Here is a 49,891-nt window from a genome sequence, read left to right on the forward strand (position 1 = left end):
TAATAGTGATAGTTTCTGGTCTGATGTCTGCATTGCCATTGTCATTCCAGGTCTTGGTTCCTTCGATATCTACAGTTTTGGGAGTATGTGTGTTTGTGATGTTGTTCTTGTTGGCCTTATCGTAAGTAGTCTCATAGCCGCTTACCGGGGTTTCCTCCACACGGTATGTGATCTGCTTCTGGTTCTCATACTCCGGAAGGCTTCCGAAGCTGTAGTTCCAGATGTCACTGCTGGTCTTTGTCCAGGTTGCTTTCACTCCCTGTACCAGCTCTTCATCTCCATTGCCAACTTTCCGATAAAGCTTCAGTTCCACTTTCTCCGGTCTCAGTCCGTCCTGGTTCTTATTGTCATCCCAGGTCTTGGTTCCGCTGATCTCCACCGTTCCCGGTTTATGGGTATTTGTAATGTTGTTCTTGTTGGCCTTATCGTAAGTAGTCTCATAGCCGCTTACCGGGGTTTCCTCCACACGGTATGTGATCGGCTTCTGGTTCTCATACTCCGGAAGGCTTCCGAAGCTGTAGCTCCAGGTATCGCCGTTGGTCTTTGTCCAGGTTGCTTTCGCTCCCTGTACCAGTTCTTCATCTCCGGTGCCGACTTTCCGATAAAGCTTCAGTTCCACATCCTTCGGTTCCGGTCTCAGCCCGTCCTGGTCCTTATTGTCATCCCAGGTCTTGGTTCCGCTGATCTCCACCGTTCCCGGTTTATGGGTATTTGTGATGTTGTTCTTGTTGGCCTTATCGTAAGTAGTCTTATATCCGCTTACCGGGGTTTCCTCCACACGGTATGTGATCGGCTTCTGGTTCTCATACTCCGGAAGGCTTCCGAAGCTGTAGCTCCAGGTATCGCCGTTGGTCTTTGTCCAGGTTGCTTTCGCTCCCTGTACCAGTTCTTCATCTCCGGTGCCGACTTTCCGATAAAGCTTCAGTTCCACATCCTTCGGTTCCGGTCTCAGTCCGTCCTGGTCCTTATTGTCATCCCAGGTCTTGGTTCCGCTGATCTCTATTGTTCTTTTTTCTTCCTCGTTAGAAATAGGAACTACCTGTTTTTTCTCACCTTCTGACAAAACAACATTCGTTCCCTGACCAGTTACAATATAGTTGATGCCATTAACAGTCGCTTTGCCATCTTTATCTAATGTAAGAATATTGCCCTGTGCGTCGGTTTCAAATACATAATATATAGTTTCATTTTCTTCACCCAGCGGAAGATTGTTAAATACGACTGATTCGGTAGTTCCAGCTGTAGTACCTGTCAAAGTCAAACTCTTGACTGGTGAATAACGAACAAACTCATTATTCTCATTCCTTGTAAATACTGCAAAATAGAATGTTCCTTCTGCATTCTCATTTTCTGATTTAAAGGTTTTATTGACTGTGATTTTTCCAGATTCTGGAGTTTTAACCCATACACCAACCTTTGCTGGCTCTGCGATCAAAATACCAGAGGTTTTTCCTTCATCTGTATAACTATAAGCAAAACTATTCCATGCAATATTACTTTCCCCAGTATTTTCTACATATTCCGGAACTTTACCATTAAACTGGATTGTAACAGTCTTTCCTGCTGGAAGTTTGAAATCTGCTGGGAACTGGAAGCGAATCAGTCGATCTCCAGCCTGATATTCATTATGCCATTCTACTGTATCGTTATCCTTTTCAGTAGACCATTCTCCAGCACCATCTCCAATTGTTGTTGACGCATCACTTGAGAATTGTACCGTAACACCCTTAATAGTTGAGCCATCTGCACTTACTACAAGACCTCCATTGTAAGATACTTCAAAAGCACTTCCTCTTCCATAACCAGCAATTACACCAATATCTCCTACATATGGAAGACGATCGATTACAACCATATTTGCAATTGTTGTAGTAGTTGCTTCATTCTTTACATTCAAGGTATATGTTACATCTTCTCCCTGCATGCCTTCCACATAGTTTTCTGGCATTGGACGGTCACCACTTCCGGTATCATCCTTCGGATCCTTCTTATGATTTGCATGTCTATTATATGCAATAGTCTTTACAGAAGATGTTGCTACACTGGAAAGTGTATAAGATGCGGAATCCTCATATTCCTTATCAAAATCATCCTCACCTGGAACAGTTCCTGGCTCTGTATATCCATGAACAGTCAATTTAGCATGGTTTGTATAGATACCATCCTTAGAATCATCGGTGGATTTGATGCTGGTGGCATATTTAATTTCTAGATACTCGCCAGGCTCCAGTTGGAAATCGCTATTCTTCGCTGTATCAAAAGCCCATGAAATTGTTCCCTTATCTTTATCTATAGTTGGTTCAACAAATGTAATTTTGCGAAGTACTTTTCCATCGCTTTTCTTATAGACTACCATAGTGTTTTCATATTCACCAGTTTCAGATTGCTGATACTGATATCCGCTAGGTAACGTATCCAGAATAGAATAATTAGTGAGTGCCGCACCTCCGTTTCCATACGTATCATTATTAATTACAAGTTTCCATACAATCTTACTTCCAGCAGTTCCACCAATAGTGGTCAACTGACCATTATAATCTTCTCCTCCTGCATAACATCCTTCAGCAGCCTTTTCGAAAGAAATATGTGTAGTATCTTCTTCTATTGTGAAGTTATCACTGTCACTTGTTTCTGTTCCTACTTTTCCTTCTGAATTAATAAATGGTTTCGTTGCCTTTAAAGTAGCTGTATTTTTGAAAGTTTCAAGGACAAGGGAATCTTTAGAATCCTTCAGTTTCTTATATATTTCTTTTGCTTTCTCACTTGTCAGTCTGGTTTTATAAAAAATCACTAAATATGACTTACCGTTATTCCAAGCCTGTTTTGCTTTATCGAACATTGTTGTTATTGTTTTACCAGAAACATTAACTGATACATTCTCCCAAAAATTTCCTAAGTCTTCGTATGAGAGAGACGTGCTTCCTTCCATCAAGTGTGAAACAAAAACATCATTGTTCTCATCATATTTAACCCATTCCAAGCCGTCAGGTAACGTATCTGTTACTTCAAATTTGTCTATTTGTTCACTTCCACTTATTTCAGAAAGATTCTTTACTACAACGGCATAGGGGATTGTAATCTTATTTTGTAACTCTTCCGCACTATTATAGTCATCTGGATTCAAAGAATAGGTTTTATTTACATTATCTAACACACAATTTCTTTCATTCAAATATCCTCTAGCATATTTATAAACATCCATTTTTCCTTCTGCTGTCGTATATTCTACGGAAGCAACAGGTTCATGACCATTTATAGAAACCTGATTATATCCATCTTTAAAACCATTTTTTATCTTGAGCTGATAAGATAAAACCAATTCTCCATTTGGTTCAATGCAAAAGTCTTTTATGTTTTTTACTACATCTGCAGTTTTATTAGTTTTTTCATTAGCTGTAATTAAAAAACTAAAATCCTTTACAACATCCCACCTACCTTCAACAATTAGCTCATCTCCAACTTTAAGTTCTTTTACACCAGTTGCTTTTTCAACTTTTATGATTACTTTACCGTTATTAAGAACTGTTTGATGTGTTCCCCCAGCATTACCGTCTCTATTTACCAGAGTATCTTTTCCATACACTTCTGTGATATTACTCTTTCCGGTATTTTTAACAGTAATTTTATAAGTAAGAACATCCCCTACTGAAACAACACCTGGATTCGGCAAAGGGTTTCCATCTTTGTCATATACCACTTTTGTTTCCGTGCTGTCCCCCTGACTTGGTTCTACTACAATCTCAGAATCCGATTTATGATTTTCATCGATTTCCGCTGTATTTTTAACTTTAACAGAGCCAGTCTCTACTTTCGGCATCGTTGCCCAAACATTAACGGATGCAGACTCACCAGTTTTAAAAGTTCCAACAGCCTTAAATATAACTTTTGTAATTTTCCCGTTTCCGTCTTTTTCATAAACTCTTTCAATAGTGACATCGTTAGGTTTATTTTCCACGAATTTATCACTCTGTTTATTTTCTTCAATGGTAATTCCATTTGGAATATCCCAAAATGCCAATGGCTCATTTTCTGTTAATACAGACGAACTAATTCCAGTATTTTTTACTGTAATTGTATATTTTACAAGATCTTCGGAATCAGCCAAAGTTCTGTCAGCTGTTTTAGTAATATCAAAATTGCGGGAATTCTTATGTACGGTTACTTCACCCTTTACAACATACTCCCCTTTAATCACCTGTGCAACATTTTTGAAACTCTCTTCTGTTGAATTACTTTTCAGCTTAACTGGAACTTTGATGGTAACACATCCACCAGGTTGTATATCAGCCAAAGTGCCCACAAGCAAACGAGTAACTGAATCATAAGTGACTTCACCATCAAAGCTGCCACCCTCAATGGTTACCTTCGCTACCGTACCGTCCAATTCCATTCCAACAGGAAGCTTATCTGAGAATTTCCAACCACTAGCTGTTGCAGTTCCTGTGTTTTTAATTGTAATGGTATACTCTTCTTTTCCATCTACAATTGGTTCTGCAGAAGCAGTTTTGGTTACTTCCATATTCTCTTCGTCTTTTTTCTGCTTCACGGTATGGGTTTTAGTTGCCTTATCATTATTGATTGTAATCTGGTTTGTAATTTCCTGGGTTTCGTTTTGAACAACTTTCATGAGTACATAGCCCAAAACTTCTTTTCCAGATGGTACACTTTCAAATTTCCAGGTTGCCTTATCTCCAGCTATTTCTGCTGTTGCTTTTATTGGGGAATCTGCTTTTGTCCAAATTCTCTTAGATGGAGTAAATGCATTTCCACCTACATTCCACTGACCATTAGTCGACAATGTATTAAGCTCATCTTCAGTAATAAACGCAAGACTTCTGGCAGGACTAACCTTAGTAAGATCATCTTCAATAACGATATCTGTATCAACGTCTCCGTTATTTGTTGCTTTTACCTGATATAAAATATAATCGCCATAAAGTACATAGCTATTATTTTGATTATAATCATTCCAGTGCCCTGTCTTAGCTGTTTCAACATGCAAAATTGATTTATTATTGCCATGGTCATCCCGAAAATCAATCTCACCAGGTTTCTTAACGAGAACAGTTGCTTCCGCTTTATCAGCAAGCTTAATATCTGCAGAATTATCAATGGGTGAAACTGTTGTTTCTAACTCGTTGCTCACTTCTCCATCTACATAATTTTCTGCAAACTTAATTTTATCTTTGCTTACTATTACTTTTCCAGTCCAGTCATCAAGCTGTTTTTTTGGATCCTCAGAACTAGAACTTTTTGTATATGTAATAGTATATCCCACAACCTTATTCGGATCATTTTCATCATAGATTGAATTTTTCATGTATCCATTCATATTCTCAAAGGAAATAGCGGCATCTGCATCAGCCGCATCAATATACATTCCTTCAGGAAAACGCATTGTATCTATAATGCTAAAACCTTTCAGCCAAAGATTTCCCTCTTTAATCTCATCGTGATATTCATGCAGAGTAAACTTGAGATCATCTTTCATTACAAAACTTGTTGTAGTGCCAGTAGTTCCAATAGATACATTATCTGCTGTTTTTTTATGATGCCATTTCGGCTCTGCTTCACATTTCAATGAGGCATTCGCTTTGTTTTCTCCATCTACTGTAAAACTAGCATTAATATCATCTTTACTACTGCTTACGCCTTCTGGAAATTTCACTCTCATTTTTATCAACTGAGTAGATCCATTTTCAGTCAATCCTTCAACTTTGATTTTTTGATTGCCATCCGCATCAGTGCTCAAAGTGTATGTTATACCATTTGCAACATATATGTTATTTACAAAATCTGGAAATTTTGCATTCGTCTTTCCAAGATTAATTTCTACGTCAGAAGTAACAATATGATCATTGTTATTAGCCATTCCAATGGATGCAAACAAGTATCCTTCTTTACCAGATTTTATACTGGCAATAGATGCACTACCACTTTCCCCATTTTCCTTAAAAGACAAAGCAACACTAGTAATTACATTTGGATTTGAAGCGCGCGTAATTGTAGTCGTCACGCCACCCACAATTGAAAAACTATCCTGCGTAAAACCCATAGAGGTGATCTCTCCGTCTGCGTTTGTGTTTACGTACTCGGTTACAACCTCTGCCTGACCTTCATTGTCCAGATGTACAACATCTTTATTTACGACGTCACCGTCAACGGTGCTTTTCTGAATCTCTTTGAAGCTCATATCTACTTTTACATTTCCGCTTTCCGGCTCGATTCGGCTTCCATCGGCGGTCAGAAAATATACATCGTAAAGTACGTACTCAGCTTCCGTATTCTCAGCGTCCAGTCCCAACTGGCTGCTCAGCTGGCTGTTGAATGCTGCTACAGCTGCATTGTAGCGATCGGTACCAGGTGCGATATAGTCAGCTTTGATCTCTGCATCCTGTGGAAGGTTTGCATCTTCCGGAGCTGTTGCTGTAATCACTACACGACTGTCTTCATATCTGAAAGAAGTCTTCGATGTTTCTGTCGGAGTCGGTGTTGGTGTCTCACTTGGGGACGCGCTGACTTCTGGTGTCGGGGTTGCAGTTGCCTCGGCAGCTGGTGTTGTTGTAGCTTCCGGTGCTGCAGGCACTTCCGTCACTTCTGCTGCTGGTGCCGCTGTGGGCTCTGTTGCAGGTGCTTCTGTCGGAGCTGCTGCAGGCGCCTCTGTTGGCTGCTCGGCTGGTGCTTCCGTTGGCTGCTCTGCTGGCGCTTCTGTTGGCTGCTCGGCAGGTGCTTCCGTTGGCTCCTGAGCTTGTTCCGCAGCAGGAGTTTCCTGCACTTGCTGAGGTTCTTCCTGTTTCTCAGCAACCGGTTCCGCTCCCTCTGTTGCGTATGTTTCTGCTTCGTTTTCAGACGGAGTCGGTGTTGCCGTCGCGTCCTCAACGTAGGTATCGTCCGTTGCCAAAACAGTCAGACTAGACTGCTGGAATATCATAGATACCGCCAGAAGTATGGCAAAAAACGATTTCAGCCTTGAATTCTTTTTCATGTTACAGCCTCCTTTTTAAGATTGGGTTTTCCTTTTTTCAGTGTGGTTTTGCAGGCAGAACTAGCCCAAAACCCATTTTCATCATCATATCACACTGATTTTGAAGGAGCAATAATTTATGATTACCTGAAAAATCCCTGTTTTCTGCTGTTTCACTAAGAAACCGGTCACTAATCGGTCTTCATTTTCGTGTTTTTATAGTGTGTATTTTGGTGTACTAATGCTATTTTCGACTTTTCATTGAAAAAAGCATACAATTTCTTATTTTTTCTGCTTTCACAGGACAAAAAGCTACATGTTTACTCCATTTTCCCCTGTTTGAATTTCAGCATTTTGCACAATTTCACTCCCTGTTTTCTAAACTATATTCGCTCCAATTTTCGTATTTACTCATGGTGTATCTTGATGTACGTTCTTTCGTGTGCTATAATAAATGCAAGAAAACCAATGCACTTATACAATTGACAAACAAGGAATACGCACCATCTTCATTTTCAAATGATAAAGCATACAGGAGGACCCCCTATGTTTCTCAAAAAGACCCCTAAGGCAAAGGGAACTTACCTTGCCATCACCGAATCCTACTACGATAAAGAAAAGAAAGCCACTCGTCAGAAAACCATTATGGGGTTGGGATATCTGGAAGATTTAAAGAAGGATTACCCGGATCCCATCAGCCATTTCGAGAAGGTTGTGGCTGATATGAACCAGGAGCGAGAAGCCAAAAAGAACTCTGTGGTATATGTTGACCTTACTACTGCTCTCTCACCGGGAGAGCACTCTCTGAAAAATGTAGGCTACGGCATTCTGAAATACCTTTATAAGGAGCTTCAGCTTGACATTTTCTGGCGTACCAGGACCTGGAATCTATCTCTTTCGTATAATATAGAAGAACTTTTCCGATATATGGTCATTTCCCGTGCGCTTTACCCAAATTGCACCTGGAATGAAGCTATTGAAAAAGGACTCTACTTCGAAGAATCCGGAAGCATCTCAGACGAAGACCTGGATTCTGCCTTTCATGTTATCGTGAAACTGCAAAAAGATCTGCAGAAGTGGATTTATGAGCATTCCGGCAGCATCCTTTCCAGAGATACTACTTCTGCTTTTTTGGATCACACCAGCTATAATTTTTCCATTCCGGGAAGCATGCCCTCTGACACGCAGCCCAATGCCAGACGTACAGATTCCACCCTTCACCTGGATCTTCTCACGGACAGAAATGGAATCCCCATTGCATATGACCTGTCTACCAGTGGTACTGTGTTGAACCAGTCTGTTTTTAATGCTGTAAAGCAATTAAAGAGAGAGAATCCCAGAACCCGTTTTTATAATACTGCCCCTGCGCGTCCGGAGGAGGAGCCTTTTATTTGCAATGGAGTAACGGCAGACGGATATATTTATGGTCTGCCGGTACATACTGCGAATGCAGAATTTAAGGATTGGGTACTGAAGGATGGTTATCAGGAAATGAAAATTCTGAATGAAAAGCATCAGACTATCCCTCTTCTTTATAAAGAGCGGATTTTTGAGGATAGGGAAAAACAATTTGTATATTACCATGAGCTTCAGGCCAGACAGCAGCGCCTTGCCAGGGAGTCTTCCGGAAAGCGTACCGGATTGAAGCTGGACGGATACACTGCCATTGCTACTGATAATCTGGAGGCGGATAATCTTGCCCCTTATCGCCTTTTCAGCGGACTTCGTCATATGGAGAAAATTTTCCTTGATTCCAAAAGCCAGTATGACTCCTCTGCTACTTTCATCTGGACACCGGATAAGATCAATGCCCATTTTGTGATTGGGTTTGTGTCCTTTACCTTAATGCGTATGCTGCAGGCGAAGCTTGATTTCCAGTTTTCCATGGAACAGATTGGGACTTCTTTGCAGCGGTATAATTGTGTGCAGATTGCAGGAAATATTTATCAGTTTACCTATTATGATGTGATTCTGGATGCATGTGAGAAGGCACTGGGGCTGGAGCTGCATAATAAATACCGCAGCCAGCTCCAGATTCGGAGATTGCTGCGGTACTAAGAACTTTATAATTTTATATCTTTTATACATGTCAGGCTTTTTTTGCCTGGCATGTTATCTGTCTGCTCCCAGGCTTCCCTCTCCTGGAAAATGCAGTTCGTACATTTCCCGGGCAGCGCGGGTGATGATTCCAAGCTCTTCTTCCATCTTCAATGTCTGCGGAAGCACCACGGCAGTATCATAAATATCCGCTTTCAGCTTGTCCTTGGCGCGCTCACTGCTCATTTTCATAATTCCAAACAGTGTGCTGTTATAAGCCTTATCCGACTCACTAAGCTCCATATAAGTCTTCACCATATGGCAGCACTCTCTGTAAAGAAGCTCTTCATAATCCTTACCCTTGGCGCAGATTTCCTGGAATTTCATTTTATTCAGCTGTTTCATGATCTCCTTACGTCCGCCGCGGACTCCCATAAAGCGCTTGCCGCTGTCTTTATTAAACTCCATCAGCATCCACAGTGCGATTAAACCGTCAGCACGGGTATCACCGCCAAGCTCAGACGGATCCTGATAACGGATGTCCCAAAGCTCTCTGCGGATCTGATTCAGCTCTGGCTCCTCTCCTGCCTCAATGGACATATTCAAAAGTGCCAGACGTCTGGCCGGGTCCGATTCTCTGTAGTATTGTGTAATAGTCGGGGTATCCATAGTATTCTCCTTTATACTTCTTCGTAGGTCAGCTCGGTCTCAGCCATATTAAGAGCTTCCTCAATTACCTTGTCCATATCCATATAGCGGTACATGCCCAGTCGTCCGCCGAAGAGTACATTCTTCTCTTCTAATGCACGACGCTCATACTTGTCAAAGAGCTCGTCATTCTTCGGATCATTAATGGGATAATATGGCTCTTTTCCCTTCTCCCATGCTGCCGGATATTCTCTTGTGATAACAGTCTTCGGCTGTGTCCCAAACTCGAAGTGCTTATGCTCAATAATACGGGTATATGGCACCTCATAATCGGTATAGTTCACAACCGCATTTCCCTGATAGTTCCCCATATCAAGCACTTCTGTCTCAAAACGCAGGGAACGGTACTCCAGCTCACCATAGCAGTAATCGTAAAATTCATCGATCATACCGGTAAAAAGGATCTTATCTGCCTGTGCAGTGAGCTCTTCTCTATTTGCAAAGAAATCCGTCTTCAGGCAAACCTGGACACCCTCCAGAAGCTTCTTGATAATACGGGTATAGCCGCCCTTCGGAATACCCTGATAGGGATCCTTAAAATAGTTATTATCATAGGTATAACGAAGAGGAAGTCTCTTGATAATAAAGGACGGAAGATCTTTACACTCTCTTCCCCACTGCTTGCGGGTATAGCCCTCTACCAGCTTCTCATACACATCCTGTCCCACCAGCGCAAGTGCCTGCTCTTCCAGGTTCTTCGGGTGTGTGATGTGCATGCGGCTGATCTGCTCCTGAATCTTCGCCTTCGCCTCTGCCGGTGTCCGCACTCCCCAGAGCTGGTGGAATGTATTCATATTAAATGGAAGATTATACAGTTCATCCTTATAAACAGCAATAGGTGAATTTACAAAGTGGTTAAATTCTGTAAACTGATTCACATAGTCCCATATTTCCTTCTTAGAGGTATGGAAAATATGTGCACCATACTTATGCACCTGGATGCCTTCTACTTCCTCTGTGTAAATATTACCGCCGATATGATCACGCTTATCGATCACCAGGCAGGTCTTGCCCTTCTTAGTAGCTTCGTGAGCAAATACAGCTCCAAAAAGTCCGGCTCCTACAATTAAATAATCATATTTCTTCATCTTGTGTTGCCCCTTTCTGTTATGGGAATGCAGATTTATTACGTCCGTTTTCTGCCAGACACTGATATACAATGTCTTTCATTCCCGGATAAAGATGTTATTATTATAACAAATTTTCAGAAAAAAAGGTAGCCCTTTCCATATAAGGACTACCTTTTTTATAAAACTTTCTTAATGGTCGCATCGCAACCTATAACACGCATCACGATGCACAACGATCATGCAACTGCATTATTTCGCAGCAACTCTGTCAAACTCATCTGTGATTTCTTTGGATGGAGCCTTCGTCACAAGGCTGACGATCACGATCATCACCAGACTGAGCAGGAAACCAACTGCCAGGGAATAAAGTCCTGTATAGGTTCCCAGTGTCTGTCCTCCGACTAACGGAATATAGTCCCAGATAATAACAGTAAGTCCGCCAGTCACCATACCTGCAATGGCACCTGGAAGATTGGTTCTTCTCCAGAACAGGGACATTACCACGATCGGTCCAAATGCGGAACCAAGTCCTGCCCATGCATTGGAAACCAGTCCCATAATACTGCTGTCCGGATTCCAGGCAATGACAAATGCAATCACTGCGATCACGATAACCGTAATACGGCTTACTTTCAGAATCTCCTTAGAGTCAGCATCTTTCTTGATAAAGCTGTGATACAGATCCTCAGACACTGCCGAAGCAGTTACGAGAAGCTGGGAATCCGCTGTGGACATAATCGCTGCAAGGATTCCGCAAAGGAACAGTCCGCCGATAAACGGAAGCGCAAGCTCTGAAGTAAACACCTTACGGATCATCTCAATAAATACGCTCTCAGAAGAAGCAGCTCCGTTCTCCCCAAGAATAACAGGAAGCAGATAAGCTCTTCCGATCACAGCGATTGCAAATGCAGCTGACAGAGAAAGAAGATCCCATACAATGGCAATCGCCCAGGATTTCTTTAATTCTTTCTCATTCTTAACTGCCATAAATCTTACCAGTACGTGAGGCATTCCACAGTATCCAAAGCCCCATGCCAGCTGGGAAAAGATCTCTATAAAAGTATATGGCCTGTCTCCATTCATAAATGGATTCAGATAAGCGCCTGCACCACCAGTCACACCGCTCTGGGAAATCAGGTCTGTAAGATTGCCTGGAAGCAGGAAATATGCCACCAGCGGAACCACAAGAAGTCCGATAAGCATCAGGGTTCCCTGCACAAAATCTGTTACACATACCGCCATAAAGCCGCCCATGAAGGTGTAGCAAAGAATAACCGCTGCTCCAATGGCAAGTGCTATGTGATAATCAAGCCCAAATACGGTATTGAACAGCTTACCGCCTGCTGCCAGCGCAGAAGCTGTATACACCAGAAAAAAGATTACGATTACCACTGATGAGATCAGAAGCAGGATCTTTTTCTTATCACGGTAGCGGTTCTCGAAAAATGCCGGGATCGTCATGGAATTGTTTGCTGCGATGGTGTATTTACGAAGTCTTCCGGAAATACAGATCCAGTTGAGAACAGTTCCGATAAAAAGTCCTACCGCGATCCAGATCTGTCCGGATCCAAAAGAATAAATGGCTCCGGGAAGACCCATCAGAAGCCATCCGCTCATATCAGAAGCCTGTGCAGAAAGGGCTGCCACCCATCCGTTCAGTCCTCGTCCTCCAAGGAAGTAATCCTCTGAGCTGGAGGTCTTTTTCATGTAAACCGCGCCGATGACGATCATCATGGCAAGGTAAAACACAAAAGCAATCAGAATTATCACTGTTGTACCACTCAATTTTTTCTCCTCCTCTGTTATAAAATCTGCTGTCACCAAATCATCCGGACAGCAAAATAACATATTTCATACTTTACCACAGAAGAGTATGAAAGTGCAAGTGATATTGTATATTTTTTTGAAAGTCTGCGGTTGACAAACACGGAATATGAAACTACTTATCCTTCCCTTTCAGATAAACATGCTTAATATACCACAAAGCCTTTTCTTCCCCCTTGTCATTGAGGATTCGAAGCAGCCCCTCTAACTCTTTTTTCGTCTGGGGATGTACAAACCACAGCTTCGGCTTGCTTTTCAGGAAATATTCCAGCGGCTTGTGATTGTCATATGCGTCCCCAAGATAAGTCCTGGAGGCACTGATCCGGTCCATCACCATCTCTGCCACATATCTGCGGGGCATTTTCGCCCCCATGATCACATGCTCCGGATCATTTATGGAATAATCCACCCAATGCTCATAATGATGCTTATTGCGCCCTTTATGATGGAGCCAGGCGGTAGACACGCCCGTATCCTCACGTTCTGCGTTATTTGGGCTTCTGTTTCCCTGATAATATTTGCAGCCCACCAAAAATTCCGACGGGGTATATTTGGAAAGGTCATGGAGAAGCCCCTGCTTGTAAAGTCCGATTCGGAAGCAATAGTGCATAACCATCAGCTTATGCTTTGTGATTGTTTTAAAGTGAAGCCATGGATGCATTGTCGCCGGACCTCCTTTCCTTATTCTCAGCTTCTGTCACAGTATTGTCTGAAGCTGCAGTTTTCTTCGCTTCTGCGCCTGGCAGTTTTTCATTCTTTTTTCCTTTGCCAGTATGCTTTCTTTCAGGCTCCGGTTTCTTCACACCCTGAAGTACAACCACTGTACGCGGTCCCACCTCCACGGCTCTTTCATAGACCTGGCCATTTTCCCCATAAAATCCGTCACAGGTCAAATCTCCGGTATCCATCACTTTCTTCCACTCCATCCCCTCTGGCAGATTGGGAAGAGCAATATTCCTGGTTTCCCAGTGAAAATTATAGCCTGTATAAAGGAAATCATCCTCACTTCCGTCCGGCAGCTTTGCATATGCCCCGCACAGCATCACGCCGATCATGCGGCTGGTATTTTCCATGTTGCAGAACCATGCACGTTCCCCATGAAAAGACATATCCGGAAATCCCTTGCCCAGGTAATCTGCTTCTTTCATGCTCTCACTCATATGAAGGACAGGATGAGCCTTCCGAAGTGCAACTGCCTTTTTTACAAAGGCAAGCATGCTGGCATTTCTTCGCAGTCCCCGCCAGTCAATCCAGCCAATGGAATTGTCCTGGCAGTAAGCATTATTGTTTCCTTCCTGGGAATTGCCGATCTCATCACCGCCATAGATCATGGGCACTCCCTGGGAAAACAGCATCATGGCAAAAGCAGCACGCATCTGGCGCTCCCTCATCTGACGGATCCACTGCTTCCGGCTGGGTCCTTCAATACCGCAATTCCAGGAATAATTATAGCTGCAGCCGTCGTTATTGCCTTCCCCATTTGCCTCATTGTGCTTATAATTGTAGGAAACAAGGTCATTTAAAGTAAAACCGTCCTGGCAGGTAATATAATTGATCACTCCATGGTCATCCGGGTTATGACGGATGCGGTACTGCACAGCCGGAACCATATCCTCATCACTTTTCAGGAATCTGCGCATATCCTGCAAAAATCCCAGATTATATTCCGCAAAGCAGCGCTTTCCTGGTCTGCGATTCTTATAAAGAGCAGCCGTATCCATTCCTTCTGCCATGATCTTCGTCCCTGCAAGCAGGCCGTCCTTCATGATCAGGTCAAGAGGTGCCCCTTCTCCCAGAATATGAAAGCCATCCACATGATAATTCTGTTTCCAGAACTGCACTGCACGAAGTGCCATTAAAGGATTAACTTCTGCCGGAAAATACATTTCCATGATACAGCCAATCCCTGCTTTGTGAAAAGCCCTGATCATGTCGCAAAATTCCCTGTGGGGATCCCGGGTAGCGCAATAAGCACTCTTTGGCGCGAAATAAAGACCATTTCCATATCCCCAGTAATTTACCTCGTCTTTTTTCCCCTTCTGGGAAACCAAACCGTCTGGCTCCTTTGGCGGAACCACCTCCATAAATTCATAGGCCGGCATAAGCTCTACTGTATTAATGCCAAGCTCCTGCCAGTATGGGATCATCTGTACCAAACCGGAAAAAGTGCCCCGGAGACCTGCCGGCAGCTTAGCCTGCCTGGTGTATCCCCGAACATGTACTTTATAGAGGATCATATCTCCAAAGTCTGTTTCCGGTGCTTTCTCATCCCCCCAGTCATAACCATTTCCGGACCAGAAGCCGCAGCGCACCTTGTGGGGATCCTCCTCCCACGCTGCCCCAAAGTGCTCTCTTCCGCTGATCCTGCTGGCACAGGGATCCAGATAGATTTCCCCGTTTATCTTAAAATTGTATTCCAGATTGGTTACATTTAATTTTTTCATAAAGACAGAAAAAATCCGTCCTGTACGATATTTTTCATCCAGAAGAAGCTCATAAAAGGGCTCTCTTCCCCTCTTCCTGTAAAGGAGCAGGTAAACCTCAGAATCCTCTTCCGCTTCCACTGCAAAATTATATCCATCTGCCATCTGGGTTACCCCAAGTAAAAGAGGATAACCGTATGTCACAACCACGCTCTTATTTCCCGGTATTGGCACTTTATAAGCCCTCCTGTCTTTGTCTGCTGTCTCGTCTGTAGCCATTTTTGTACACAGAGCACGTTTCCCAAAGGGAATCTGCACAATGCAATCTTTCTCATGAAATAAAATCATCCGATGATATCTGTTTATCCCCAGATCCTGCCATACATGACTCCCTATGGTCTAAAATTTCAGATCCAGTTCTACAGGACAATGGTCGGACCCCATTATCTCGCTGTGAATCTTCACATCCTCCAGATTCTCTTTCAAGGACGGAGAGGTGATGAAATAATCAATTCTCCATCCGGCATTCTTCTCTCTTGCCTTAAATCGGTAAGACCACCAGGAGTAGGCACCCTCAAGTTCCGGATAAAAGTAACGAAATGTATCAATAAATCCAGCTTCCAGAGTTCTGGTAAAGCAGGCTCTCTCTTCATCTGTGAAGCCTGCGTTCATCCGGTTGGTCTTAGGATTCTTCAGGTCAATTTCCTGATGTGCCACATTCATGTCTCCACAGCAGATCACAGGCTTTTTCTCCTGAAGCTTCAGAAGATAAGTCAGGAAATCTCTTTCCCATTCCATGCGGTATTCCAGTCTTCGAAGCTCTGACTGGGAATTGGGCGTATATACGGTAACCAGATAAAAATCATCCATCTCTGCAGTGATCACACGGCCTTCCTTATCGTGTTCCTCTATTCCAAGTCCGTAGGTCACGGACAACGGCTCTTTTTTCGTAAAAACCGCTGTTCCGGAGTATCCCTTGCGGTTCGCGTAATTCCAATATTGATAATAACCTGGAAGTTCCAGCTTCACCTGGTTCTCCTGACATTTGGTCTCCTGAAGGCAGAAAATGTCTGCGTCCAGCTTCGCAAAGCTTTCTTCAAAGCCCTTGGTAATACAGGCACGGATTCCATTTACGTTCCATGATACAAGCTTCATGTTGTTCTCCAATCTGTAAAATTTATATGATGTACAAAAATCCTTCTGTACATGATTTTGCCCATTTTTTCAAAGTTTCCAGTGAACTTCATTCACCCAAAACCTCTCATAGGATATTGCCTGTGAATATTCAATATATTCTAACACTTTCTTCATTATAACACAGATTTCCCTATTCACAAAACCCTATTTTTCTGGTACAATCTAAATATTGTCCGGGCATACCGTTACCAGTGAAAATGAAGCTAAAGAAGTCCCGGTGTTACCTTGTTTTACAGCATGAACATGCTTTTTCACAGGTAACATATAAATACAAATTTTTTATAAAGTGAGGTATTTTTAATGAGTGATTCAGATATGACAAACTCCTGCAGCAGCTGTGGAAGCAGCTCATCCTGCGGCGGTTCCGACTGTTCCACATGCGGCGGATGCAGCACTGACGCAAACCAGCACAGCACCATTACTCTTACCATGGAGGATGATACTGAGGTAGAATGCGCCATCCTTACCATTTTCCCGGTAGATGCAAAGGAGTATATTGCGCTTCTTCCTCTTGACGAAGAGGGCCAGAATCATGACGGTGAAGTTTATCTGTATTCCTTCACCCGCACTGCAGAGGGTGCTCCCATGCTTTCCAATATTGAAAGCGACGAAGAGTACAATAAGGCTGCTATCGCATTTGACACTGTTTTACAGAATGCGCGGGAAGCAGAAGCTGCCGGAACACCTTTAGAGTAATCTCTCCGGTGATCTTTAAAGAAATTTCCTGCGGGAGCATCAAAGTAATCTTCCCGGTGGTCTTTAAAGAGATTTCCTGCGGGAGCCTGTTTGAAAAAGGCTTTCTGCAAAATTTGAAAAAAGCTTAAGAACAATAAAAGCAGGTATCTGTGATTGATAAATTCATCACATTTACCTGCTTTTGTATTTCCCATAAAACTGCGAGGGTGCCGCAGCGGGTTACTTCGTCGTACTTCCAAACCCGCCATTTCTCACATCTGTCACATCATCGTCTACGGTAATCCCATACTCAACGAAGATTCCCTGCATAAAGCCTGTATCTGCCTTCAATTCTACCACTTTGTTCTCATTGGTGTCATTTGTCAGCTTGGCAAAAATATGACCTTCATTGTCAGAATAAAAATAATCGCTGTCAATAATCCCCACCGTATTATTCAGCTGCAGACGGAATTTAAATCCCAGGCCGCTTCTTGGATAGCATTTCAGCACCCACTCCTGATCCATCTCCACACGGATCCCGGTCGGAATCTTGATGGTCTCTCCTGGCTTAATGGTAAAATCAGCCGGGGAAAAGAAATCATAGCCTGCGCTTCCGGCAGTAGCTCGTCTTGGAAGACGGATTCCCTCATAAATCTTCTCTGCCTCATCAGCAGACACGCCCTCAAAAGTATCCATCCAGTCTGCCACAAAGCGCTCTTTACTTACTTTATGAAATTTTGCAATTCTTTTCATGTTTCCTCCTGTTTGTCCCGTGCAGACGCCTTTTCCAAAGCTCCGACTCTGCAGCAGATATAAAGAATGCCGGGCACATCTGTCCGGCATCCCCCAAGCTGTCACTGTGCTTTTCATACACAGTGGCCTTGCATTTTATTCTTATTTTGCCTCTGCCGGAACATCCTTGATGCTGAAGCTCATTCTTCCCATCTTGTCTTTTCCAAGGCATACAACAGTTACCTTATCTCCAAGTGTAAGAACATCCTCTACGCGGTTGATTCTCTCCTTGCAGATCTTGGAAATGTGAACCATTCCCTCTTTGCCAGGTGCGAACTCAACAAATGCGCCAAACTCCTTGATGCTTACAACCTGTCCGGTAAGGATCTGTCCCTGCTCGAAGTCAGAAGCAATGATCTCAACCATGCGCTTTGCTTCCTGCATGTTCTTGTCATCTACGCCGCAGATAGATACAGCACCCTCATCTGTGATATCGATTTTAACGCCTGTGCGCTCGATGATGGTGTTGATGGTCTTACCTCTCTGGCCAACAACATCACCGATCTTCTGAGGATCGATCTGGATCTGGATGATCTTCGGAGCATATTTTCCAACAGTTGTACGAGGTGCAGGGATACATTTCTCAATAACTTCGTTAAGGATGTACTCTCTTGCTTCCTTAGTACGTCTGATTGCTTCTTCTACGATCTGTCTTGTAAGACCGTGGATCTTAATATCCATCTGAATCGCTGTGATACCGTCATGAGTTCCGGCTACCTTGAAGTCCATGTCGCCAAAGAAGTCCTCAAGACCCTGGATATCAGTAAGAACGATATAATCATCATCTGTGTCACCTGTTACAAGACCACAGGAAATACCTGCAACCGGCTTCTTAATCGGTACACCGGCAGCCTCAAGAGACATGGTGGATGCACAGATACTTGCCTGGGAGGTAGATCCGTTTGACTCAAAGGTCTCAGATACAGTACGGATTGCATATGGGAATTCTTCTACGCTTGGAAGAACCGGTACAAGTGCTCTCTCAGCAAGTGCTCCATGACCGATCTCACGGCGTCCCGGTCCTCTGGATGGCTTTGTCTCACCTACAGAATAGGACGGGAAATTGTAGTGATGCATATATCTCTTGCTTGTCTCAAACTCGTCAAGTCCGTCAATTCTCTGTGCCTCTGCAAGAGGTGCCAGAGTAGTAATCGTACAGATCTGAGTCTGTCCACGGGTGAACATAGCGGAGCCATGTACTCTCGGGATGATATCAACCTCTGCTGCCAGAGGACGGATCTGTGTGATCGCACGGCCGTCCGGACGTTTGTGATCTTTCAGGATCATCTTACGAACGGTTTTCTTCTGATACTGGTAAACAGCCTCACCAAGAACAGCAAGCCACTCTTCCTTCTCTGCAAAAGCTTCTTTCAGCTTGTCTGTTATCTGGGCAATATTATTCTCTCTTGTCTGCTTGTCATCAGAGAATACGGCAACTTCCATTTCTTCCGGAGGAACGATCTCCTTAATGGCATCAAACAGCTCCTGCGGAACTGCACAGGACTCATAGCTGTGTTTCTCTTTCCCGCACTCAGCGATGATCTGATCAAAGAATCTGATGATCTCCTGGTTTACTTCATGTGCTTTATAAATAGCCTCGATCATCTGATCCTCCGGAACCTCGTTGGCACCAGCCTCGATCATGATAACCTTATCTCTTGTGGAAGCTACTGTCAGCTGAAGGTCAGAAATATCCTTCTGAGCCAGTGTAGGGTTCACAACATACTCTCCATTGATCAGACCAATCTGTGTCGTTGCACATGGACCATCAAATGGAATATCAGAAATACAGGTAGCAAGGGAAGAACCAAGCATAGCCGGGATTTCCGGGTTGCACTCCGGATCTACAGACATAACCATGTCTACCAGTGTTACGTCATTTCTGTAGTCCTTCGGGAACAGAGGACGCATAGGTCTGTCGATAACACGGGAGGTAAGGATTGCGTGCTCGCTTGCCTTTCCCTCTCTCTTATTGAAACCGCCCGGGATCTTTCCTACGGCGTACATTTTCTCTTCATATTCAACGCTTAACGGGAAAAAGTCGATTCCCTCTCTTGGCTCCTTGGATGCAGTTGCTGTAGCAAGTACAGTGGTATCACCATAATGCATAAGTGCTGCGCCATTGGCCTGTTTCGCAACACGTCCGATATCTACGGTAAGTGTTCTTCCAGCTAATTCCATGGAATAACTTTTGTACATGTCTTCTCTCCTTTTTCATATAAAATATTGATCTGAAGCCACCTTACACTTCTGCAGAAACTGCGAAAACCAGTTCTGACCAACGTATATTGCAGCTCTCTTTGTCTCTGTCACAACAGAAGTCCGAAACGACTGAAAAACACATTTGATATTGCTGTAGACAGGTTTCTTCAAATGTCCTTTTCAGAAGTCTCGGAAATCTTTATCTGTCAGGTCGCCCTTACAGACAATAGTGCCTCTATTGTGACACTTGTCACTATCCACAAAAGCTCCGGTGCGGAGCTTGTCTGTGAACAATCATAGCTTTCCTTACATCTTAAAATAGGGCGGATGGATATCCGCCCCTTCCGCATACTAATTATTTTCTTAAACCTAATTTCTCAATCAGTGCACGGTATCTTTCGATGTCTGTTTTCTTTAAGTAAGCTAACAGTCCACGTCTCTGACCTACCATTTTCAGCAGACCACGTCTGGAATGATGATCCTTGTGGTTGTTCTGTAAATGCTCAGTAAGCTCCTGGATTCTTGCAGTAAGAACAGCTACCTGTACCTCTGGTGAACCAGTATCTCCCTCACATCTTGCATACTCTTTCATAATTGCTGTTTTCTTTTCTTTTGAAATCATCTTGATTTCCTCCTTATTATTCTTAATGGTCTCCCATGCAGGTATTCCTGTGGGGACGTAATCGCCGCATATTAAGAGACGGTCGGAGTGTCCAACCCCTGAATATGGGCTGTCTGATATGTGAACGCAAGGACTAAACCTGCTCACACCTTGCCTAGTATAGCATACCCGCCAAATTCTGTAAACTGTTTTTTTCGTTTTTCTTCCCGATATTATTTCTCAGTTTTCTCAAAATATCTCCGGCCATCCTCTGCATCCGCCAGAAGTCTGCTCTTCAGCGCCTCAAGAGAGGGAAATTTCCGTTCCGGCCTCAAAAACTTTTTGAAATCCACCCGGCATTCCTCTCCGTAGAGATCTTCCTTACAGTCAAAAAGATAGGTTTCCACCCCTATAAAGCTCTCACCAACCGTAGGCTTACAGCCAATGTTGGTAATTCCGTGGTATATCTTATCCCCGAAATAAGAGCTTGTCACATACACACCGTTTGGCGGCAGGATCTTGGTCCTGGGAGGCACGAGATTGGTAGTGGGAAGCAGAACCTTATGTCCCATTCCCCTGCCATGTACCACCTGGCCTTCCACAAAATAATCCCTTCCCATAAGGGAAGTGACTTTCTCCATATTTCCTTTTTTCAGTTCTTCTCTGATATAGGTACTGCTGATCTTCCTATGCCCATCCATTTCTTTGGAAAGGATTTCCACATCAAAGCCATACTTTTCTCCAAATTCCATAAGAAGCCGGGGCGTACCCTTCCGCTCGAAGCCAAACCGGTTGTCCTCTCCCACTACTACGTAGGATGCCCCAAGATCTCCCATAAGAATCTCTTTTATAAAATTCTCAGCCTTCATATGCCGGATCCTGTCATTTAACTGGCATTCTACCAGCACATCCACGCCAAGCTTTTCAAGAAGGGAAGCCCGTTCCTGGCTGGTAAGGATCATATTGCTGGAAGCATCAATGGCAAAAAGGACAGCCTGTTCTCCAAGTGTCTTCCGCTCCCTGATCTTCTCAACCAGTTTCCTGTGGCCACGGTGGATCCCGTCAAATTTTCCCATTGTTACTGCACAGTTGGCAAGTTTTGGAAACTCACCCTCTATCTTCAGGTATTCCATAATCTCTCCTGTCAAACCAGTTTATGCCTGATTGGTAACTGTTCAGCACCTGCTGAATCGTCACTTTATTATTCAGAACATTTTCACCGGATAATATTTCTTCTTCCCTGCATCCCACTGAAAAATACCTGTAAAAGTTCCGTCACTGGCGTACATGCGCACCCAGCCCTCTTTGTGCTGGGGACGAACCAGATTGTCGGACAGCGGATTTCCATTTGCCAGAAGCCTGTCCCCGTAAGAATCCGCATAAAGAGCGGGATAATCAGCCAGAACCTTCTCCACCGGATCGATCATATCCTGGACGGTTCCATCTGCCACAGCAGCTTCCACCTGGGCAAGTGTATGACTCTCAGAGAGAGAATACCGGCCTACCCTTGACCGGAGCAGTTCTTCCATACAGCCGCCACAGCCAAGCTTCTCGCCAATATCATGGCACAAGGTGCGGATATAGGTTCCCTTACTGCAGGTCACTCTTATTTTCACCAGCGGAAGATGAAATTCCAGAGGCTCTATCTCGTAGAAACACACTGGCCTGGCTTTTCGCTCAACCGTTTTGCCCTCTCTAGCCAGCTCGTAAAGTTTCTTTCCATTTACCTTCAGAGCAGAATACATAGGCGGAACCTGAAGCTGCTCCCCTACAAAGCTTTTCAGTACCTTTCGCACTTCCTCCTCGGTCACATTCACCGGCTTCTCTTCCAGAACTGTTCCAGACATATCCTGGGTATCCGTGTCGATTCCCAGATGAAGCACTGCCTCATACGTTTTTTCCTTATCTGTAAGAAGATCCACCAGCTTGGTGCCTTTTCCAAGAGCTACCGGCAAAACACCGGTAGCATCCGGGTCAAGAGTACCTGTGTGCCCTATTTTTTTCATATGGAGAATTCCCCGAAGCTTGGCTACCACATCATGGGAGGTAAAGCCTTTTTCCTTGTGAATTACAATGATTCCCTGAAAATCTGCCATTACTTATCCTGTCCTAAAAGCTGTTTTTCGATCTGCTCTGAAATATTATTGATAACGTCGTACATGGAACCGGCCAGATCGCAGCCTGCTGCTTTCACATGTCCGCCTCCTCCGAAATAGGAAGCGATCTTGCTTACATCTACAGAACCGTTGGAACGGAGTGATACCTTGAATACCTGGCTTTCATGCTCGTAAATAAACATTGCCACTTCCACACCTTTCGTAAGACGGAGCTGGCTTACGATTCCATCCAGGTCTGACGGCTTTACCCCATAGAAATCCATGTCTCTCAGCTTCATGTAGCCAACGATACATTTGCCATCCAGAAGCATAATGCTCTCTGCCAGAACACGTCCCATGACCTGATTCTGAATGTAGCTTTTCTGATAGAAGGATTCGTCAATAATATTGGAAAAATCAACGCCTTTTTCCATCAGGTCACCGGCAATACGCATGGTGTCCGGAGATGTGGAGGAATACTGGAATACACCTGTATCGTGGATCATTCCGGTATAAATAGCAGTTGCAATATCCAGATTGATTTTTTCTTTGTCAAGAAGCTTATACAGAACCTCGCTGGCAGAGCTGATCTCACCATGTACGTGGTTCACATCTGCAAATCCCGGATTGCTCACATGATGGTCAATGCAGACGGTCTTTTTCGCAGAAGCGAAATAATCAGACGCTACTGCCAGACGGTCAGGAGCGCTTACATCACAGGTTACAAAAAGATCATACTCTCTGGGCTCGCCTGCTTCATAATGCACCTCGTCCATGCATGCAATATGTCCGAATACCGGTTTCGGCTTCTCCAGATAGATATCTGTCTTGATTTCAGGATACCATTTCTTTATATACAGATAAAGTGCCATGCAGGAACCTACACAGTCACCATCCGGGCGAACATGTCCCCCAATTCCCATGGTCTTTACGCCATCCAGAATTTCTTCGATTCTCTCCATTCCCTTCACCTCGATTTTTACTCTTCGTCTTCAGTTTCTACTGTATCCTGTTTTTCCCCGTCCTCACTCTCAGTGCCCTTCGAATGGTCGTGTTCGATCACGTCATCAATGAGTCTGGACATATTTACGCCATATTCAATGGACTCATCCAGAATGAAGCGGATTTCCGGCGTATTGCGAAGATTTAGGTTCTTCGCAAGCTGACGGCGGATATAGCCTTCTGCACTTTTCAGCCCTTTAATTGTGGACTGCTTGGATTCCTCGCTGCCAAGGACACTGATAAATGCCTTGCAGGTCTTAAGATCCGGTGCAACCTCCACAGCCATGACAGATGTCATGGGATGGATGCGGGGATCCTTGATCTCACCGCGGATAATGTTGCTCAGTTCTTTCTGAACTTCTGCATTGATCCTTGTATTTTTAATGCTGTTTTTTCTCATTTTTTGGTCTCCTATATGAGTGCAGGCTCTGGACAACGGAAAATTGGGGGCAATGAGCTTGCCCCCAACTGACACCTGCGATTACTACGCTCTAGCGCGGCACCTCAACCATAATATATGCTTCAACTTTATCTTCTTCTTTAACGTCATTGAAATCCTGGAATACAAGACCACACTCATAGCCTGCACGAACTTCTTTGACATCATCTTTAAATCTCTTAAGGGAAGCCAGCTCACCTTCGTAGATCTGCTCCTCGTCTCTGGTGATGCGTACCTTGCATCCTCTCTGGAAGGTACCGTCAAGCACATAGCTTCCTGCGATAGTACCGATACCGGAAGCCTTGAACAGCTGACGAACCTCTGCATGACCGATTACCTTCTCCTCAAATACCGGATCCAGCATACCCTTCATGGCAGCTTCCACGTCCTCAATTGCCTGGTAGATAACACGGTACAGACGAAGGTCAACGCCTTCCTGCTCTGCCAGCTGTTTCGCTGTGGTATCAGGACGAACGTTAAATCCGATGATGATCGCATTTGATGTAGCAGCAAGGCTGACATCAGACTCATTGACAGCACCAACGCCGCCATGGATCACTCTTACAACAACCTCATCATTGGAAAGTTTTACAAGACTCTGTTTTACAGCCTCTACAGAACCCTGCACATCGGCTTTGACAATAATCGGGAGCTCCTTAAGGTCGCTTGCCTGAATCTGGTCAAACAGATTATCCAGGGAAAGTTTACCCTTAGTTTCCTCAAGAAGACGGTTCTTATTCTCGGAAACAAATGCTGCTGCAAAATTCTTAGCCTCTTTATCATTCTCAAAGGACATAAGAACCTCTCCGGCATTCGGAACATCGCCAAGACCAAGGATCTCTACAGGAGTAGACGGACCAGCCTGTTTTACACGGCGTCCCTTATCATCCATCATGGCACGTACTTTACCATTGCATGCTCCGGCTGCGATAAAATCTCCAACATGAAGAGTACCCTTCTGTACAAGGATCGTAGCAACCGGTCCTTTGCCTTTATCCAGCTGAGCCTCGATCACAAGACCTCTTGCTGCACGGTTCGGGTTTGCCTTCAGCTCAGAAACCTCTGCGGTTAAAAGGATCATTTCAAGAAGATCATCAATGCCCTCTCCTGTCTTGGCAGATACCGGAACGAACGGAGTTGTACCGCCCCAGTCCTCAGGAATCAGCTCATACTCGGAAAGCTCCTGTTTTACACGTTCAATGTTTGCACTTGGCTTATCGATCTTGTTGATGGCAACGATGATCTCAACGCCAGCAGCCTTTGCATGGCTGATAGCTTCTACTGTCTGCGGCATAACACCATCGTCAGCTGCAACTACAAGAACAGCGATATCTGTGGAGTTTGCTCCACGCATACGCATGGCAGTGAATGCCTCATGTCCCGGTGTATCAAGGAAAGTGATCTTCTGCCCGTTAATATCAACTACATAAGCACCGATATGCTGTGTGATTCCACCAGCCTCGCCTCTTGTTACGTTTGTCTTACGGATTGCATCCAGAAGAGAAGTTTTACCATGGTCAACGTGTCCCATTACACAGACTACCGGTGGTCTTGAAACCATTGTGGATTCGTCTTCCTCTTCCTCTTTCAGAAGCTCCTCAATTACATCTACTTTTTCTTCTTTTTCTGCAATAATGTCAAATCCAAGAGCAATCTCTTCTGCCTGCTCGAAATCGATCTCGTGGTTTACCGTTACCATCTGACCTTCCATGAACAGCTTCTTAACAATTGCAGATGGCTGCATCTTCATCGCTTCTGCAAGCTCGCGGATGGTAAGCTTCTCCGGAATTGTGATCTCCTTGATCTCCGGTTTCTTCTCTTCCTGTTTCTGCTGCGGAGCAGGCTTCTGAAGTGCTTTCGGGATTCTGGACATCTGGTTTCTGCCGCCCTGGTTTGGTCTGTGTCCGCCACCTGATGTCTTATCGAAATCTTTCTTTTTATTCTTGTTCTCTCTGTCACGCTCACGCTTGCTGTCCTTGGATGTCTTGGTCAGCTCTGGTGTAAAGATTGCGTCAGATCCGCCGCCGCTTCTTCTTGCACCGCCGGAGCGCTGTCCACCCTGGTGGTTCTGTCCGCCAAAGCGTCCTTCACTACGGTTATCTCCGTCTTTTCCTCCGAAACGTCCCTGACCGCCCTGTGGTCTTCCCTGGCCAAATCTGCTGCCATTTCCGTTTCCATTTCTATTGTCTCTGTTGTCACCGCCCTGACGGAATCCACGTCCGTTTCCATCACCCTGGCGCGGTCCTCTGTTCTGGGAGTCTCCCTGTCTTACAGGTCTTCCCTGACCATCATTATTTCTGTTTCCGCGGAATCCGCCCTGGCCGCCATTGCCGCCCTGTGGTCTTCCCTGGCCAAATCTGCCTCCGTTTCCATTTCTGTCCCCGCGATTATTGTCGCGGCCTTCGCCCTGACGGAAATTACGGTTGCCCTGGCCATTTCCCTGACGCTGCTGGCCGTCGTTTCTGTTCTGCTGTGCAGCTGGTCTCTGGGATTCTGTCCTTGGAGCTTCTGCTTTCGGTGCAGCCTGAACCGGTTTTGCAGGCTCTGTCTTCGGTGCACTTACCGGTGCGCTCTTTGGTGCTGTCTCAGCTTTTGGTGCTTCTGCCTTTGGTGCTTCTGTCTTAGGAGCTTCAGCCTTCGGTGCACTTACCGGCTTCGGTGCTTCTGTCTTAGGAGCTTCTGGCTTCGGTGCTGCCTTTACAGGTGCCTCTGCTTTCGCTGCCGGCTGTGCCTGTGCTGCAGGACGTGTGCCCTGTGGACGTGGCTTTCTCTCTCCAGCTGGTTTCTTTCTGTTCTTCCCGCCGTCACTTGCATTCTGTGCATGATATACGCGGATAATATTTTTTTTCTTCTTCGGTGCCTCTGCACCGTCGCCTTCTTTCTTTACTGACACTTTCTGCTCTTCTGTCTTAGGAGTCTCCAATGTTATTCCTTTCTCCTTTCCCGTATCTATAACTTTTTTCACTCTGTTTTTATTCTCTCTGTTTTGCTTATTTCTGTCTTTGGCAGGCTCATGTGAATTTATCACCATATGCCATTCTCCCTTCACCAGTACGAGTCAGGATACGCTTTCACAAGTTTTCCGCAGCTCGTATTATCAAAAATCATTTCCCGGGAACATTTAAAAGCATTCCCCGGAACGCTTTTTCCTCTTTGGTTCAGGTCGTTTTCTCAGACAACAGTGGTATGCTCTAGAGCTCCTTCTCCTCATCCTGCAGCACCTTCCTAATAGCTTCTGCAAAATTCCAGTCCTGTACAGCCAGGCTGGCACGGAATTCCTTGCCCATGGCATGCCCTAACGTTTCTTTATCTGAAAGGATATACAAGGGCACTTCGTAAAATTCACACATGTTCCGGAATTTCTTCTTGGTGTTATCCGAAGAATCCCCGGCTACAATTGCCAGATATCCTTTGCCGGTCTTAATGGATTTCTCAGTGGAAAACTCTCCGCTGACTGTCTTTCCGGCCTTTGTTGCAAGTCCGATCAGGGACAGCGCTTTATTATTCTTCAATACTATCAAACTCCTTCTCAAGGCTATCATAAACCTCATCCGGGATAGCTGCTTTCAAAGAACGCTCCAGTCCGTGATTCTTTCTGGCTTTCTCCAGGCACTCACGGCTCTTGCAGATGTAAGCTCCGCGACCGTTTTTCCTGCCTGTAGCATCCAGAATGATCTCATCCTCTGCGGTTTTCAACACCCTGATCATTTCTTTTTTATTCTTCATTTCTCTGCAGCCAGTACACTGGCGCATGGGAATTTTATTCTTCGTCTTCATTCTCTACCGCATCCTCAGTCTCTTCAGACTCTTCACCGGCAGCTGTTTCTTCGCTATCCTGAGAAATTTCTTCTGTAGCGGACTCCTCAGACTCTTCGTACTCGTCATCCTCATAGTACTCATCGTCATCCTCGTCATAATCATAGAAGTCGCCGGACTCTCTTGCCTGGGTTTCACTCTTGATATCAATCTTAAATCCAGTCAGACGTGCTGCAAGACGTGCATTCTGTCCTTCTTTACCGATTGCAAGAGAAAGCTGGTAATCCGGAACCACAACAAGTGCAGTCTTCTCATCCGGATCTGCCATAACAGCGATTACCTTCGCCGGACTTAATGCATTCTCGATCAGGATTGCAGGATTCTCATCCCAGTTGATGATATCAATCTTCTCACCGCGAAGCTCATTTACAATCGCACTTACACGGGCACCATTTACACCAACACATGCTCCAACCGGATCTACATCAGGATCGTTGCTCCATACTGCCAGCTTGGTACGGGAACCTGCCTCACGGGCAATGCTCTTGATCTCAACAGTTCCGTCCTTCACCTCAGCAACCTCAGACTCAAAGAGACGTTTTACAAGGCCAGGATGTGTTCTGGAAACAAGGATACGAGGTCCCTTCGGTGTATCCTTTACCTCAAGAATATACACTTTGATTCTCTCAGTAGGCTTGAAGGTCTCACCCTTCACCTGCTCATTCTCAGCAAGGATTGCATCTGCCTTGCCAAGATTTACGCTTACATTATGTCCTACCACACGCTGTACAATGCCGGTAACAACCTCTTTCTCATTGCCGTGATACTGGTCAAACAGAACTTTACGCTCTTCCTCACGGATTTTCTGAAGGATTACGTTCTTTGCATTCTGTGTTGCAATACGGCCAAATTTGTCAGAGTGAACCGGTACCTTCAAGATATCGCCAACCTCTGCATTGGTATTCTGCTTCTGTGCTTCTACAAGAGAAACCTCCTCAGCAGGATCTTCTACGAATTCTACAACCCTGCGGTCTGCATATACACTGAAATCGCCTGTTTCTCTGTTAATGGTAACATGTACATTGTCAGCTTTTCCAAAATGATTCTTGTATGCCTGGATCAGGGACTGCTCAATGGCATCCAGCAAAGTTTCCTTGCTGATATTTTTCTCGCGTTCCAGTTCGTCCAGAGCACCCATTAACTCCTTGTTCATTTTTCTTATTTCCTCCTTTTTGCTTTCCAGCATAATCGCTTATTTCTTAAATCGGACATGCCGCCTACTGGCAGCATCTTCCTATATGAAAGTCAGCTGTTCCGCGCCTGTGGTACTCCCACAGCTGCCGGTCCGGACTTTCATGGTAACTCAAAAATCAATCGCCAGACGCACCAGTGCAATGTCTTTCTTATCGAAAGTGCGAGGAGTTCCCTCCTCATCAATGGTCACACTGTTATTATCATATGCTGTCAGTTCACCACAAAATTCTTTCTGTTTCTCGATTGGCCGGTAGGTTCTGATTTCTACCAGTTTGCCAATGCTTCTGGCAAAATCTTTTTCTTTCTTCAGAGGTCTGTCAAGTCCCGGAGAACTGATCTCCATGATGTAACTGTCCTCGATGAAATCATCTTCGTCAAGCCTGTCGCTGAAAGCCCTGCTTACTGTCTCGCAGTCATTCACTGTGATTCCGCCTGGTTTGTCAATGTAGCCGCGAAGATACCAGTTTCCTGCCTCCTTGACATATTCCACATCTACCAGTTCGAATCCATTGCTTTCTACGATCGGAGATAACAATGCTTCTGCTTTCTGTTCATACTCTTCTTTTCTGCTCATTTTTCCCACCTGCCTTTCTCAAACACACTCTGGTCCTTATCATCAAAAAGAGTGGGCTCACGCCCACTCCTTTGTCAACAAGTTCTAATTTCTTGTATCATTCTAACACCTTTAAATCCAAATTGCAAGGGCTTTTTCTTATAAATGCCCATTTTACAGGGTTTTAACCCATTTTGACAGTATTGTTAAGCTTATTTCACCAATAACAGCTTTTACTTTCAGCTCTTTTGAGCTTCTGCTGCACAACCTGTATAACAGCCTTTTCTTCATAATCTGCTGCTTAAATTCTGGGCTTCATACCCTTGGTATCACGTTTGGCCAACTTTACCTTGTTCAATGCATACGGCTTGTCGTGATACTGGATAGTGTACTCCTGTCTCGGTTCCACCAGATAGGCATGTTCAAGAACATCCCCGTCCCCCAGCTTCATTCCTCTTACACCAACAGAGGTCTTCTTCATAGTAGAAACATCCGTTTTCAGAATACGTAGGAAATAGCCATTCTGACTCTGAAATACTATCTGTTCCATTTCATCTGCCGGACCTACAAAGATCAACTGATCCTCTTCTCCAAGCTTGGTAGATGCAATCGTTCTCTTTGCCACATCGAATTCCTCACCTGCAACAAGCTTGCACATGGAGGTCTTAGTCACGAACAACAGAGTAGATAATTTCACCTGCCCTGCAGGTGCCACATAAAGGATCTGCTCCTGGCTGCTGTCGTAGTTACTCAGATTATCAGCCGGAGTTCCCTTGTCACGGAAACGCACCAGTGGAATGTCTGCCACTTTGATGGAATGCATGCGTCCCATATCTGTGAAAATGCAGATCTTATCTGTATTCATACAGGTAAAAATAAATTTATTCTCTGCATGGGCAGCCTCTTTGTTTCTCTCATAAGCATTCTTATCAATAAGGCGCATATAGCCGAAGCGATCCATAAGGAAGCAGACCTCTGTCTCTTCCATCTTCTTTTCTTCGTAAACTGCCTCTTCTGCGTTCTCGATCACAGTTCTTCTCTTGGTGCTGTATTCTTTTTTGATTCCATCAAGTTCTTCAATAATCACTTCACACATGGAATCATAGTTGTTCAGAATATCTTCATAAGAAGCAATATTTTTCATAGTCTGGTCATACTCTGCCTGAAGAGCCTCAATTTCCAGTCCGATCAGACGGTACAGACGCATTTCCAGAATGGCTGTAGCCTGATTCTCCGTAAATTTCAGATTCTTTGCAGCTTTCTCACTGGCTTTTGACTTGAATTTGATTCCCTCTGTGATACCCTCTACCAGACACTTCTTAACCTGGTCACGGCTCTTGCTGCCTCGAAGGATCTCAATGATCAGATCGATTACATCACAGGCTTTGATAAGGCCTTCCTGGATTTCCTTTTTCTCAAGCTCTTTTCCCAGAAGAGTCTTGTACTTGCGGGTAGTCACCTCGAACACAAAATCCACATGGTGCTCTATCACCTGCTTCAGGCTTAAGGTTTCCGGACGTCCGTCTGCAACAGCCAGCATATTGACTCCGAAAGTGTCTTCCAGTCTGGTTTTCTTGTAGAGCATGTTGGTGAGATTCTCTACATCTGCATCCTTTTTCAGTTCCAGTACAATACGGATTCCTTCCTTGGAGGACTGGTTGGAAATATCCACAATATCTGTGGTTTTCTTGGTTTCTACAAGGGAGGCTACGTCGTTAAGGAATTTTCCAATATTGGCACCGATCATGGTGTACGGAATCTCGGTGATCACCAGCTGCTGGCGGCCGCCTTTTACTTTTTCCACTTCCACTTTACCGCGGAGACGAAGCTTGCCGCTTCCGGTCTCATAAATATTCAGAAGATCATCTTTATTTACAACCAGACCGCCTGTAGGAAAATCCGGTCCTTTCAGATAACGCATCAGGCCTTTCACACTGATGTCGTTGTTCTTTATATAAGCTTTCACCGCATCCACAACCTCCCCAAGGTTATGAGGCGGAATGCTGGTGGCCATACCTACGGCGATACCATCTGCACCGTTTACCAGAAGGTTGGGAATCTTCACCGGAAGCACCTGAGGCTCCTTCTCTGTCTCGTCGAAGTTTGGCATAAAGTCTACTACATTTTTGTCAAGATCTGCCAGAAAAACCTCCTGGGTCAGTTTCTCCAGTCTTGCCTCTGTATATCGCATGGCAGCGGCGCCGTCTCCCTCAATGGAGCCGAAGTTTCCGTGGCCGTCTACCAGGGTTTTGCCCTTCTTGAAATCCTGTGCCATTACAACCAGTGCTTCATAAATAGAGCTGTCCCCGTGAGGGTGGTATTTACCCATGGTATCTCCAACGATACGGGCGCACTTACGATATGGACGGTCGTAACGGATCCCAAGCTCGTACATATCATACAGGGTTCTTCGCTGTACCGGCTTCAGGCCATCGCGGACATCCGGAAGTGCCCTGGAAATGATAACGCTCATGGCATAATCTATATAGGATTTTTGCATCACGTCCGCATAGTCCGTGGCAATTACATTCTCCTGCTTTGTTTCCATAATCTGTTTTCCTTTCAAACACGCTCTAAGCTAAAATCTGAGGTTCTCTTCTTGCAAAATACTCTTCTATATTACGTTCAGACCATATTCTGCTTTTTCGTCCGAAAAATCCTGCTCTTTCGGATTTCAGCCTTCTTAAATATCCAGTTCTGCATCAGTTGCATGCTCGTAAATAAATGCCTTTCTTGGCGGCACGTCGCTTCCCATCAGGATCTCTGTCACGCTGGAAGCCATACGGGCATCCTCGATTTCCACCCGCTTCATTCTCCGGGTTTCCGGATTTAAGGTTGTCTCCCAAAGCTGCTGGGCATCCATCTCTCCAAGACCTTTGTATCTCTGGAGGGTAAAGCTTCCCGGCTTGTGACTGCGACGGTATTTCTCCAGTGCCTTATCATCATACAGGTACTCTTCGGCACCTTTCTTCGGCATTACTTTGTAAAGAGGGGGCATGGCAATATAAACATGTCCCTCGTAGATCAGTTCTGGCATAAAACGATAGAATAAAGTAAGCAAAAGTGTGGAAATATGAGCACCATCCACATCCGCATCGGCCATAATCACAATCTTGTCGTAACGAAGTTTAGTGATATCAAAGTCATTTCCATAGCCTTCGGAAAATCCGCATCCAAATGCATTGATCATAGTCTTGATTTCTGCGTTTGCAAGCACCTTGTCAATGGTGGCTTTCTCCACATTCAGAATCTTACCGCGGATCGGAAGGATTGCCTGGTAATTACGATCTCTGGCAGTCTTTGCAGAGCCACCAGCGGAATCTCCCTCTACGATAAAGATTTCACAAAGTGAAGGATCTTTTTTCTCGCAGTTGGCAAGCTTTCCATTGGAATCGAAGGAATATTTCTGCTTGGTGAGAAGGTTGGTCTTGGCACGCTCCTCTGTCTTACGGATCTTGGCAGCTTTTTCCGCACAGGACAAAATGGTCTTCAAGGTTTCCAGGTTTCGGTCAAAATAGAGTACCAGCTGCTCAGACATTACTTTTCCCGTGGCGCGGGCTGCATCCTGATTGTCCAGTTTGGTCTTGGTCTGCCCCTCAAAGCGTGGCTCCGGGTGCTTGATGGAAACAACCGCTGTCATTCCATTACGGATATCCGCTCCTGTGAAATTAGCATCTTTTTCCTTCAGAATACCGATCTCACGAGCGTAAGTATTCATCACCGTTGTAAAGGTTGTTTTAAATCCGGTAAGATGAGTGCCGCCTTCTGCATTGTAAATATTATTGCAGAAGCCAAGTACGTTCTCACGGAATTCGTTGGTGTACTGAAATGCTGCTTCTACCTGGATTCCGTCGGCTTCTCCTTTCAGATAAATCGGTTCGTGGAGAGCTTCGGAATTGTGATTCAGGTCTTTGATATATCCCACGATTCCATCTGGCTCATGATAAGTGATATCTTCAGGCGTATCACCACGAAGATCCATGAAATGAATGGTAAGGTTGGGATTCAGGTATGCAGTCTCATGGAGACGGCTCTTTACTTCTGTGGATGAAAATCTTGTTTTCTCAAAAATCTCCGGGTCTGGAAGAAAATTTACGCAGGTTCCGGTCTGTCTGGTCTTGCCAAGTCTGGGGAGAAGTCCCTCTTCCAGTTCAATCGTGGGAATACCTCTCTCATAATGATCGTGATGTACAAATCCGTCACGGCTGATCTTAATATCCAGATATGTGGACAGGGCATTTACAACGGAAGAACCAACGCCATGAAGTCCACCGCTTGTCTTATAAGCAGAGTTGTCAAATTTACCGCCTGCATGGAGGGTGGTAAATACAAGACGCTCTGCAGATACCCCTTTCGCATGCATATCTACCGGAATACCGCGTCCATTATCAGTGACCGTACAGGAGCCGTCTTTCTCCAATGTTACTTCAATATCAGAACAGTAACCGGCCAGATGCTCATCTACCGCATTGTCCACGATCTCATAGATCAGGTGGTTCAGACCTTTTCTGGATACGCTTCCGATGTACATTCCCGGACGTTTCCGAACAGCTTCTAATCCTTCCAGGACAGAAATACTACCCGCGTCGTAAGTGTCTTTCTTTGCCATGGTGTTAATTCCTTTCTTACTATCATTCAGACTGTTACCAGTGAACAGTAACTTCAGGCTCTGCTGTCCCATATTCTTCTTTTATGCATCCAGTGTACCGACAGGATTGTTCGAGGAATCAACTTGTAAGTGCACGAAACAACTGCTCATTTCATTTACAGCTCTACATTTCATGATGCACTGTCTGGGCTTCAGCATTTATTCCAATGGTTGTGAAAAGCGGACAATACGTCCGCTTCTTTTCCATTCTTATCTTCTGTTCAAACATTCGTTCTATATCATACCCCAGTTTATGGTATTTTTGCAAGTAAAATTTGGTTTTTCTATTTTGTTCAAAATTTTTTTGACACCGCGAACCCGCTTATTTCCTGGCTTTTTTCGGAGTTTTTCAATTTTTCGCAAAAAAAATAAAAAAAGTGCTTGCATTCTCCTGCAAAGTAAGATATACTAAGCGAGTCGGTTGACAAGGCCAGTTGGTCAAGGGGTTAAGACGTCGCCCTCTCACGGCGAAAACACGAGTTCGATTCTCGTACTGGCTGCTTTATTTTCGACAAATTGAATACATATGTTAAGCGAACCGCTTACATGGCCAGTTGGTCAAGGGGTTAAGACGTCGCCCTCTCACGGCGAAAACACGAGTTCGATTCTCGTACTGGCTGCTCTGTTTTCTACAAATTGAATATATATGTTAAGCATACCGCTTACATGGCCAGTTGGTCAAGGGGTTAAGACGTCGCCCTCTCACGGCGAAAACACGAGTTCGATTCTCGTACTGGCTGCTAGAAACTTCCGAAGTGATTCGGAAGTTTTTTTTGTTGTTTGAATATATTCCTGCCTGGGTTATGCCTTCTCTTTTTGTGCAAAAAGACGCCGCAAAGCGACTTTTTTCGTCAACCTTGCGGCGTCTGGATTCAGACCTTAGGCAGTCAGAATCTTAATTTTTTACTGAAAATCCTCGAACGCAAGTGCATCGGCGTCAGCTTCTGCATTTTCTTCTGTGCTTTCCTCGAAGCCACCCTCTGCTGTGAAGCCATCCGCTTCTGGAGCAGTTTCGCTTTCTTCTACGAAGCTTTCGTCACCAAATGTGGCTGCTTCGGTGTCGGCTGCTGTGGTTTCGTCGGCGAAGCCATCGGATTCTGGTAAGGAAAGTTCATCCTCATCATAATCAGATATGTATGTTACTTTAAATGTAATCGAGAAATTATCACCTTCATACTGACTCAGTTCGAAGTAATAGGTCTCTCCACCTTCCAGGTAAACATCTTCCAAATAACCATTAGCATTATGCTCAACATACTTTGAATCTCTGTACACATAAATATCTACATTACTATACCAGGAGTCTCTTGTAGTGTTTGTATTTCTTAAATCATAATAGCCTGATTTCTCCGGTACAAATGTGAAATACTGAACGGAATCCCGATCAAGGGAAACAGTGTATTCCTTATCGCACTCAACAACAGGTGCCTCATACTTCAGATACTTAACAGAATAAACCTCCGTTACATTAACCCTCTTATTTGTCATTGTAACGCCAATTATGTTACCTTGTTCATCTTTTTGAAGTTCTGCAACTTTATTTTCATCATCGGATTCAACGATCATATCCTGCAAGCTCTCTGCTGTTCCCATCACTGTAATCGTCTTCTCATCCATGTCCAGTGTATATTGCAGAATTCCTGCACCGTAAATCCGGTCAGGTGTTGTAACCCTTGTGTCTGTAATATAGTTTACAATGTAACTGTACGTTTTATCTCCGCATGTCATTATGACTTCTGCATCATAATCATATGCTTCTGTATCTGTATTTACCGTATAAGTAATATTATCAGCAGTTTTTATTGTAAAGTCATGATTGGAATTTTCAAGGAAATAAATGTTAATCATTCCACTTTTACTCCAACTACTAACCTCTGCACGTGTCACCATAGGACCTGTAATATCTTCCGGACTAATTCTGAAAAGATCACTATAATCAAGCTGATAATATACTTTCCAGATTCTGGCAGCGCCACTTATAGAATCTGTAACAGTAATTCTCTTTACATACTCTTCTCCTGTTACATCTTCGATCTGAGTATTGAAGTTTTCATTGTCGCCTCTCCAGAATGTAACAGTAAGCTCTCCAAGAGTTTCACTCTTTCCAGATATAGTTATGCCTGTTTCAAGATCATATTCACCTTCATTGCGACTGGAATAATTGGCATAAACGCCATCAACCATTACCTCTTCTATAGAGCCAAAATGATTAATGATCTCTAACACGTCATCTAATTTTGAAATCATTTCCTTCATTTCTTCTGAAGTATTCAATTTCTCAGCCTCAGAAAGCAATGCCAGCATATTTGTCTTATATTCATTATCTACAAGAACATTTGCATAGTCCGTTAACATGTCAATTTTCCGCTGTAATGAAGCTTTCAACACTTCCTCTTCAGACATACCAACAGTACTGCTTCCGTCATCTGGCCAGTAACCAACTGTATTAACACTGGTTACTCTGCCTGTAACAGAATCATAATCGCATACATGCCACAGATTTCCAGACTGACCTGTCGGTACACTAAACGTATTCAGAAGGGTGCTTCCCCTGTAAACCGTAACAATCGCACCAGACTTATCAGACATATTCTTGCTCTCTTCATCTGACTGATCTGAAAAATCATAAATGTAGAAACGATAGGTTCCTGCGGTCTGTTTGTAAATGGTTGTTGTCTCTGGTCCTTCCCAGGTCGTATCATCTACATCCAGATCTGCATATTTTACATAACTGTCTTCGCCATCATATTCTCCGTATGTCTCATCACTGTAATAAGTATGGAAGTTTCCGATTCCCTTTGCTCTCGGTCCTACCAGATGGGAATCCAGGTCAGACGGTGCACCAGACTCTTCATCACCCCATCTTAAGACGAAACGGATCTGGTCATCATTGATGATTCTTGTAACAGAGAAAGTCTTGGTTATAGTCTGTCCAGCTGTTACAGTTACACTAAACGGTGCTGCTACAATTTCAGATTTCGCATCAGCAGATACTACCTGAATGGTATAGGAGCCAATCGGAAGCTCTTCAATTGCACATTTTCCGTTTGCAGAAGCCTCTACTGCAATCTCTTTCAAAATGTTACCGGATACGTTATTTGCTCCTTCACGAATCTCCAGGGCAACTGCATAATCAATAGCATCTCCGGTTGCTGCATCTACAAGAGTAAGTTCAATATTACCAGTTGCATCATCTTCACCTGCAACAAGTTCTACCTGTTCGTTGCTGAATGCATTTTCATAAGCACTTGTGATTTCTACAGTCTGAAGTACTGTGCGATATCCTTCCGCCTTCACTACAAACCAGTAATTTCCCCATTCTGCTTCAAACGCGTATGTTCCATCTTCAGTGGTATCTGCTACTTTATTTTCTTCTGTCAGGTACTGGGAAACATTTCCTTTGTTGATTCCTGCCGCATAGTTTAACAGGTATACAGAAGCACCAGCAAACGGTGCCTTGTCCTCTGACGTTACTACTTTACCACTTACAGAAACCTTATTAACTTTTACAGTTTCATCTTTCTCTGCCACTACAGTATCCAGAATCTTACCAGAATCAGAATCTTTTACCGGTACTTTTCCAAGCCCCTTTACATCTGGAATGTTGGCTGCATCTGATACGGTCGCAGTTGTATTTTCTGCACCTGCGTTCAGAGTCAGTTCAACCTTGCTCTCTGCTTTCAGGTTCAGGTTCTGGCTGGTGGAAATAGTACTTCCGCCTGCTGAAGCCGTACTGGTAACAGGGATTGCTGCTGCGGTGTTTTTGCCGGATACATTTACATCTGCCTTTGTGGACAGGGTAAGTTCGGATACAGTTCCGTTATTTACCAGATCAAGCTTTGGTGCTTCGGACTCGCCTTTGTTTACTTCAATGTTTGCGCTTGCGCCTTCATCAATTGCCACACGTCCGGTTGCTGCCTGGAATATAATGTTGTTACCGGTTGCTTTCTCAATAAAGGTATTGGATGCAATTGCTTTGATTACAATTTCTTTGAAATTACCATTGTTGACAACTTCGCCGTTTGGTGCATTTACTACAAGTGTTAAATCAGACTTGTCTTCCTTTGGAATTTCGAAGCTGCTTGCTCCGCTCTGCTCAATTACTACTTCTTTCAAATCCGGATTCGGTGAAGCGAGTGCTGCATTCAGTTCAGCCTGAGTGGAAACCACCTGCTGAGTAATTGGAGTAGGGGTTGGAGTTGCAGTTGGTGCCGGGGTCGCAGTCGGCACTGGAGTCGCAGTCGGTGCCGGGGTTGCAGTTGGCGCCGGAGTTGCGGTTGGTGCCGGAGTCGCAGTTGGCACTGGAGTTGCGGTTGGTGCCGGGGTTGCAGTTGGTGCTACGCTGACAGTTACTGTGCATTTGTAGCTTTTTCCATTCGCGCCCTTAAATGTAACGGTGCATTTTCCTGTCTTTTTACCTGTGATCACACCTTTTTTGGTAACAGTCGCAACTTTCTTATTACTGCTGGATACAGATTTGATCTTTGTTCCATTCAGCTTTACAGTTGCTTTTGAGCCAACTGTTACATTCAGCTTTTTCTGGCTCAGAGCCGGTGCTTTTACCGTAATCTTACAGGTATAGGTTTTCTTTCCTACTTTGGCTTTGATCGTAGCCTTACCTTTTTTCACTGCGGTAACTTTACCTTTGCTTACTTTTGCTACTTTTGCATTTGAGCTGGACCATTTTGCTTTTTTGCTGGTTCCTGTAACCTTGAGTGTAACTTTTTGGCCTGGATACAGGGTTGCTTTTGCCTTATTCATTTTTACGGCTGCTGCCTGAACCGAAAGGCTCATAGTCAGCACCATAACAACCATAAGCAAAAGTGCAGAAAGCTTTTTCCACATTTTCTTACTCATAATGCTCCTCCTTCGTTAAAATATTTTTCCGGTTTACCGCGATAAACTGGACTAATTTAATAATAAAATATTCTTTCTTCTATTTCAAGTACATTTTGGTTAAATTTTGTAGACAAAAGAAAGAAGCCGCCATATTGTAATCTCACATCACAATACAGCGGCTTTCCTTATTTTTCCTAATTCACTTTCTTACACTTCCACATCCTCAGCCGGTTCTGCCGGGATGAAGACTCTGGAATTTTCATGTTTCTCTTTTTTCTTTAACGCTTCTGCTTTCTCAGTGGCTTCCCTGCAAAATTCCATCTGGGAATTGATCAGAAGCTTGCCCCTCTTGTCCTGCTTCTCATAGGTTCCATCCGGCTGGAGAATATGGGCTTTCACATTATCACGGAATTCCAGATCCAGAACATGCTTGATCTCATTCTTGATCTGCTCGTCCTCAACCGGGAAAACGATCTCCACACGGCGATCCAGATTACGAGGCATCCAGTCCGCACTTCCCATATAAATCTCATCGCTGCCATTATTGTGGAAATAGAAGATACGGCTGTGCTCCAGGAAGTTTCCTACAATGGAACGTACATGGATATTCTCGCTCACACCCGGGATTCCCACTCTCAGACAGCAGATGCCTCGGATCAGCAGGTAAATCTGCACGCCACAGGAGGATGCATGATAAAGAGCTGCAATGATTTTCGGATCACAAAGAGAGTTCATCTTCGCTACGATCATAGCCGACATTCCTTTCTTCGCGTGCTCTGCCTCTCTCTCGATCAGCTTCAGGAAACGATCCTTCATCCAGATTGGTGCCACAATCAGACGGTTCCAGTTCTTTGGCTCAGAATATCCGGAAAGCATGTTAAACACTGCAGTTGCATCCTCGCCGAAGCGCTCGTCACAGGTAAAAATGCCGCAGTCCGTATAAAGCTTTGCAGTGGAGTCGTTATAGTTACCAGTTGCCAGATGGACATAACGGCGGATTCCGGTGTCCTCACGGCGAACCACCAAAGTAATCTTACTGTGTGTTTTCAGGCCAACCAGACCATAAATAACATGACAGCCTGCTTTTTCCAGCATTTTTGCCCACACAATATTGTGTTCCTCATCAAAACGTGCCTTCAGCTCTACCAGAACCGAAACCTGTTTGCCATTCTCCGCTGCCTGAGCAAGTGCTGCAATGATCGGGGAATTTCCGCTGACACGGTACAACGTCTGCTTAATCGCAAGTACATCCGGATCCTTCGCCGCCTGGCGTACAAAATTTACCACCGGATCAAAGCTCATATATGGGTGGTGTAAGAATACATCGCCCTCACGGATCACCTGAAAAATATCCTTGCTGGTATCTGCAAATGCAGGCACCACAGCAGGGGTATATTTCGGCTCTTTGTACTGCTCAAAGCCATCCTGTCCATAAACCTTCATCAGCATGGTAAGATCCAGTGGTCCGTTAATATAGAAAATATCCTCTTCTTTAATGTCAAATTCCTTTTTCAGAATGCCAAGAAGTCTGGAGTCCGTTTTATCCTCCACTTCCAGGCGGATCACCTCACCCCACTGGCGCTTCTTCAGCTGCTTCTGGATTTCCACCAGAAGATCCTCCGCCCCATCCTCATCTATGGAAAGATCCGCATTTCTCATAATACGGTAAGGATGTGCACAAACCACATCATATCCAAGGAAAAGCTTGTCAATATTGCGCTCGATAATCTCCTCCAGAAGGATCACAGTAGTGTCCTCTTTATTCCCGGATGGAATGACAACCACACGCGGCAGTACAGACGGCACCTGGACAGTGGCAAATACCAGTACATCCTTGCCCTTTTTCTTATCCTTCTTGGAAATCAAGGCGCCAATATTCAATGTCTTATTTCGAATCAACGGGAAAGGTCTGGAAGAATCCATTGCCATAGGAGTAAGAACCGGATAAACATTATCCTCGAAATAACGGTCCACATACTCCTGCTGTTCTTCGTTTAATTTCTCATGCTCCATCACCAGGTGAAGTCCTACCTTCTCCAGCGCCGGAAGAAGGGAACGGTTCAGAGTGCTGTACTGGGAACGGACGAGTTCATGTGTCTGGACACTGATCTCCTTCAGCTGCTCTTTTGGTCCCATTCCTGCAATATCTGTTTTCTCATAGCCGGCATGAACCTGGTCCTTCAGAGAAGCCACACGAACCATGTAAAACTCATCCAGATTGGAAGATACAATGCTGGTAAATTTCAGTCTTTCAAACAATGGCAGACTTTTATCTCTTGCTTCTGAAAGAACACGGTCGTCAAACTTCAGCCAGCTCAACTCCCTGTTCACAAAATACTCCGGTTTTTCAAAATTTTTCAGATCCATTGTGCCCCTCCTCACACTTTTCTCTTACGTCTGAATACCAGACGGATACCAAATACCTCTTCAAAAAATTCAACTTTATCCATAAGAAGTCCAAGTTCCAGGGAGATATCCTGCTCAGAATCAACTGTAAGAAGCAGAGTTCTGTCCTTCAGCATAGCCTTCATATTCTTTACCTTCTGATAATGACTGCGATCCATGGCATTTGCAATACGAAGAATTGCAGTCAGCTTGGCGATCAGAAGATATACGGAACGATCCATTCCGACCTCTCCTGCGATCTCGCTGTAATAAACAAATTCTGTGGTATTGTAGCGCACCGCATTTGCGATGATCTGACGTTCTTCTGTGGAAAGTCCGATGATCTCCGTAGCCATAATGATCTGATAGGAACACTCTGCCACATCTCCCATGCTGATATATTTGCCACAGTCATGAAGCTGCACTGCGATCTGAAGAAGCAGACGCTCTCTGTCTCCCATTCCGTGCACTTTCTTCATGCTGTCAAAAATCGCCAGGGCAAGGTCGGTAGTGCCCTTAATATGATCCTTTCCAGTAGAATAACGTTTGGCAATGTTTCTGGCTGCCACCAGAATATCATTTTCAAAATTGTGTGCGCTCTTAATAAAATTCTTCTTTTCCCCGAAATCATAGGCAATGCCATCAAGAAGAGATACACCTGGCATCCAAAGCGCTTCTGCATTGAAAAGATCCATAAAATCTTTACAGATAACCATAGTTGGCACGATCAAAGCGGCATACTCCGGATCAATATCCATTTCCTCTGACAGTGAAGTCTCGGTCTTATAAACCGTATTCTCATACCGCTTCTCGAATTCAGCCCGTGTAATAATGTTATCCTGTCTCTCCTCACGGAAAATAGTCTCAGTAAGAAAATCCCCCATAAGGATCAAATTCTTTATCTCGCGGTCTTTCAGATAAAGACGCTTAAACCCGGTCAGGTCATTACGGATAAACTCCTCCACCAGCTGTGCATAATTCGTATTGGTTTTCTCCAGCTCCTTCAGACGTTGGCGGATACGCACGCTTCCCATTTTCAGGCTCTGGGTGGTTACAAGCGCATCTTTGTCAAACAGGGAAATCTGCAGGTTTCCACCGCCCACATCCAGAATAGCGGTTCCTTTCTGGATCATTTTCTTAAAGCCATTCTCAATGGCCGCAATAGATTTATAGCCCAGAAAATGCTGCTCGGCATTGCTTAAAACCTCCACATGAATTCCGGTTCTTCTGAAAATCTGTTCAATGATAATCAGCGGATTCTTCATCTCACGGAAAACACTTGTGGTACAGGCGCGGTAGTCTTTCACACCGTACTCTGCCATGATCCTCTTAAAGTCGTTAAGTACTTCACAAATAGTATCTACCTTATCCACTTCCATGGTTCCGCCGGAATATACCCCTACTCCAAGATTCAGACGATACCGGATATCGTCCACAGTCCGGAAACCACCCTTTTTGGAAAATTCAAAAATTTTCATGGTGATCTCATAGGAACTGATATCAATTGCCGCAAATGTGGTCACTGCCATACGTTTTTCCCTCCTGCCAAGGATTAAATCATTCCAGACATAAATTTCAGATAATCTCTGGTATTCTTTTACTGTTCCTCACTTGTTCCCAGAACATGATCAATAAACTGCTGCGCCGTTCTTCCAGTGAGACCGCCGTGAGAAAGCTCCCAGGCGTTTGCCTTCATCAGAAGCTCCTCTGCAGGCATTGTAACACCATAGCGCTCTGCAAGTGTAGTAACAATATTCTGGAATTCCTTCTTATTCGGTGCACCAAAATAAATACGCACGCCAAAACGGTAAACCAGAGAAAGCTTCTCCTGCACAGTATCGGAGGAATGCAGATCTTCATCGTCTGCCACCTCCAGCTTATCCCCGGATTTCTCCCGAACAAGATGACGTCTGTTGCTGGTTGCATAGATCAGGATGTTGTCCGGCTTTTTCTCAAGACCGCCCTCGATCACTGCTTTCAGATATTTATATTCGATTTCAAATTCCTCAAAGGAAAGATCATCCATATAAAGAATAAATTTGTAATTACGGTTTTTGATCTGTGCGATCACATCATTCAGATCCTGGAACTGGTGCTTGTACACCTCGATAATACGAAGTCCTTCGTCATAATAACGGTTCAGGATACCTTTGATACTGGAAGATTTACCAGTTCCTGCATCACCAAAAAGCAGGCAGTTGTTGGCCTTTCTTCCTCTTACAAAAGCCTCCGTGTTCTCGATCAGTTTCTGCTTGGGTATTTCATATCCAACCAGATCATCCAGATTCACATGGGCGATTCTGGTAATCGGTGCGATCACCGGCTTGCCATCCTTGCCATGCTCAATACGAAATGCCTTGTTCAATCCCAGCTTACCTACGCCGAAATCTTTGTAGAACTGCACCATATCTGCCATAAACTCTTCCACTGTAGAAGCCTCTGCCAGTGTTTTGCTCATATCACAGATTCTGTCGCAGATACGCTGGTTGTATACCTTGCTGTTGCATCCTGTATTCACATAATTACAGAGAAAATCAGCACAGTCTGTTCCAAACGCACTGTCAAAAACAGCAAGATCAAAGTCATAAAGTTCTTTGAAAATTCCAAAATCATGAAGAGCCAGATGGTTAATGCTTCCCTCCACTGCCCCTCTGATCTCGGAAGCGGTACTGAATGCATTCTCGTGATTGACCAGAAGCTGTGTCAGATAAGTGTGCCACAGATTCCCGGAAAACCCATACATTCCTGCCATTTCCACCAGGCTTCCTGCCATATGGAAAAATTCCTCTTTCCGATTCTCAAAGCCTTCTTCACCAGCCTCATAGCTGTTCATCAGTGATGTCATTATGTCCAGTACCTCACCGTTGTCGAAATTGCGGTAAAGGATACATTCTTCTATTCTTGCCATTTTTGTTTCCTCTCAATTCCATGACGCATTTACGTGTCTCTTCTCCTTTTTGCCGTCCGCACAATTCATAACAGCACACTTTCGGATATACAAGCTCACGCACTCGCACCGTTTTTCATTCTACTTTTCTTATATTAAAAACAGATAAAATCTTCTTAAATTCTTTGGTTAATTTTAACAATAAATGAAATTGCTGCCACTCTCTGCCTTCGCAGCTATAATCTTAATAATTGCCCAGAATTTTCAAATAGCTGGTCTCTGCTTCCATGCCCCGCAATGCATTCTTTACCGCGCTGTCCCGCAGATTTCCCTCGAAGTCCACGAAGAAACGGTATTCCCAGGTTTTTCCCGGAATAGGCCGGGACTCGATCTTGGTCATATTCAGACCATTATAGATCATATGGGAAAGTACATTGTAAAGAGTTCCGCTTGCATGACGTGCCTCGAAGCATACACTGATCCTGGAGCTGTTATTCTCATAAACCGGTTTCTTTGCCAGAATAATAAATCTGGTCACATTGCTGTCATTTTTGCAGATATTCTCTGCCAGAACCTTCAGATTGTAAATCTCTCCGGCAGCCCTGCTGGCAATCGCTGCGTGAGTCTTATCCTGATCTGCGCTGACCTTTTTGGCCGCTGCGGCGGTGTTGGTTACTGCTGTGGTTTTCCAATCTCTATGCTCTTCCAGATATTCCTTACACTGGGCGAGCCCCTGAGGATGGGAATATACCCCGGCAATATCGGAAAGCTCAGCCTCCTGCAGGCCAAGCAGCACATGCTCAACCTTCAGGATCTGCTCTCCCACGATAAACAGATTATATTCTGTCAAAAGGTCATAAATATCTGTCACAATCCCAGCTGTGGAATTTTCAATAGGAAGGACTGCGTAATCTGCTCTTCCTGCTGCAACTTCTTCCATGGCATCCCGGAACAGCTTCACATGATAGCTCTTAATGTCTTCCTGAAAGTAGGCGCGCATGGCTCCATAGCTGTAGGCGCCCTCTACCCCCTGGAAAACAACAGTCACATTATTTCTGGGAAGCTGCTCCACCATTTGGAAGTCTTCCTTTTCTTTCGGACCATATTCGGTGAGAAGCTGATACTGACGCTTTCTGCTGATGGCCATGATCTGCTGAAAAAGCTCCTGGGCTCCAAGTTCGTTGAACTCACCGTGCGCTTTTTTCCTGATCTCTTCCAGTTTGGCATGCTCTCTCTCCGGATCCAGCACTTTCTTTCCGGTATGGATCTTATACTCTGCAACCTCTTCGCAGACCTTCATCCGCTTCTCAAAAAGTTCCACCATCTGATTGTCAATTTCATCTATTTTTCGTCTGCATTCCTGCAAATCTGTCATATTGTTTTCTCTCCAGTTTTTGTATTTAATCATGCAAATTCAGCTGCTGCACACTTCAATTTCCACAATGTACTGCCATTACTGTTCACTCCGTGACCAGTAACACGCTGCCATTTCAGTACCTGACACTTATCCGACATATTCTTCCACCGCATCTGTAAGCGCTCCAATAAAGGAAAGTGAACCAAATGCCAGAATCACACTGTTCTCGTCATCTCCTGCACAGGAAAACGCCTTTTCTACAGCATCTTTTATGCTCTTTGTACTTTCGGCACTGGAATTATATACCCTTGCCGCCTTCGCCAGTTCCTCTGCCGGCAGTGCACGGGGATTATCCGGTGTCTCTATGGTATAGATTTTTTCCGCAAAATGAGCTGTTTTTTCAAGGACAATCTTATATTCCTTGTCTGCAAAAACACCCATAATGTAGATCAGTTTTTTTCCATTAAAATAGTGTCGGATAGATTCTGCCATCTTGTCGGCTGCTCCGGCATTGTGGGCGCCGTCTACAATAAAAAGAGGCTTTTTATTGATAACCGTAAATCTTCCCTTCCAGCTTGTGTGGAGAAGACCGTCCTTCCGCTGTTCCATGGTAGTAGTCCAGCCAAGTCTGTCCAGTTCTTCAAGGGCGTTTAATGCCAGCACTGCATTTTCTTTCTGGTAAACACCGGCAAGGGAAATTGCAAATTCCTCTCCTTTATAAGAAAAGGTCTGACCGAATACGCTCTCTTTTTCCAAAACAGCCTCATCAGGGTCAGATACCACACAGGGTACATGAAGCTTGTTGCAGGTATCTGCAATCACCTGTGCCGCTTCCGGCTTCTGCTTTGTGGTCACAACCCGGCAGCCAGGTTTGATAATTCCAGCCTTCTTCTCTGCGATTTCTCCAAGGGTATTTCCAAGAAATGACATATGATCCATGCTGATGGAAACCAGCACAGCCAGTTTGGTATTCTTCACAATATTGGTGGCATCCAGATTGCCGCCCATTCCGGTCTCCAGAAGGACCAGATCACAATTTTCTTCCTTAAAATACAAAAACGCTGCTGCAGTCTCAATCTCAAAAGGGGTAGGATGATTCATGCCAACCGCTGTCATCTGGTCAATTGACCTGGAAATTTCTGTCACATACTTTGCAAAAGCTTCCTGTGAGATCTTCTCACCGGCAATCTCAAGACGTTCTCTGTAAGAATAAAGAGTTGGAGATATGTATCTGCCCACTTTATAGCCTGCCCGGGTAAGAGTGGTGTATAAATATGCAATCACTGAACCCTTTCCATTGGTTCCGGCTACGTGAACATAAGGGACTGCATCCTGTGGATTTCCAAGCCGGTCCAGCATTTCACGCATATTATCAAGCCCCAGCACGGAACCGTATTTCGCCGAATCATCGATGTATGCACGACATTCCTGATAGTTCATAATAAAAGCTCCTCGTTTATCAAATATCTTTTTCTCTCCATTATAACCTTGCAGCATAAATTTAGCAAGAATGGGAATGTTATTTTTATCATTTTACCCAAGGAGACCAAGCATATGAAAAAATACCCTTTTCTCTTCTGTGGTTTTACTGGCCTGTGTCTGGAGATTCTCTGGACCGGGCTCCATTCCCTGCTCCGGGGAGATGCTTCCATGAAAGGCACTACCTCTCTTCTTATGTTTCCCATTTATGGCTGTGCATCCCTGATTCTGCCTGTATACCAAAAGCTGAAAAAACTTCCGGCACTTCTGCGCGGCTCCCTTTATACTGCCGGATTTTACCTGGCAGAATTTACCAGCGGTTCTATCCTGAAGGCTTTTCACATGTGCCCCTGGGACTATTCCGGAGTGCCCCATCAGTACAAAGGAGTCATCCGTCTGGACTATCTCCCGGTCTGGTTTCTCACTGGATTGTTTTTCGAAAAAATACTTACAAAATCTTCTTGAAAAATCATTCCAAGTAGTATATGATAGGTCGAAGAGATTTTGCGTTACCACTCACAGAAGAACCTTTTTGAAAGAGTTTTCGTGAACCGTAACACTCTACCCCAAAACCACACACTCATAACGGAGGTATATCATGAGACACTTAATGAGTCCGCTGGACCTTAGTGTTCCGGAGCTTGAGAAGCTTCTGGATCTTGCCAGCGATATTGAGAAAAACCCCAAAAAATACGCACATACCTGTGACGATAAACGACTTGCCACACTTTTCTATGAGCCAAGTACCCGCACCCGTCTCAGTTTTGAAGCTGCTATGATGAACCTTGGCGGTAAGGTTCTTGGTTTCTCATCTGCAGATTCCAGTTCCGCAGCGAAAGGGGAAACTGTTGCCGATACCATTCGTGTTGTTTCCTGCTATGCAGATATCTGTGCTATGCGTCATCCCAAAGAAGGTGCTCCGCTGGTAGCTTCTATGGTTTCTAATATTCCTGTTATCAATGCCGGTGACGGTGGTCATCAGCATCCAACCCAGACTCTTACAGACTTACTTACCATCCGTTCCTTAAAGGGACGTCTTGACAACATTACCATCGGTCTGTGCGGAGATCTGAAATTCGGACGTACCGTTCACTCTCTGATCGAGGCACTGGTTCGCTACAACAATGTTAAATTCGTACTGATTTCTCCGGAAGAGCTTCGTATTCCAAGCTACATCCGCGAAGACGTACTGAAGAAGAACAACATCGAGTTCCTAGAAGTAGAACGTCTGGAGGATGCTATTCCGGAGCTTGATATTCTTTACATGACACGTGTTCAGAAGGAGCGTTTCTTCAATGAGGAAGATTATGTTCGTATGAAGGATTTCTACATACTGGACAAGCAGAAGCTTTCCCTTGCAAAGGATGACATGTACATTCTTCATCCGCTTCCTCGTGTTAACGAAATTTCTGTTGAAGTGGACAGCGATCCGAGAGCTGCATACTTTAAACAGGCCCAGTACGGTGTATATGTTCGTATGGCCCTGATTCTTACATTATTGGAGGTGGAACTGCCATGTTAAATGTTGGAGCACTTCGTGAAGGTTTCGTATTAGACCATATCAAAGCCGGCAAGGCTATGACTATTTATCATGACCTGAAGCTTGACAAGCTTGATTGTACTGTTGCGATCATCAAGAACGCAAAGAGCAATAAGATGGGCAAAAAGGACATCATCAAGGTTGAGTGCCCGATTGAAGATCTGGATCTGGATATCCTTGGTTTCATTGATCACAATATCACCGTAAATATTATTAAGGATGAGAAGATCGTTGAGAAAAAAGACCTTCGTCTTCCGAAGCAGGTTGTAAACGTGATCAGATGTAAGAATCCCCGCTGCATCACTTCCATCGAGCAGGGACTGGATCAGGTGTTTGTTCTGGCTGATGAGGAGAATGAGGTTTACAGATGTAAATATTGTGAGGAGAAATACTCTGGTCACAGAAACAAATAAGTTATCTCTCTAAATCATTGTTTTTTATAACAATATTGATATTTTATTGTGGAAGCTGAATACAGCTTCCACTTTTTTGCCTTAAAGCGTGTTTGAGAGTGGAAAAAGACCTTTGGGTCCTGGTATCGGAGCGTTTTTATGTAATAGGAACATTACGGAGTAATTTCCTATTATATAAAAAACCTGGGAAAATCCAGCAGTGCTGAACCTTCTCAGGTTAAATATCACATTGTATGATACAATCCGATTCTTAAATACGCAAGCAGACCGATAAGCCGGGTTATGTCGTTGAGTGATCATCTGTCTAGGCCTTCCGTTGCCGAAAGGCTCAAGCGACCTACCTGAAAGCACGACGGGCCGCCGTATCGCTTTCTGCTCGGTCTTGCTTCGAATGGAGTTTACATGTGCCCGGCCTGTTACCAGGACGGCGGTAGTCTCTTACACTGCCTTTCCACCCTTACCATGGCAAGCCATGGCGGTTTATTTCTGTTGCACTGGTCTGGGAGTCGCCTCCACCGGACGTTATCCGGCATCCTGCCCTGTGAAGCCCGGACTTTCCTCGTCTGAACCCTTTCGTCTGTCCAGCCGCGATCACCTGGCCTGCTTGCGCAAGTGCTATTTTAACATTATTGTGATAAGATGTAAAGTGTTATTTGAATCGTTGCAAATAATCTATGAACCATTTATGATAATGTCCTAATATACCATAAAGGAAAATGTCCCAATGTAGTATAATGCTTCCATCAACAG

At 44.4% G+C, this 49,891-nt stretch carries 32 protein-coding genes, 3 tRNA genes and 1 other RNA gene (1 of these 36 running past the window's edge); 8 read left to right on the forward strand and 28 right to left on the reverse strand.

All coding sequences use genetic code 11. From position 1 onward, the window contains the following. Nucleotides 1-6,985 carry the 5' portion of a Cna B-type domain-containing protein gene (locus I4V84_RS08640; RefSeq protein ID WP_195991631.1) on the reverse strand. It extends 3,428 nt beyond the left edge of the window, so the window shows 6,985 of its 10,413 coding nt (coding positions 1-6,985); its start codon is at nucleotides 6,983-6,985; its stop codon lies off the left edge, out of view. A 525-nt stretch (nucleotides 6,986-7,510) separates the two neighbouring features. On the opposite strand from I4V84_RS08640, the gene I4V84_RS08645 reads away from it, so the two are divergent. Then, the gene (locus I4V84_RS08645; protein ID WP_195991633.1) at nucleotides 7,511-9,022 is read left to right on the forward strand and encodes a hypothetical protein; all 1,512 of its coding nucleotides are present in this window, start codon (nucleotides 7,511-7,513) and stop codon (nucleotides 9,020-9,022) included. Between the two features lie 54 nt (nucleotides 9,023-9,076). Here the strand turns inward: I4V84_RS08645 and I4V84_RS08650 are convergent, their stop codons facing one another. The 6 genes from I4V84_RS08650 to I4V84_RS08675 all read right to left on the reverse strand — a co-directional run bounded on the left by I4V84_RS08650 (nucleotide 9,077) and on the right by I4V84_RS08675 (nucleotide 16,181). Next, nucleotides 9,077-9,670 (reverse strand): DUF6553 family protein, encoded by a 594-nt coding sequence (locus I4V84_RS08650; RefSeq protein ID WP_187565624.1) that lies wholly within the window; start codon nucleotides 9,668-9,670, stop codon nucleotides 9,077-9,079. A gap of 11 nt (nucleotides 9,671-9,681) precedes the next feature. Continuing rightward, a complete protein-coding gene (gene glf / locus I4V84_RS08655) occupies nucleotides 9,682-10,797 on the reverse strand; it encodes a UDP-galactopyranose mutase (RefSeq protein ID WP_148462337.1) in 1,116 nt (371 codons plus the stop codon). Nucleotides 10,798-11,028: 231 nt separating this feature from the next. Further along, nucleotides 11,029-12,564 carry a sodium/proline symporter PutP gene (putP, locus tag I4V84_RS08660; RefSeq protein ID WP_195991635.1) on the reverse strand — a complete coding sequence of 512 codons (1,536 nt, stop codon included), beginning with the start codon at nucleotides 12,562-12,564 and terminating at the stop codon, nucleotides 11,029-11,031. A gap of 154 nt (nucleotides 12,565-12,718) precedes the next feature. Beyond that, nucleotides 12,719-13,264: a DUF5662 family protein gene (locus I4V84_RS08665; RefSeq protein WP_173716340.1), complete on the reverse strand. Its 546-nt coding sequence runs from the start codon at nucleotides 13,262-13,264 to the stop codon at nucleotides 12,719-12,721. Next, nucleotides 13,242-15,374 (reverse strand): Type II secretory pathway, pullulanase PulA and related glycosidase, encoded by a 2,133-nt coding sequence (locus I4V84_RS08670; protein WP_195991637.1) that lies wholly within the window; start codon nucleotides 15,372-15,374, stop codon nucleotides 13,242-13,244. Before I4V84_RS08670 ends, I4V84_RS08665 begins: the two co-directional genes overlap by 23 nt. Before the next feature lie 51 nt (nucleotides 15,375-15,425). Further along, on the reverse strand, nucleotides 15,426-16,181 hold the full coding sequence (locus I4V84_RS08675; RefSeq protein ID WP_195991639.1) for an exodeoxyribonuclease III: 756 nt from the start codon (nucleotides 16,179-16,181) through the stop codon (nucleotides 15,426-15,428). Nucleotides 16,182-16,523: 342 nt separating this feature from the next. On the opposite strand from I4V84_RS08675, the gene I4V84_RS08680 reads away from it, so the two are divergent. Next, nucleotides 16,524-16,919 carry a DUF1292 domain-containing protein gene (locus I4V84_RS08680; protein ID WP_118578668.1) on the forward strand — a complete coding sequence of 132 codons (396 nt, stop codon included), beginning with the start codon at nucleotides 16,524-16,526 and terminating at the stop codon, nucleotides 16,917-16,919. A gap of 219 nt (nucleotides 16,920-17,138) precedes the next feature. Here the strand turns inward: I4V84_RS08680 and I4V84_RS08685 are convergent, their stop codons facing one another. From I4V84_RS08685 to I4V84_RS08750, 14 genes are all read right to left on the reverse strand, one after another. Further along, a complete protein-coding gene (locus I4V84_RS08685) occupies nucleotides 17,139-17,651 on the reverse strand; it encodes a deoxyuridine 5'-triphosphate nucleotidohydrolase (RefSeq protein ID WP_118578670.1) in 513 nt (170 codons plus the stop codon). A 141-nt stretch (nucleotides 17,652-17,792) separates the two neighbouring features. Beyond that, the gene (locus I4V84_RS08690; protein WP_118578672.1) at nucleotides 17,793-19,889 is read right to left on the reverse strand and encodes a polyribonucleotide nucleotidyltransferase; all 2,097 of its coding nucleotides are present in this window, start codon (nucleotides 19,887-19,889) and stop codon (nucleotides 17,793-17,795) included. 358 nt (nucleotides 19,890-20,247) lie between these two features. Then, complete coding sequence (rpsO, locus tag I4V84_RS08695) at nucleotides 20,248-20,514, reverse strand: 30S ribosomal protein S15 (protein ID WP_148462347.1); 267 nt, start codon at nucleotides 20,512-20,514, stop codon at nucleotides 20,248-20,250. 212 nt (nucleotides 20,515-20,726) lie between these two features. Then, nucleotides 20,727-21,626 (reverse strand): bifunctional riboflavin kinase/FAD synthetase, encoded by a 900-nt coding sequence (locus tag I4V84_RS08700; protein WP_173771820.1) that lies wholly within the window; start codon nucleotides 21,624-21,626, stop codon nucleotides 20,727-20,729. A gap of 72 nt (nucleotides 21,627-21,698) precedes the next feature. Then, nucleotides 21,699-22,589, reverse strand: coding sequence for a tRNA pseudouridine(55) synthase TruB (gene truB / locus I4V84_RS08705; protein WP_195991641.1), 891 nt, complete (start codon nucleotides 22,587-22,589; stop codon nucleotides 21,699-21,701). Then, a complete protein-coding gene (locus I4V84_RS08710) occupies nucleotides 22,589-23,551 on the reverse strand; it encodes a bifunctional oligoribonuclease/PAP phosphatase NrnA (RefSeq protein WP_195991643.1) in 963 nt (320 codons plus the stop codon). The genes truB and I4V84_RS08710 overlap by 1 nt, the downstream gene beginning before the upstream one ends. A 17-nt stretch (nucleotides 23,552-23,568) precedes the next feature. Next, nucleotides 23,569-23,991: a 30S ribosome-binding factor RbfA gene (rbfA, locus tag I4V84_RS08715; RefSeq protein ID WP_195408961.1), complete on the reverse strand. Its 423-nt coding sequence runs from the start codon at nucleotides 23,989-23,991 to the stop codon at nucleotides 23,569-23,571. A gap of 91 nt (nucleotides 23,992-24,082) precedes the next feature. Then, nucleotides 24,083-27,061: a translation initiation factor IF-2 gene (gene infB, locus I4V84_RS08720; protein WP_173769370.1), complete on the reverse strand. Its 2,979-nt coding sequence runs from the start codon at nucleotides 27,059-27,061 to the stop codon at nucleotides 24,083-24,085. 160 nt (nucleotides 27,062-27,221) lie between these two features. After that, nucleotides 27,222-27,542, reverse strand: coding sequence for a ribosomal L7Ae/L30e/S12e/Gadd45 family protein (locus tag I4V84_RS08725; RefSeq protein ID WP_173716345.1), 321 nt, complete (start codon nucleotides 27,540-27,542; stop codon nucleotides 27,222-27,224). After that, nucleotides 27,532-27,807, reverse strand: a complete 276-nt coding sequence (locus tag I4V84_RS08730) for a YlxR family protein (RefSeq protein WP_173716346.1) — start codon at nucleotides 27,805-27,807, stop codon at nucleotides 27,532-27,534. Before I4V84_RS08730 ends, I4V84_RS08725 begins: the two co-directional genes overlap by 11 nt. After that, nucleotides 27,791-28,999, reverse strand: coding sequence for a transcription termination factor NusA (gene nusA, locus I4V84_RS08735; RefSeq protein WP_118578762.1), 1,209 nt, complete (start codon nucleotides 28,997-28,999; stop codon nucleotides 27,791-27,793). The genes I4V84_RS08730 and nusA overlap by 17 nt, the downstream gene beginning before the upstream one ends. A gap of 150 nt (nucleotides 29,000-29,149) precedes the next feature. Further along, complete coding sequence (gene rimP / locus I4V84_RS08740; RefSeq protein ID WP_118578686.1) at nucleotides 29,150-29,614, reverse strand: ribosome maturation factor RimP; 465 nt, start codon at nucleotides 29,612-29,614, stop codon at nucleotides 29,150-29,152. Between the two features lie 280 nt (nucleotides 29,615-29,894). Next, on the reverse strand, nucleotides 29,895-32,141 hold the full coding sequence (locus tag I4V84_RS08745; protein ID WP_195379396.1) for a DNA topoisomerase (ATP-hydrolyzing): 2,247 nt from the start codon (nucleotides 32,139-32,141) through the stop codon (nucleotides 29,895-29,897). A 135-nt stretch (nucleotides 32,142-32,276) separates the two neighbouring features. Further along, nucleotides 32,277-34,202: a DNA gyrase subunit B gene (locus tag I4V84_RS08750; RefSeq protein WP_173716347.1), complete on the reverse strand. Its 1,926-nt coding sequence runs from the start codon at nucleotides 34,200-34,202 to the stop codon at nucleotides 32,277-32,279. Between the two features lie 467 nt (nucleotides 34,203-34,669). Between I4V84_RS08750 and I4V84_RS08755 the strand changes: the two genes are divergently transcribed. The 3 genes from I4V84_RS08755 (at nucleotide 34,670) to I4V84_RS08765 (ending at nucleotide 34,981) form a co-directional block, all read left to right on the forward strand. After that, nucleotides 34,670-34,741, forward strand: a tRNA-Glu gene (locus I4V84_RS08755). A gap of 48 nt (nucleotides 34,742-34,789) precedes the next feature. After that, nucleotides 34,790-34,861, forward strand: a tRNA-Glu gene (locus tag I4V84_RS08760). Between the two features lie 48 nt (nucleotides 34,862-34,909). Next, nucleotides 34,910-34,981: transfer RNA gene (locus I4V84_RS08765), tRNA-Glu, on the forward strand. Nucleotides 34,982-35,144: 163 nt separating this feature from the next. On the opposite strand, the gene I4V84_RS08770 is transcribed toward I4V84_RS08765, so the two are convergent. The 6 genes from I4V84_RS08770 to I4V84_RS08795 all read right to left on the reverse strand — a co-directional run bounded on the left by I4V84_RS08770 (nucleotide 35,145) and on the right by I4V84_RS08795 (nucleotide 47,149). Further along, nucleotides 35,145-39,098, reverse strand: coding sequence for an Ig-like domain-containing protein (locus tag I4V84_RS08770; RefSeq protein ID WP_195991645.1), 3,954 nt, complete (start codon nucleotides 39,096-39,098; stop codon nucleotides 35,145-35,147). Nucleotides 39,099-39,287: 189 nt separating this feature from the next. After that, on the reverse strand, nucleotides 39,288-41,447 hold the full coding sequence (locus I4V84_RS08775; protein WP_195991647.1) for an RNA degradosome polyphosphate kinase: 2,160 nt from the start codon (nucleotides 41,445-41,447) through the stop codon (nucleotides 39,288-39,290). Nucleotides 41,448-41,458: 11 nt separating this feature from the next. Then, entirely contained in the window at nucleotides 41,459-42,994 is a 1,536-nt protein-coding gene (locus tag I4V84_RS08780) for an HD domain-containing protein (protein WP_148462372.1), read from the reverse strand. Between the two features lie 68 nt (nucleotides 42,995-43,062). Then, nucleotides 43,063-44,373: an ATP-binding protein gene (locus I4V84_RS08785; protein WP_195991649.1), complete on the reverse strand. Its 1,311-nt coding sequence runs from the start codon at nucleotides 44,371-44,373 to the stop codon at nucleotides 43,063-43,065. Between the two features lie 223 nt (nucleotides 44,374-44,596). After that, nucleotides 44,597-45,727, reverse strand: coding sequence for a prephenate dehydratase (gene pheA, locus I4V84_RS08790; protein ID WP_148462375.1), 1,131 nt, complete (start codon nucleotides 45,725-45,727; stop codon nucleotides 44,597-44,599). 129 nt (nucleotides 45,728-45,856) lie between these two features. Further along, nucleotides 45,857-47,149: a folylpolyglutamate synthase/dihydrofolate synthase family protein gene (locus I4V84_RS08795; RefSeq protein ID WP_195991651.1), complete on the reverse strand. Its 1,293-nt coding sequence runs from the start codon at nucleotides 47,147-47,149 to the stop codon at nucleotides 45,857-45,859. Nucleotides 47,150-47,263: 114 nt separating this feature from the next. On the opposite strand from I4V84_RS08795, the gene I4V84_RS08800 reads away from it, so the two are divergent. The 3 genes from I4V84_RS08800 to I4V84_RS08810 all read left to right on the forward strand — a co-directional run bounded on the left by I4V84_RS08800 (nucleotide 47,264) and on the right by I4V84_RS08810 (nucleotide 49,141). Continuing rightward, entirely contained in the window at nucleotides 47,264-47,653 is a 390-nt protein-coding gene (locus tag I4V84_RS08800) for a hypothetical protein (RefSeq protein WP_195991653.1), read from the forward strand. A 133-nt stretch (nucleotides 47,654-47,786) separates the two neighbouring features. After that, entirely contained in the window at nucleotides 47,787-48,710 is a 924-nt protein-coding gene (gene pyrB / locus I4V84_RS08805; protein WP_148462381.1) for an aspartate carbamoyltransferase, read from the forward strand. Continuing rightward, nucleotides 48,704-49,141 carry an aspartate carbamoyltransferase regulatory subunit gene (locus I4V84_RS08810; protein WP_118578704.1) on the forward strand — a complete coding sequence of 146 codons (438 nt, stop codon included), beginning with the start codon at nucleotides 48,704-48,706 and terminating at the stop codon, nucleotides 49,139-49,141. The genes pyrB and I4V84_RS08810 overlap by 7 nt, the downstream gene beginning before the upstream one ends. A gap of 255 nt (nucleotides 49,142-49,396) precedes the next feature. Here I4V84_RS08810 and rnpB read toward each other — a convergent pair. Continuing rightward, an RNA gene (gene rnpB / locus I4V84_RS08815) (RNase P RNA component class A) lies at nucleotides 49,397-49,748 on the reverse strand. Nucleotides 49,749-49,891 lie beyond the last annotated feature (143 nt).

The sequence above is a fragment of the Ruminococcus sp. 1001713B170207_170306_F1 genome (genome assembly GCF_015668065.1).
Classification (GTDB): Bacteria; Bacillota; Clostridia; order Lachnospirales; family Lachnospiraceae; genus Blautia_A; species Blautia_A faecis.

Bases quoted from the DNA above. Each gene is read 5' to 3' on its own strand.
- I4V84_RS08645 (WP_195991633.1), top strand. From the start codon at position 7,511: ATGTTTCTCAAAAAGACCCCTAAGGCAAAGGGAACTTACCTTGCCATC.
- I4V84_RS08680 (WP_118578668.1), top strand. From the start codon at position 16,524: ATGAGTGATTCAGATATGACAAACTCCTGCAGCAGCTGTGGAAGCAGC.
- I4V84_RS08745 (WP_195379396.1), bottom strand. From the start codon at position 32,141: ATGGAAACAAAGCAGGAGAATGTAATTGCCACGGACTATGCGGACGTG.
- I4V84_RS08800 (WP_195991653.1), top strand. From the start codon at position 47,264: ATGAAAAAATACCCTTTTCTCTTCTGTGGTTTTACTGGCCTGTGTCTG.
- I4V84_RS08750 (WP_173716347.1), bottom strand. From the start codon at position 34,202: ATGGCAAAGAAAGACACTTACGACGCGGGTAGTATTTCTGTCCTGGAA.
- rbfA (WP_195408961.1), bottom strand. From the start codon at position 23,991: ATGAGAAAAAACAGCATTAAAAATACAAGGATCAATGCAGAAGTTCAG.
- I4V84_RS08785 (WP_195991649.1), bottom strand. From the start codon at position 44,373: ATGGCAAGAATAGAAGAATGTATCCTTTACCGCAATTTCGACAACGGT.
- pheA (WP_148462375.1), bottom strand. From the start codon at position 45,727: ATGACAGATTTGCAGGAATGCAGACGAAAAATAGATGAAATTGACAAT.
- I4V84_RS08775 (WP_195991647.1), bottom strand. From the start codon at position 41,447: ATGGATCTGAAAAATTTTGAAAAACCGGAGTATTTTGTGAACAGGGAG.
- pyrB (WP_148462381.1), top strand. From the start codon at position 47,787: ATGAGACACTTAATGAGTCCGCTGGACCTTAGTGTTCCGGAGCTTGAG.
- I4V84_RS08675 (WP_195991639.1), bottom strand. From the start codon at position 16,181: ATGAAGCTTGTATCATGGAACGTAAATGGAATCCGTGCCTGTATTACC.
- I4V84_RS08700 (WP_173771820.1), bottom strand. From the start codon at position 21,626: ATGGAATACCTGAAGATAGAGGGTGAGTTTCCAAAACTTGCCAACTGT.
- glf (WP_148462337.1), bottom strand. From the start codon at position 10,797: ATGAAGAAATATGATTATTTAATTGTAGGAGCCGGACTTTTTGGAGCT.
- I4V84_RS08770 (WP_195991645.1), bottom strand. From the start codon at position 39,098: ATGAGTAAGAAAATGTGGAAAAAGCTTTCTGCACTTTTGCTTATGGTT.
- I4V84_RS08650 (WP_187565624.1), bottom strand. From the start codon at position 9,670: ATGGATACCCCGACTATTACACAATACTACAGAGAATCGGACCCGGCC.
- I4V84_RS08710 (WP_195991643.1), bottom strand. From the start codon at position 23,551: ATGGAGAGAATCGAAGAAATTCTGGATGGCGTAAAGACCATGGGAATT.
- I4V84_RS08810 (WP_118578704.1), top strand. From the start codon at position 48,704: ATGTTAAATGTTGGAGCACTTCGTGAAGGTTTCGTATTAGACCATATC.
- rpsO (WP_148462347.1), bottom strand. From the start codon at position 20,514: ATGATTTCAAAAGAAAAGAAAACAGCAATTATGAAAGAGTATGCAAGA.
- I4V84_RS08690 (WP_118578672.1), bottom strand. From the start codon at position 19,889: ATGTACAAAAGTTATTCCATGGAATTAGCTGGAAGAACACTTACCGTA.
- I4V84_RS08685 (WP_118578670.1), bottom strand. From the start codon at position 17,651: ATGAAAAGAATTGCAAAATTTCATAAAGTAAGTAAAGAGCGCTTTGTG.
- nusA (WP_118578762.1), bottom strand. From the start codon at position 28,999: ATGAACAAGGAGTTAATGGGTGCTCTGGACGAACTGGAACGCGAGAAA.
- rimP (WP_118578686.1), bottom strand. From the start codon at position 29,614: ATGAGCAGAAAAGAAGAGTATGAACAGAAAGCAGAAGCATTGTTATCT.
- truB (WP_195991641.1), bottom strand. From the start codon at position 22,589: ATGGCAGATTTTCAGGGAATCATTGTAATTCACAAGGAAAAAGGCTTT.
- I4V84_RS08780 (WP_148462372.1), bottom strand. From the start codon at position 42,994: ATGGCAGTGACCACATTTGCGGCAATTGATATCAGTTCCTATGAGATC.
- I4V84_RS08730 (WP_173716346.1), bottom strand. From the start codon at position 27,807: ATGAAGACGAAGAATAAAATTCCCATGCGCCAGTGTACTGGCTGCAGA.
- I4V84_RS08795 (WP_195991651.1), bottom strand. From the start codon at position 47,149: ATGAACTATCAGGAATGTCGTGCATACATCGATGATTCGGCGAAATAC.
- infB (WP_173769370.1), bottom strand. From the start codon at position 27,061: ATGGTGATAAATTCACATGAGCCTGCCAAAGACAGAAATAAGCAAAAC.
- I4V84_RS08670 (WP_195991637.1), bottom strand. From the start codon at position 15,374: ATGATTTTATTTCATGAGAAAGATTGCATTGTGCAGATTCCCTTTGGG.
- I4V84_RS08665 (WP_173716340.1), bottom strand. From the start codon at position 13,264: ATGCATCCATGGCTTCACTTTAAAACAATCACAAAGCATAAGCTGATG.